Below are 53522 nucleotides of genomic sequence, written 5' to 3'. Positions count from 1 at the left end.
TCCACTGCACCCGCGCCCAGCGGGCCAACAACCAGCAATTCCACTGCTGAGCAGTGCCCGGCTAACTTCGAAGAGCCGTCATACGTTCGATGCCTGCGACCAGTGCCATACTCAGCGCCAGGACGCCACTGATCACTCCAACCGCGATCGACGTCGTATTCCACCCAACCACCGCCGCCAGGACAATGGTGATCACAACCGGAACCCCTGCGACGACGCCCATCATCAAGTGACGGTTCCGGCTCAGCCAACCTCCCATAGCGGGCTATTCTCCTGCATCGCATCGGGTCAATGGTGGACATTTGTTGTCGGCCGATTCACGCGGTTTGGGCCGGTCTGTACTCTCCGAGTCCACGGACCCGACGAACAAACCTGACCGTAATATGCTCCAGTCATTGTGGTTCATCGTTGGGTGACTCCAGCGTTGGTGTTATCTCTAACATTGCTGAGTAGTCGTCGCCGTGTGACGGATTAGATTGTCCGATAGACGTGGGCGTCCCTCCGCAAGGTTTCACTTTCACGCGAGCGCCTCTAAGAGGTCAGCGTTGTCGCGCAGCTTTGCGATCGGTCCTCCCCAGTTCTTGGTCCGGAAGGCCCGCTGGCCAGCCACCTCGCTGACGGACACCCCGAGAGTGTCCGCAAGTGAACGTATTCCAGTGACAGACAGTAATACACAAGAGGGTGACGCCGTCGCGCTTGGCCGCCGATCGCGCTACGACGGCTGGTCGAGCCAGACAAGCCCACAGAGGCGGCTCGTGAAGTGGCTGCCAGTCCAGACTTTCTGACTGATGTGGCGTTGCAGTCCGGAAGAGTCGGCCTCCAGTCCAGAAACTGACCGCGCGCGGCACCTGCCCCGTGAGAGCCGAGACATCGACCTTCCCATAGTTGCGCGAACTGCGCTCAACTTTTTTCTCCGAATCGGGAACAACCCGGATCTGTGCACAGTTGGACCTATCGAGAAACCTGAGTCGGTCAGACTCAAGTAGACTTGACGCGGTGAGGCTCAACCAGTAGGACTTGAGTCGGACGCGCTGAAGTCTCTGGTCCCCGACCAGACGCAGGTTTGCATCGACCAACCCCCTCGGTCGTGCCGTCAGCTCGACCAGGGGACCGAGAACTTGGGTGCACACCCACAAACTAGGAGGAAATAACAGATGTCTCGTGCTGTTGGAATCGACCTCGGCACCACCAACTCCGTGGTGTCCGTGCTCGAGGGCGGCGAACCGACTGTCATCGCCAACGCCGAAGGCTCGCGGACCACTCCGTCCGTCGTCGCATTCGCGCGTAACGGTGAGGTACTCGTCGGGCAGCCCGCCAAGAACCAGGCCGTCACCAACGTCGACCGCACCATCCGGTCCGTCAAGCGCCACATGGGCGAGGGCGACTGGAACGTCGAGATCGACGACAAGAAGTACACCCCGCAGGAGATCAGCGCGCGCACGCTCATGAAGCTCAAGCGCGACGCCGAGTCCTACCTGGGTGAAGACGTCAGCGACGCGGTCATCACCGTGCCCGCATACTTCAACGACTCGCAGCGTCAGGCCACCAAAGAGGCCGGCCAGATCGCGGGCCTCAACGTCCTGCGTATCGTCAACGAGCCCACCGCTGCCGCACTGGCATACGGACTCGACAAGGGCGAGAAGGAACAGACCATCCTGGTCTTCGACCTCGGTGGCGGTACCTTCGACGTCTCGCTGCTCGAGATCGGCGACGGCGTCGTCGAGGTCCGTGCGACCTCCGGCGACAACAACCTCGGTGGTGACGACTGGGATCAGCGCATCGTCGACTGGCTCGTGGAGAAGTTCAAGAGCAGCTCCGGCATCGACCTGACCAAGGACAAGATGGCCATGCAGCGTCTGCGTGAGGCTGCCGAGAAGGCCAAGATCGAACTGTCTGCCTCGCAGAGCACCTCGATCAACCTGCCCTACATCACCGTCGACGCCGACAAGAACCCGCTCTTCCTCGACGAGCAGTTGAGCCGCAGCGAGTTCCAGAAGATCACCTCTGATCTGCTCGAGCGCACCCGCGCTCCGTTCCAGGCCGTCATCAAGGACGCAGGCATCTCCGTCGGCGACATCGATCACGTTGTGCTCGTTGGTGGTTCGACTCGTATGCCCGCCGTCACCGATCTGGTGAAGGAACTCACCGGAGGCCAGGAGCCCAACAAGGGCGTCAACCCCGACGAGGTCGTCGCGGTCGGTGCTGCTCTGCAGGCCGGCGTGCTCCGCGGTGAGGTGAAAGACGTTCTGCTGCTTGATGTCACCCCGCTGTCGCTCGGCATCGAGACCAAGGGCGGCGTGATGCACAAGCTGATCGAGCGCAACACCACGATCCCGACCAAGCGGTCGGAGACCTACACCACGGCCGAAGACAACCAGCCGTCGGTGCAGATCCAGGTCTATCAGGGTGAGCGCGAGATCGCCTCGCACAACAAGCTGCTCGGCTCGTTCGAGCTCGGCGGTATTGCTCCTGCGCCGCAGGGTGTTCCGCAGATCGAGGTGACCTTCGACATCGACGCCAACGGCATCGTGCACGTCACCGCGAAGGACAAGGGCACCGGCAAGGAGAACTCCATCCGCATCCAGGAGGGCTCGGGCCTGAGCAAGGACGAGATCGACCGGATGATCAAGGACGCAGAGGCCCACGCAGAAGAGGACCGCAAGCGTCGCGAGGAGGCCGAGACCCGCAACCAGGCCGAGTCGCTGGTCAACCAGACCGAGAAGTTCCTCAAGGACAACGAGGACAAGGTTCCCGGCGAGGTCAAGGACAAGGTCAACGCCGCGATCTCCGAGGCCAACGATGCCCTGAAGGGCACCGATATCTCGGCGATCAAGAGCGCGATCGAGAAGCTGTCCGCGGAGTCCCAGGAGATGGGCCAGGCGATCTATGCAGCATCTGCTGCTGAGTCGCAGAACGGCGCATCCGCCGAGGGTGCCACCGCAGACGCCGACAGCGACGTCGTCGACGCAGAGGTTGTCGACGAGCCGAACTCCGGGGACACCAAGTGACCTCACCGGAGCCCGAGCTCGACACGACTGCGGCAGACACCGCAGCAGTCGACGTGGAGTCGACGGTCGAACCGACCGCCGACCCCGCGTCGGGTTCGGAAGAGGCGACCGGCGGAAACTCGGCCGAGGTGGCCGAACTGACCGCCGCCCTGCAGCGTGAACGCGCACAGTTCGCCAACTACAAGCGGCGAACCGAAGAAGAGAAGCAGGGACGCGTCGCCTACGGCAAGCAGATCCTGATCGACAAGCTGCTACCGGTTCTCGACGACCTCGACCGTGCCCGCGAGCACGGCGATCTCGAGAGCGGACCGCTCAAGGGTGTGGCCGACAAGCTGATCGCCACACTCGACGCAGAGGGATTGGCGAAGTTCGGTGCGCCGGGCGATCCGTTTGATCCGGAACTGCACGAGGCCGTCCAAAATGACGGCAGCGGAACGGAACCCGTCATCGGCGCGGTCTACCGCGGCGGTTATCGGCTCGGCGACAAGGTGATCCGCACGGCGATGGTCACCGTGACCGACCCGGACCCGCAGACCGATCCCTCGGCACAGCCGAGTACGACCGGTCACAGTGGTGCACAATAATCACCTGCATATGCTCCGACGGCGCGTCGCGTGAGATGACGCGGCGCGCCGTCGGCGCAACAGGACGCCACAACCCACGACTTTTTCACAACTCAAGACCAGACAACTTCACACAACTACGAAGGAGGTGACGTCTGGTGGCTCCACAACGAGAATGGCTCGAACACGACTTCTACAAGGACCTGGGCGTTGCTTCTGACGCTTCGGCTGAAGAGATCAAGAAGGCTTACCGCAAGCTCGCTCGCGAGCTGCATCCCGATGCCAATCCGGGAGACAAGGAAGCCGAAGAACGATTCAAGCGGGTGTCTGAAGCCCACAGCGTGCTCTCCGACGCCGACAAGCGTAAGGAGTACGACGAGACCCGTGCCATGTTCGCCGGCGGTCAATTCCGCGGCGGCGGAAACGGTTTCCCGGGAGGGTTCCCCGGCGGCGGCGGGACTCGTTATTCGACGAGCAACGGTGCCGATTTCAACATCGGCGACCTCGGCGACCTGTTCGGTGGCGGAGGTGAATCGAGCGGCGGCTTCGGCGACTTGTTCGGCGATCTGTTCAACCGCGGAGGTTCGTCGCGCTCATCGACGGCAACGCGGCCGCGTCGCGGCAACGATCTCGAGACCGAGACGACGCTGTCGTTCAAGGATGCTGCGGTCGGTACGACCGTACCGCTCCGCGTAACAAGCCCGGCCCCCTGTACGACATGCCACGGAAGTGGCGCCAAGCCGGGTACTAGTCCGCGAGTCTGCCCGACCTGCAACGGATCCGGGCTGGTGAGCCGCAATCAGGGCGCGTTCGGTTTCAGTGAGCCGTGCCAGGATTGCCAGGGCACGGGATCGCGGATCGACGATCCGTGTAGCGACTGCGACGGCTCCGGCGTGAAGGTCAGGGCGCGCACCATCAACGTGCGTATCCCGGCAGGCGTCGAAGACGGACAACGAATTCGGTTGGCAGGCCAGGGCGAAGCGGGCCGACGCGGTGCACCGTCGGGCGACCTTTATGTGGTCGTCCACGTGACCGCCGACAAGATCTTCACCCGCAGCGGCAACGACCTCAAGGTTCAGCTGCCGGTCAGCTTCTCCGAATTGGTGCTCGGTGCAACGGTTTCCGTGCCGACGCTCGAGGGGTCGGTGGGAGTCAAGATCCCGCCGAACACCACAGACGGACGCACTTTGCGTGTCCGTGGACGTGGTGTGCCGAAGCGTTCCGGAGGCGCGGGCGACCTGTTGGTCACCGTGAAGGTCGAGGTGCCGGGCACACTCGACGACTCCGCGACCGAGGCACTCAAGAAGTACGCCGAGGCAGAGAAGGCGAGCGGATTCGACCCCCGTGCAGGATGGGGGCGATGAGCCATGGCGAGTCGAGACTTCGAGGATTCGAGCGCGACGTTCATGATCTCGGTCGCCGCCGAACTGGCAGGGATGCATGCGCAGACACTGCGCACGTATGACCGGCTCGGACTCGTCACGCCGCAACGCACGACGGGAGGCGGACGCCGCTACTCGCCGCGCGACGTCGAACTCCTGAGAGAGATCCAACGTCTCTCGCAGGAGGAAGGCGTCAACCTCGCGGGCATCAAGCGCATCATCGACCTCACCAATCAGGTCGACGCGCTCCAACAGCGAGTCGGTGAACTGCAGAGCCAAGTCGAGCAGTCCGGTCGCCGCGGTGGCGAGTTGGTGCCGGTCCCACGCACGAGCGCGTTGGTCGTCTGGCAACCACGACGCACCAAGCGCAAAGACTGATCAGACGCTGTTTTCTACCCATGCTCCCCGACGGCCGGTTGGCCGCCGGGGAGCACACGTTAGGCTGACTTCTCACAGCAACGTGGGGAGTCAACGGTGACACAGCCGACCGGGACGCAGGCATCAGGCGCAGGGCCGACAGGGCCGGTGTCCCTGGGCGTGTCTGTTGTCGGCGACGAGATCGCGTCGGTCGTCATTCGCTCCGGCGCCGGCGGTGCAGACGAGATCGCGGCCAGCAATCTCGTCGATCTGCCCGATTACCTCCCCGAATCGGCGGCCGCGGCCATCACGGAACTGGTCGAGTCGGTCCCGTTCGAGGTCGATCACCTCATCGTTTCCTGCTCGCGTCCGAGCACCCGCAACTATCTCGCGCAGGCCTTCACGCCCGGACCGTCGACGCCGCCCTGGTACCGGATCACCAGCGTCGACGACATCGCGGGCGCCATGCTCGCCGTCGCGCGCTCGTCTCCGGGCGGGGCAGGCGTGACGGCTGTGGTGAACCTTGCACGCACAGGCGAGCCCGCCGACGGCGTGTGCGTGGCGCTCGTCGACAACACCACCGGCCAGCTGCTCGACACCCGCGACAACTCGACGCTCGAGGGGATTCCGGTCACCGATGCACAGGGCGCCGACGATGTCGCCCGACTGATCCTCGACGCCGATGGCGGCTCCCGGTTGAGCTCCGTCGTCTGCACCGGGTCGGGCGCGGAATTGCCCGGCGTTGCGCCTGCGCTCGAATATGCGGTCACACGCCCGGTGTCGATTGCCGAGATGCCTGCTCTCGCTCTTGCCGCGGGCGCTGCCGCCACCCCGGCGAAGACGACGGTGTTGCCGGCAGGCGACTCGGAACAGGTCGCGTATGCCGCCGCAGCACCCACGCGCGCTCCTCGCGATGCGACAGGGCTGCGCTGGTGGGCGCTGGGCGCGGCGATCGGGGTCGCCGTGCTACTCGGCGCAATCGGGCTGACCGCACTGCACGCCAGCAACGACAACGAGAGCGCCACACCGAACACCACGCCGTCCACGGTGACGGTCACCGACACCCCGCAACAGGCAACCGTCACGCGCGAGGGCGACGCCGTCACCGAAACGCAGACCGAGACCAGGAGCGAGGTCCGCACGACGACGGTCCGACCGCCGACGGTCACCAGGACGGTGGAAGCCCCGGCGGGTACCGAGACAGAGACCGCGACGGTCACCGAGACCTCCACGGTCACTGTCACCGTGCCCGGGCAGTCCGAAGGCGGCGGCGAGCAAGGGCAGGGGACAGGCGAGAACTGAGGTCGCTGTGGCGCCGTCAGAACACGGGATCGGATTGGATTCTGCTCGCCCGCACGCCGGCGATGATGAGTCGACGACGCGTGGCCGTCACCATCTGCGGAGAGCCGACGACGAGCGCCTGATGGCCGCTCCAATCTGTCTCTGCCGCAACAACATCTGGCAGCACACCGATCCGGTGATCGACGCCGAGTTCCTCGGGTGATGCGATCGAGTTCAACCACCACGGGTCGTCGGTCTCCTGCGACACCGCAGTAACGCGCAGCCAGGGATTGGTCGACGCGATGCGCGCCAGCACCGCCAGATCGTAGAGTTCGCCGGGGTAGCGCATGCCGTAGAAGATGTGCGTCGACGGCGAGTCGGCCCGCTTCGACATCTCGATCAGCAGCGCGCGCAGCGGAGCGAGTCCGGTACCGCCCGCGACCATGAGGACGTCGTGGTCCCGTTCGATGTGCAGTGTTCCGTGGTGCTGCGCCAGCTTCCAGACATCGCCGACGCGCGTCGTCGACACGATCGCAGAACTCACGACGCCACCGGGAACGGCGCGGACGTGGAATTCGATCTCGCCATCGTCATTGGGTGGAATCGCAGGCGAGAGATGCCGCCACTCGTGCGGCCATTGCGGAATTGCCACCTCGAGGTACTGCCCGACCGAAAAGCGCAGCGGATCGGCGCTGACGAGCCGCACGACGGCGAGGTCGCGGGTGATCCGATACTTCTCGACCACCTGCGCGGTCCAGGTCGGCGGCCCGGACGCCATCTCGGCCGCACCTCGCATCACGCCGGTGGTCAACATCATCGCCTGGGTGACTGTCTCCTCGGTGTCGCCGTCCCAGTAGCCGTCGAGCAGCGCGCGGAACTCACCGATGAGCGCGGTGCACATCAGGGGGTAGTGCGCAGGCAGCACGCCGAACTTGCGGTGATCGCGCCCGAGCTGTGCGAGCAGTTCGACGAGGTCGGTGTGGCCGTCGTCGGCCGGAATCACTTCGAGGGCGTGGTCGATCACTCCGAAGAACGCCTCACGCAGATGCGACATCTGCGCGGGAAAAAGGTCGCGAAGGTCGGGATCGAGAGCAAAAAGGCGCGTGAAGACGCCGCGCGTGAACGCGTCGGGGTCGCGTCCGATGACCTGACGCACGTGGTGCAGCGCGTGGCGCGAGTGCCCGCCCATGCTCACCTCCGATCGTGTGGCCTCGTCGACAACCTCCTTATTCTGCCCCCTCGTCGGCGCGGGGTGCCCGAGGCGGCGAAAGGTGTGTCAGTGGAAAGAATCCGCACCTTCCAGACAGCCAATTGATCCAAAAATATGCAGGATGTGGGATCCTGTACTTGTGGTCTCCCTGGAAAACGTGCTTCCGGGAATCGTCGACGCGCATATGTTGCAATGGAATCCGCGTCAGACTCCTTGGCGGGCAAAGGGCCTCGCGCGGGTACGACGACTCACGCCGTGGCTCGGCGAACGCGCATTCACCCTGCTGGTCTCGCAGGCCGACAGAGAATACGTTCTGACGCCGTCGGTCATCGCGCGCCCCTACGAGACCGAACACTATGTCAAAGACATCGCGGGAGTGCCCACGGTCGCAGGCGCCGCGATCGACACCGTCATCGTCGCCGATTCCCACTGGCGGGCATACGCGGGCGACATCGACATGATTTCCGACGTCGAGGCCGAGGAACTATCGGAAACCCGCTACACAATCGGGCTTCCCTTCGGTCGCGACGGTGCCCCGCGGCTGGGAGCGATCATCGTGCACGGCGATCCGAGTTCGCCCAACTTTGCGACGCAACTCGACGCACAACTCGACATCACGCCTCTCGTGCGCGCAGTCCGAGTGCTTGCAGCACGCCATCCCGATCCACGCGTCCGTGATTCGACGCCGGATGATGGTCTGCTGGCGTCGACGTCCGCACTACGCGGCTTCGGTGAGGCGGTGCGTCGGGGCCTGGTGTTGGAGGCGTTTGTCTATTCACATCAGCTCTACGACGTGATCAGTTTGGCGCGCGAGTATCCCGAGGCCACGGTCGTCGTCGACCACATCGGAGCGCCGGTGGGTGTTTTCGGACCGATGGGTGTGCGGACCGGCAACACTGCCGCGGCGCGTGCAGACATCATGCGCCTGTGGCATGAGCGGGTGGTGAGCCTTGCCGCGCAACCGAATATCGTGATGAAGCTGTCCGGATTGGCGATGCCGATTCTCGGTTACGGACACGACCCCCATGGCAACATCGGGAGCCGGAAGACCCTCGCCGAGATGATCGGTCCCCTCATCGGGCACATGGTGAGCCATTTCGGATCGGAACGACTTCTCTTCGGGTCCAACTTTCCCCTCGACCGGCCCAATGCGACCATGTCGATGGTCGTCGGCGCACTCCTCGACGTACTCAGTCCGTGGGGAGACGATCTCTTGCGAAAGGTCCTCCGCGACAACGCTCTACGTGTGTACAACGTCGACGACGCCCCCCACGGCCAGGCGTGAGGGGCGTCGTACGAAAAGAACTGCTATTTGTCCTCGGGGCCTTCCGGAACCGGAGGCTCGGGCATGACGGGGTATTCGCCGGTGTAGCCCTGGCGCTGCGCCGCGAGTGCCAGCACCTTCGACCGGCAGGCATACCAGCCCGCGACCAGCAGTGGCGCTCCGACGATGATCGCGATGAGATTCCAGATGTCGTCGTAACACATCAGGACGACCACCGCCGCGAGGAAGATCAGGGTGGCGTAGCTGGTGTACGGCGTGCCCGGGAGTCGGAATGAAGGCCGTGTGAGTATGCCCTTCTTCTCCCACCGGTACAGCTGGATCTGACAGGCGACGATCATCGCCCACGTGGAGATGATTCCGAGTGCGGAGAGGTCGAGCGCGATGTTGAAGGCGTCTTCGGGAACGAACAGGTTGAGGATGACACCGAGGAAGGTCAGCGCTCCTGTCAGCGCGATGCCACCGAACGGAACGCCGTTCCTGTTCATCTTGCCGGTGAATGACGGTGCAGTTCCGTTGAGCGCCATGGAGCGCAGGGTGCGGCCCGTCGAGTACAGGCCTGCGTTGAGACTCGACATCGCCGCAGTGAGCACGACGAGGTTCATGATCCCGCCCGCCGCCGGTACGCCGATCTTCGAGAAGAAGGTGACGAACGGACTCTCGTCGGCCTTGTAGGTGGTGTAGGGAAGTAGCAGGGCGAGAACGATCAGGGACCCCACGTAGAACACGGCGATACGCAGGATCACCGAGTTGATCGCTCGCGGCATCACTTTCGCCGGCTCGGCGGTCTCACCCGCAGCGGTGCCGACCAATTCGACTGCGGCATAGGCAAAGATGACGCCCGACGTCACGATCACCAACGAGAACAATCCCGTGGGGAACATTCCGCCGTTGTCGGAGATGACGCTGAACCCGGTCGAGGCGCCCTCGATGTCGAAACGTCCTGCGAGGAAGACGATTCCGACGACGAGGAACGTCACGAGTGCGGTGACCTTGATGATCGACGCCCAGAATTCCATCTCACCGAAGAGTTTGACCGAGATGATGTTCATGGTCAGCACGATGCAGAGGGCGATGAGCGCGATCAGCCATTGCGGGATCGCCCCGAACATTCCCCAGTAGTGCACGTAGAGTGCCACGGCCGTGACGTCGACGATCGCGGTGGCGGCCCAGTTGAAGAAGTAGAGCCAGCCGGTGACGAATGCTGTTTTCTCACCGAAGAATTCGCGCGCGTAGGAGACGAACGATCCCGATGAGGGTCGGTGGAGGACGAGTTCGCCGAGTGCGCGGAGGATGAAGAAGACGAAGACGCCGCACACGGCGTAGGTGATGAACAGGCCGGGGCCTGCGTCGTGGAGGCGGGAGCCCGCACCCATGAACAGGCCGGTTCCGATCGCGCCACCGATGGCGATCATCTGGATCTGCCGCGGTTTGAGTGCCTTCTGATAGCCCTCGTCCTCGTGGGCGAGTGCTGAATTGTCGTACTGCGTCGTTGGTTCGGCTGTCATGGCTCCCCGTGCGCTTGTGGACGATAGACCGTGTGGACAACGTGGACGGCCCCTGACGCTATCGGCTCTTCGCTACGTCGAGATGACGCAGAATGTTAACGATCTCGACACCCAATGGCCGTCGATTTGACGGCGCGCCGGCCCAATTGTGTTGAGACGCGGGCCGAATGCCGATTCGATGTCCGATTTAACAATCGAAGAACTGTGTCGTGTGTCACAGATCGAAAGCGGGTCGGGCGTCTCAGAATGTCGCTCGGGCGCCGCTCTCAGGGGCGACGCCACGGCCGGCGCCCCGCGGCGGGCTGAGGGACCGGGACGTCGCGGAGGTTGCGGGCGACGATGTCGGCAAACTCGCTGCACGTCGAGTAGCGATCGGCCGGCTTCTTGGCGAGGGCCTTGGCGAATACCGAATTGAGCGCCGATGGAAGCCATGGTCGACGTCGGGTCAGCAACGGCGGGTCGTCGCGCAGATGTGCGTTGGTGATGCCGAACGCCGTCGCACGTGGGTAAGGCGGAGCGCCGGTGAGGAGTTCGGTGAGCGTGCAGGCGAAGGCGTATTCGTCGGTTGCCGGTGAGAGTTGCTTGGCCTGAAGGAGTTCCGGAGACGCGTAGGCGATCGATCCCTGGACTCGGCCGTTGCGCGCGAGTGGCCGATTGTCGTCGACGAGCTGCGCGATGCCGAAGTCGGAGAGCAACGCGTCGGTGTCGGGGCGCGATGAGGTCAGCAGGATGTTGGCGGGCTTGACGTCGCGATGCAAGACGTCGCGGGAGTGCGCGAAATCGATTGCCGCCGCGATCTGTTTGGCCACATGGACAATGGTCGGTACTGCCGGTTCGGTTGTCGGCGAGGGGATCAGGGCGACCGCGGCGGGGCCGTCGACGTATTGCATGGCGATCCACAGCGTCGGCGGAACACGGTCTGCGGGGACGCCGAGAGCCTGTGCTCGGCGGTTCGTCTGTGCGTCGGGTTGGATCTTCCCGCGCGTGTACATCTCGACGATGTTCGGGTGGTGGAGTCGGGATGCGATGGTGAACTCACGCTCGAAACGTTCGGCAGCGCGGGTATTGCCGGTTTCATCGGAATGCAGCACCTTGAGCGCCTCAGGGGTGCGCTCGTCGCCACGGTGAACGCGGTAAACATCAGCACTACTGCCGCTACCCACCAGCGCATCGATGGTGTAGCCGGCCACGTCGCTTCCCGGCTGGTACACCTCGTCAGGGTATCCGCGCGGTGACCATCGGGTGGAGCTGCGGTCCGATGGGCATCGTTTGCACCGAATGAGCGGTCCGTCCAACACGCTCATCGATGATGGTCACGAAGCCTAGGCTTGGGGATTATGAGCAGTGCGCCACTCGACGAACTGATCGCCTCGCTCGGCGATCAGATGGTCGTCACCGACCCCGACATCCTTGCCGGCTACCGCCACGATCGTGCCAACGATCCCGACGCCGGCACGCCGATGGCACTCATCCGCCCCGTGACGACGGCCGACGTCCAGGTCGTCGTGCGATGGTGTGCCGCCCACGGGATTCCGGTGATCACCCGCGGCGCCGGAACGAGCCTGTCCGGCGGGGCCACGGCGGTCGACGGTGCAGTGATGCTCTCGACCGAGAAGATGCGGAATCTGACGATCGATACCGCGACCCGCACGGCGGTGTCGCAGCCGGGCTTGTTGAACGCCGAGGTCAAAGCCGCCGCCGCGGCACACGGCCTCTGGTATCCGCCCGATCCGTCGTCGTTCGAGATCTGTTCCATCGGAGGAAATGTCGCCACCAACGCGGGTGGACTCTGCTGCGTGAAGTACGGCGTCACCACTGACTATGTGCTCGGACTCGAGGTAGTCCTCGCCGACGGCCGCGCGATCAGGATCGGCGGCAAACAGCTCAAGGATTCGGCGGGGCTGCCGCTGACGAAGCTGTTCGTCGGCAGTGAGGGTCTGCTGGGCATTGTCACCGAGGTGACGCTGCGGCTGCTGCCGCCGCAGGCGTCGGCGTGCACGGTGGTCGGAACGTTCGCGTCGGTGCACCACGCGAGTGAAGCGGTACTCGCGATCACCGCCAAGATCCGACCGGCCATGCTCGAATTCATGGACTCTGTGTCGATCAACGCCGTCGAGGACATGCTCAAGATGGGTCTCGATCGGGAGGCCGGAGCCCTGTTGGTCGCCCAATCCGACGCTCCGGGACCAGCGGGCATCGCTGAGGTGGAACTGATCGAGAAGGCGTTCTCCGGGTGCGGAGCGACCGAGGTGTTCGCGACATCCGACCCCGCCGAGGGTGAGGCGTTCACCGCTGCGCGCCGCGCGGCGATTCCGGCCGTCGAACGGCTCGGATCGTTGCTGCTCGAGGACGTCGGGGTCCCGCTGCCCGCCCTGCCGGAGCTGATTGACGGGGTCGAGGCCATTGCCGCGCAGAACAAGGTGATGATCTCGGTCATCGCGCACGCGGGCGACGGCAACACACATCCGTTGATCGTGTTCGATCCTGCGGACGCCGACGAGAGCGCGCGTGCGCAGACGGCCTTCGGCCAGGTCATGGATCTTGCGATCGGTCTCGGCGGGACGATCACCGGCGAGCACGGCGTCGGGCGATTGAAGAAGGGATGGCTGCCTGATCAGCTCGGACCTGATGTCATGGAACTCACAGCGAGGATCAAAGCTGCCCTGGATCCGGAGGGGCTACTCAACCCCGGTGTGCTTCTCTAGGGTGAAACAACACCGGTCCGCATGTCGCAACGCCCCCTCTGTGCTGCGACATGCGGACCGGGATCGAGCACAGCTATCGTCTTCAAGTTGAAGGCGCTGACTCCAAGTTTGTACCGCTGAGGACACTGTAATCACCTTTTGCACAACCATCCATCGAGAATATCCGGACAATTGTCAATCTCAGGTTGATAATGGGAGCTATGACGAGTTCATCTGATCGTGACCTGGACCTTCGCCGTCTCAGAATGTTCGTCGAAGTAATCGAAGCGCCGTCATTACGTGTTGCTGCCGAGCGTCTGTTCATCTCGCAGCAGGCGCTGTCGTCGGCGATCAGGGATCTCGAGCGGCAGCTCGGTGTGCAGTTGTTCTCGCGGTCGCGTCGATCGCTCACGCCGACTGCTGCTGGGACAGCGCTGTACGAGGGTTCGGTCCCACTGCTCGCAGGCGGCTCGCACCTTGCGTCGGAAGTGCGGATGGTCGACGCACAGAATCCCGATCCCTACGTGATCGGATACACCCAGGGCCTGGCGCCGTCGGAGGTCTTCCAGGTGATCGAGGGGGCCGTGCAGCAGGACTCGACGATGCCGATCACCGTCCGTCCGGTTGCCGCGGAGTTCATTCGCGAGGAGTTGCTCGCCGGGAGCATCGACCTCGCGCTCGCGCGCACGGTCGAGGCTCCGCCAGACCTCGCGGGCGCGATCGCGACAAGTCACGAACTGCGTCTTGCCGTCAATGCGCGCCACCCGCTCGCGCAGAACGAGACCTGCGCGATGAAGGATGTCGCGTCGTGTCAGATCGTGATCCCCGAGCTCGAACCCGACTACACCAACATGATCGTGTCGTACTGCCGTCGCGCCGGCTTCGAACCCGAGATCATCGTCTCCAACCTCCGTGGCACCCCGCCGCACACGTCGGTGATCGCACACCCGCAAGCGGTCGCGTTTGTCACCAACCAGCCCGGCTGGCTCTACGACGACCAGATCCGCGTGATCTCGTTCGAGAATCCACCGCTGACCCCCGTCATGGCGATGTGGCTGCCCAACACCGCACCGCGCATGCGTAACCGCATCCTCGACGCTGTGGGCGTCAGTGCCGTTGCAGAATCGCAGTGAGATCTGCACCGACGGGGAGCGTGCCGTACTCGGCTCCACGATCGTCGCCCAGTCGAGCCTCGATGAAAGCATCCGAGACGGGCGTCGGCGAAAACCGAACCAGCAGTGAGGCTTCGAGAGCCAGAGCCATGGATTCGACGACGCGCCGCGCTCGACGCTGAGCCGACGACGCGTCGAGCGTTGCCAACTCGGAGAGCTGCGCTCGGACGTTGTCGAGGTGAGTGTCGAGGATTGTGCTCGCGCCGCGAGCGAGGTTGACCTCTGCATCGAATGCGGCGATCGATTCGGGTTCGCGTGTCATCGCGCGCAGCACGTCGAGTGCGATGACGTTGCCCGAGCCCTCCCAGACGGCCATCACCGGCTGCTCGCGGTAGCGCATGGCCAAGGGGAAATCCTCGGTATATCCGTTTCCGCCAAGGCATTCCAGTGCCTCGTAGGCGTGGTGCGGACCGCGCTTGCAGATCCAGTACTTGGCGACGGCGGTGCCGAGACGGCGGAAGGCGCGCTCGGTGTCGTCGGCGTCCTCGTCGTGTGCCCGTGCGAGGCGCATCGCCGTGACGGTTGCGGCTTCGGACTCGATCGCCAGATCGGCGAGCACCGCAGCCATGGCCGGTTGGTCGGCGAGCGTTGCTCCGAATGCCGCGCGATGACGGGCGTGCCAGGTGGCCTCGGCGACCGATTGCCGCATACCGGCGGCGCTGCCGAGCACGCAGTCGAGTCGTGTCTGGGCGACCATCTCGATGATTGTGCGTACGCCGCGGCCAGGCTCGCCGACCATCAACGCGACGGTGCCGTCGAGTTCGATCTCGCTCGACGCGTTGGACTTGTTGCCGAGCTTGTTCTTCAGCCGCTGGATGCGGAACGAGTTGCGGGTGCCGTCGGGCAGGATTCGGGGGAGCAGGAAGCACGAGAGTCCGTCTCCGCCAGCACCTTCCGCCTGGGCGAGGACGAGAAACGCGTCGGACATCGGTGCCGAGCAGAACCACTTGTGACCGGTCAGTAGGTACTCCGCACCCGGACCGCCAGCGCCGACCGGCCGGGCGACGGTGGTGTTGGCGCGGACGTCGGAACCGCCCTGCTTCTCCAACATCGACATACCGAAGATCGCCGAGGGCTTGTCGGCGGACAGCTCGGGAGAATAGCTGCGCGACAGCGCCTTTGGCACCCACTGGGCCGCGACGTCTGGCTGCAGCTCCAGCGACGGGATCACCGCGTGCGTCATCGACACCGGGCATGCGTGTCCCGGCTCGATCTGTCCGAAGAGCATGAAGATCGCCGCACGGGCGACGTGCGAACCCGGCTGCGGGTCGGCCCAGCAGCGGGTGTGCGCGCCGTGCTCGACCGCTGCGGCGATGATGCGGTGATAACTCGGGTGGTACTCCACCTCGTCGATCCGGTTGCCCCAGCGGTCAAAGGTGTGCAGTTCGGGCGTGATGGTGTTTGCCAGCTTGGCGTCGTGCTGGAACTGCGCGCTGCCGACGAGTGTGCCCACCTCGGTGAGTTCGCCTGTGGCCCAAGCGGCGTCGTGCCGGTTGACGGCCTCGACGAGCACGGTGTTGAGCTCGTACTCATTGATGTCGACACGCGGGGCCGACTGGTTGAACACCGTGTGCGTCACGTGCGGCCGCGGCTGCGTGGTCGGGGTGGTGGAAGTCATCGTGATGCCTTTCGTCGATCGCCGCGCGCGGGTTGGTCGGGCTCTCCCCGCTGCCCCCGCTGGTCGGGCTGCCTTCTCCGCTGGTCGAGCCTGTCGAGACCACCCGGCGGGGGCTGGTCGAGCCCTGCCCGCTGGTCGAGTTCCCCACGCTGGTCGAGACCACCCGGCCCAGCCTGGTCGAGCTCCCCACGCTGGTCGAGCTTCCCTTTCCGCTGGTCGAGCTTGTCGAGACCACCCAGCGGCGCGTTGAGAACCTCTTCGGAGATGCCGAGGTTCGTGAAGATCACCGTGACCGCGTCGGTGAGCGAAGGCCCCAAGCTGTCGTCCGTCGCCGACTTCTGCACTGCCAGACCGAAAATCGCCGACCAGAACGCCTTGGCCTCGACGCCGATAGAGGCGCGCAACTGCCAGCCGGTGCGCACCAGCTTCTGCATGAGCGCTTCCTCCCCACGCTCGTGCAGAGTGTGCAACGTCGCGGTGATGAACTCGCGCAGGTCAGGCCTTCGCGAGACGAGAAGCATTGCCGTGGTGAACATCTCGACGCCCCGGAGCTCTGGTCCCAGCAATGTGGTCACCAGAGTTTGCGCGTAGTCGCGGACAGTCGGAGTGGCCTCGGCCGCTTCCTCGGCATGGCGTCCTGCGCGGAGAACCGCGGCGCAGGCTACCTCGACGAATAGTTGCTCCTTCGAGCCGAAGTAGTACGTGACCTGGTTGGGAAAAGTGCCCGCCCGTTCGCAGATCTGCGCGACCGACGCGGTCTCACCCTCCGTGCGGAACACGTGGTCGGCGGCGTGCAGCAGTGTCTGGCGAGTCTGCTTCCCCGCGCTACGCGTCGCGCGCTGCGATGTAGAAGAAGCCACGCCACCTCGCTGTTTGTATGACCGACAAGTTTGTATGCCACACAATAAGCGCACCCGACGCCGAGGTCAATGGAGCGGCCCCGGCGTCGAGAACGTCGAGGCGGTCGAATGATGTGACATCCGTTTGAGGATGTCCGAATTGCACTGCTACTTGTCAGTGTGTGCTGGCAAATGCCCAAATCAAGGAGGCAACATGCCCCGTCTCAACACATCGTCCCGGCTCGTCACCCCGGAGTGCCCATACACGAGCGCAATGGCCCTGCGGGCTCGCCTGTCCCGAACTCGAGGCAGGCGATTCCGGGAATCGCAGCCTGGTGTCGGTGCAGGGATCGCTTGCGATGGGGTCCCGAGGAACAGAAGAACGAAGTGGTTACCTCGGACGGCCTCGCGCGAATCGATCGGCTGCTTCAGTCTGGCTGAACCAGACTTCGGCTCGAATCCGGCCGGCATGCGCACCAACGCTAAATGCGACGGCGGTGACTCGGTGGGTCAACAGCACCAAGATGTGGATCATCAATGGCAGGATCTCTGACGTCGCCATCGTGTAGCCCCAGACCGACCTCGCAGTCGGACCGGCGGGCATCCGCATTTCGTGGTTCCCACAGATACACCCGGATTCACCACACCGAATATCCACAGGAAGGTCTCGCTACGCGCATCGCTGACCTCCGAAGTCGTGCTCGACAACGCTCGTTACCCAATCTGCGCTGCTTCCGAAGCCTTCGGTTCATCAGCGCGGCGCGCGACTGCCTTGAGACCGCCATCGACTATCCGCAGTCACGCGAGGTCTTCGACAAGCCGCTCGCCGCACACCAGATCACCCAATCCAAAGGTCGCCGACATGGCGCTGGAGATCGGCAAGGGACACCTGCTTGCTTTCCATCTCGGCCGCCTGAAAGACCGCGGCGAGTCACTGGAGAGAAGGTCAGAACCGGCGAAACTCAACAACACCCGCGAGGCGAGCAAGGTCGCCCGAGAGTTCCGAACCGTTTTGGGTGCCAATGGAATAACTCTCGAGTACCGTTCGGAGATCACCCGGGACTGCGACCCTCGAATGCGGGGTGGCTCACGTGGCAGTGCACAGCCGAGCGGTCGGCCTGCACATTGTTCGGTCTACTGGAATTCCGGCATGACCTCCTTGACGAACATCTCCAGCGAGGTCCGCTTCTCGTCGTGGGAGAGTCCGTTGTCGATCCAAAAGCTGTATTCGTCGACGCCGAGGTCCTTGTACTCGTGCAGACGGTTGATGACCTCGTCGGGGGTACCGATCATGGCTGTGCGATGCAGAGACTCCAGCTCGAACTCGGGACGTTCGGCGAATTTCGACGTCGGACTCGGCTTGAGGAATCCGTCGACCGGCGTGGTCTTGTTACCGAACCAGGCATCGAACGTGCGGTAATACTTGGACACACCCTGGGCGGCGGGCCGCCACCCGTCGGGGTCGTCGGGAGAATGGACATGGGTGTGGCGCAACACCATCAGGTCGGGGCGTGGCACCTCGGGATGGTTGGCGACGGCGGTGTCGAACTTGCGCTTGAGGTCAATGACCTCGTCATCACCCTTCATCAGCGGCGTCACCATCACGTTGCAGCCCTCGCGGACGGCGAAGTCGTGCGAGTCGGGGTCGCGGGCGGCCACCCACATTGGTGGCGTCGGTTGCTGGACCGGCTTGGGCACGCTCGTCGACTTCGGGAACTGCCAGATCTCCCCGTCGTGGGCGTAATCTCCCTGCCACAACTTGCGGACTGCAGGGACCAGCTCACGCAGGTGTTTTCCGCCATCGGAAGCAGCCAAACCCGGTGTCATCCGGTCGAATTCGTACTGGTAAGCGCCGCGGGCGAGGCCGACCTCCATCCGGCCGTTGCTGATGACGTCGAGCAGCGCGGTCTCCCCGGCGACGCGGATGGGGTTCCAGAACGGTGCGATGATGGTTCCGGCGCCCAGACGGATCGTCGATGTCTGTCCGGCAAGGTAGGCCAGCAGCGGCATCGGACTCGGTGCGATCACGTATTCCATCGTGTGGTGTTCGCCGATCCAGACGGTGCTGAATCCACCGGCCTCCGCGATCTGGGTGAGCTCGGCGAGATTCTGGAACAGCTCTCGGTGGCTGACGCTGTCGTCCCAGCGCTCCATGTGTACAAACAGTGAAAACCTCATCGTGTTCTCCTCTCTCGGCGTGCTGACGCGGCAGATGCGTCGTCGCGCTCGGCGATGGTCGTGTCGTTTGATGTCCACGTGTCCCGCGGCACCTGCCGCACGATCACGTGGATGTTCTGCGGAAGAGCGTCCACGGTGCGGATGGCCGCGTCATGTACCTCGTGCATTAACCTCCGGAGCTGGTCGGGTGTTCGCCCCTCCGCAATACTGATCTCGATTAACGGCATGTCAGCTCCTCAGTACGAACGGGTCAGTGACGGCGTCCTCGCTGGTGTTGATCCAGATACTCTTGAGCCGCGTGTACTCCTTGATGGTCTCGGTGCCGTGTTCGATGCCGACGCCGCTGGTCTTGAAGCCCTGTCGAGGCGACATCGGCGACATCGCGCGATACGTGTTGACCCACACGGTGCCGGCTTCGAGTCGTGACGCCATCCGATGCGCGCGTGACAGATTGGATGTCCAAACGCCCGCTGCCAGCCCGTAGTCGGTGTCGTTGGCCAGACCGACAACCTCGTCCTCGCTGTCGAACGGCATGATTGCGGCGACCGGTCCGAAGATCTCCTCACGCACCACCCGCATGTTGTTGTCGACGTCGACGAGCACGGTCGGCTCGTAGAAGTAGCCGCCGAGACCACCGTCGCTCGGGTTCCCGCCGGTGAGCACGCGGGCGCCCTCGTCGCGCCCGATGTCGACATAGGATGCGACCTTGTCCCGCTGCGCCTCGAAGGCTAGCGGCCCGAGTTCGGTGGCGTCGTCGAGGGGATCGCCCATCCGGATCGACCGTGCCCGCTCGGTTACGCGTTGGAGCAACTCGTCGTAGACGGCGCGCTGCGCGAACACTCGGCTGCCAGCGATGCAGGTCTGTCCTGCCGCCGCGAAGATACCCGCGACCACACCCATCGCGGCATTGGCGACGTTGGCGTCGTCGAAGACGATGTTGGGTGACTTGCCGCCCAACTCCAGTGTGGAGCCTACGAATCGGGATGCGGTGGCCGCGGCTATCCGTGATCCGGTCGCGGTGCTGCCGGTGAACGAGATCTTGGCGAGACCGGGATGATCGACGAGGGCCTGTCCGGCCTCGGCGCCGTACCCGGTGACCACATTGACCGCGCCGGGCGGGAACCCCGCCTCGACGGCGAGTTCGGCCAGACGCAGCACGGTAGCCGACGTGTATTCCGAGGGCTTGATGACGATCGTGTTTCCCACGCACAGTGCCGGCGCGAGCTTGCTCGTCGTCAGCGTCAGCGGGGAGTTCCACGGCGTGATCGCGCCGACGACTCCGAGCGGTTCGCGTGCGGTGTAGTTGATGACTGCGCGGTCCGACGTCGGGATCACGTCGCCGTGGATCTTATCGGCGAGGCCCGCGTAGTAGTAGTAGTAGTAGTAGTACTCGGGGAGATTCGTGAGCTGACCATGCATCTCGCGCAACAGTTTTCCGTTGTCGCGGGACTCCGAACGAGCCAGCTCCTCGGCGTTCTCGCCGATCAGGTCGCCCAGCTTGCGGAGCAGATGTCCGCGCCGGGTCTGAGTGAGGTCACGCCAGCGGGGATCGTCGAATGCCGCGCGTGCCGAATGCATTGCGGCCTCGACGTCGGCCGAGTTGCCACGGGCGGCCTCATAGAGTGTCTCGCCGGTGGCGGGATTGGTACTCGCGAAGTACTCACCGGACTTCGGGGCGAACAGTTCGCCGCCTATGAAATGGTCCAGCTTCGTGTGTTCAGACATGTGTGTGTTCTCCGATGAAGGCGGTCAGGTGATTAACGAACTCCTGAGGTCGTTCGACCGGCATCATGTGGCGGGCCCTGGCGACGATGACCTCCCGGCAATCGGGGATGGCCTGCGCCAGCCGATGCGTCATCTCGGGCGTCGAGCCCGGATCGTTCTGCCCGGTGATGGCCAGCGCCGGGACGGTGATCTCACCCAGTTCCGGACCGATGTCGGCGTCGCCGGTGGCGAACACCCGATAGCAGTTGAGGAAACTGGCGTGGTCGGTGGATTCCAGCACCGATCTGGTGCGCAAGATGTGATCGGCCGGTACCTCGGTATCCTGATACCACCTTTTCAGCGATGCGTCGGTCGCCGCGGCGAAGTCCTCCTCGGCGGTGTGCAACCGGGCGAGGACAGCCGCGCGCTCGTCGTCGGTGCGTCGGTAGACCGAACTCACGGACGTCAGCGACGACACTGTATCGGGGTGGAAGCGTGCGATGTGTTGCGCCACCAGAGCTCCCAGCGAGAAGCCGACGAGGTGTGACCCAGCGGGGATGGCGTGAAGCACACCGTCGGCGAGGTCGGCCAGTTTCGTGCCGGGGGCGGCTGGCGGATGGACCCCGTGACCGGGGAGATCCGGCGTGACGATGTCGAATTCGCCCTCGAGTAGTCGCGCAACCGGTTCCCACATGGTGTGGTCGAGGCCCACTCCGTGGAGCAGGACGATCGTCGGCGTGGTCATGAATGAACTCCTACCGATGACGGGCCATCACTGCTCGGTCGATAGCGCGGCGAGTCGCTGCTGCGGACGGCCCTGCGCGGCAGCTGCTAGCGCGATCACGATCTCGTCGGGATGTGGAGCGTCGGCAATGCGCACCTCGACCGTCTGGTGATGCGAACGGATCGTGGCGTCGGTGATGTGCTTGAGCGGGATGTCGAAGACAACGCCTGTGGGACCGCGCTTCTCGACGGCGGGCAGCAGTGTGGTCGCGTTCGCCGCCTTGCGGAAGTGATCGCCGAACTTCAAGGTGTGGATAAGTCCGGAGCCGTGTTCGATCTCGCCGTCGAGTCCGACGATGGCCGCCTTGCCATATGCCTCGGCCGCCGCTCCGAGCGCCTCGAGGACCGAGGGTGCGAGCAGAGCACCGAGGTCGGACGCGTGGGCGTCGATACCGGGTTCGAGGTCGTCGACGAAACCGGCACCTGTCCATGGGTTCTCGATGACGGCCGCGGCGATGGCGACGCGGGCGGCGGGGCTGACCTCGCGGCCGCCCTCCGTCCGGATCTCTTCGACGACGGTTACGATCTTGCGGATCTTCAGCACAATGCACCTTCCAGGGTCGCGAGGGAAACAGCAGGGTCGGTCGAGCGGTCTCCGATCCGCGGATGCGGGCGGGGGCCGGTGGACGCGGCCGCGACGATGACCAGCTCGTCGGAGCGCGGGGCATCGGAGACCCGAGTGGTCACCGTTTGGTAGTGGCTGCGGGTGGCGGCGGCGGTCTTGTGCCACAGCGGTACGACGAGTGCCTCGCCGGCGTCGGCCCGGGTGTCGGCGAAGCAGATGATCGATTCGCCCTGGAGGATCTCGCGCACCAGATTGCCGAAGTAGGGCGTGTGGATCAGGGCGCCGCCGTGCTCGATCTCACCTGCGGTACCCACGATTGCAGCCTTGCCGAACGCCTCGATCCCACCGACGTCACCGATCGCGCCGATCAGTTCGTCGGTGACGACCCGGGCGAGCACCGGCGCAATGCGCTGTGTCTCGGCGGTCAGGTCCTGCGTGGGTCCGGTGCCAACCCATGGGTTGCGCATCACGATAGCGACCGTCGCCTGCTGAGCCGGATGTCTGGGTGCGACGCCGGATTCGGTCACGATCTGCTCGCGATAGACGACCACTTTGCGTATTCCACAGGTGACGTCAGGTTCGTTCTCTTGCATGCCACAGGACGCTAGACCCTGATGTACGCATGGTCAAGGGTTCGCGCTCGCTCGAGCGGCCGGAGATATTGCAATCTTGCTGGGAAACGCCTTCTGAACAGTGAAAATGGTGTGCCTGGTGTTTCGATCGGGGTTCCGAATTGCCGATTTCTAAAGTCGTGACTGCTGTACCTGTTGACAGTCGATGTGATCGCTCTTACATTGCTGTTGCATACCAGAGAGCGTGTAGCGCCTTTGGTGAACACCCGTCGCAGAGAGGTATGTCATGACGAAGCATTCATCGGAGGAGCCCGCTGGCGGTCTCCTCACAGAGACTGCTGACCCCCCCGTGGCCGAGGACACGGAGGTGATCGGAGATGTGGCCGAGACAGAGCCCGCGGGTCGTGGACGCCCGTCGTCGCGGCGGCTGGGTTCGGTGTTCTGGACCGCGGCCGGCGTATCCATGATCTTCATCGCGTGGGCCACGCTGTTCACCGACAACCTCAACACCGTGACCGACGCGTCGCTGAATTGGGTGACCGGGACCTTCGGCTGGCTCTATCTGGTCACCACCCTCGCGATCCTGGTCTTCCTCGTCTTCCTGGCGTTCAGCCCGGCTGGGGACCGCCGGTTCGGCAAGCCCACCGATCGTCCAGAGTTCAGCACGCTGTCATGGCTGGCGATGATCTTGAGCGCCGTGATGGGCATCGGACTGATCAGCTACGGAGTGGCCGAGCCGATCTCGCACCTCGCGACGCCGCCGCGTGGCCTCGCCGCCCCCGGGTCGCCGGAGGCAGCGGTACGCGCCATGCAGTACTCCTACTTCGACTGGGGCCTGCACGCCTGGGCCATCTTCGCTATTGTCGGCCTGGCTATCGCCTATTCGACCTACTGCAAGGGGCGTCGAACGCTGGTCAGCCAACTGTTCTATCCGCTGCTCGGTGAGCGGGTGAACGGTCCCATTGGGAAGGGAATCGACGTCCTCGCCGTGTTCGCGACGCTGTTCGGTACCACCACCTCACTCGGACTCGGTGCGCTGCAGGTCAACAACGGGCTATCGAGCCTCTTCGGCATCCCGGTTAACAATGTGACGCAGGTCCTCATCATCGCCGCGGTCACCGCCGTCTTCACGATGTCCGCCGTCACTGGCGTCCACAAGGGGATCAAGTACCTCAGCCAGGCGAGCACCGGCCTAGCGATCGCACTGTTCGTGTTCGTGCTCATCGTCGGCCCCGCGGTGTTCATCGCGAATCTCTACATCGAGTCGATCGGCACTTGGGCGACTGACTTCTTCCGGATGAGTCTGCAGGGCAGCGCGTTTGGAGACCTCGGCTGGATGCAGGGTTGGACATACTTCATGATGGCCTGGTGGGTCTCCTGGGGTGCCTTTGTGGGGGTCTTCCTCGCCCGGATCTCCAAGGGCCGCACCATTCGTGGATTCATCGTCGGTGTCCTGGCCGTCCCGAGCGTCGTGTTCTTCACCTGGTTCACCGTCTTCGGTGGCGCCGCGATCCATGTCGACATGTTCGAGGGCGGCGACATAGCGACACGCACCGCCGAGGACATCAACAGTGCATTCTTTGCGACGTTGGAGCACTTCCCGCTCAGCACGGTGACCTCGATCGTCGCGATCGCGCTTGTCGTGTTGTTCTTCATCTCCGGTGCGGACGCGAACACCTACGTGCTGTCGATGATGACGTCGGGCGGATCGCTCACCCCGCGTCGCTGGGTGTTGATTCTGTGGGGCGTGCTCACTGGTGCTGTCTCGATCGTCCTGATGCTCGCTGGCGGCCTGAATGCCCTGCAGAACTCGGTCATCATTGCGTCCCTGCCGTTCCTGGTAATCATCGCCGGCATCACCATCGCCTTCTGGAAAGAGTTCCTGACCGATAATCGCGCCCTGCGCGCGGGGGCCGTCGCTGCGCGCGCGGCAGTCCGCGACCTGCAGACCGAGAAGTGAGAGGGTTCGCCGACATGTCCGTGACCATCGATCGAGCCGCACGTATTCGCCAGGTCTGGGATGCCGCCTGGGACAAGGGAAAGGTCGAGGCGCTCGACGACCTACTCAGCCCCGACTACCGTCGGATCAGCAGTTCTGGTGAACTACAGGATCGTCAGGCTTTCAAGGATTCCATCAGCGCGACCCGGCTGGCGTTTCCCGAACTCGTCACCTCGATCGACGAGATCGTCGTCGAGGGGGACACCGCAGCCATCCGCTGGCATAGCAGTGGTACTCACCAGCACTCGTTCCTCGGCGTGCCCGCGACCCGGCGTGATGTCACGGTCAGCGGCGTCACCTTTGCCCATTTCGCCGGCGACCGGATCGTCGACGAGTACGTGACCTGGGATCCGCGTGCGTTGCTCACCGCGCTCGGCATCATCAGTGTCGGACAGGATCAGTGATCACGATGACCCCTCAGGGCTCGACAGCACAGCCAGATGTAGACGTCATGAAGCAGGTGAACCGGCAGTTCGTCACCGGCGTCACCGTGGTGACGGCGATGGATGACGACCGGCCTCGTGGCCTCGCGGTCAACGCCTTCTCCAGCATCTCGCTGGACCCGCCGACGGTGATGGTTGCCGTGCAGCGCACGTCGTCGACGCATGATTGCCTGTTCCGCGCTACCAATCTCGCCATCAACATCCTCTCGGTCGACCAACTCGACGTTGTTTCAGTGTTTGCCACAAAGTCCGATGACAAGTTTGCCGGATTGCATTGGGAGCACGGGCCGTTCGGTAGTCCACTAATCGCGCGGAGCAGCGCTCGGATGGAGGTGGAGATCCGGGAGCGTCTGCAAGCCAGTACGCACACGCTGTTCGTGTGCCGCGTCCTGCACGCCGACGTCAACGACCGCGCACCAATGATCTACAGCGCAGGTAAATTCTTCGACAGCGACGCGCTGTCGCCTCTGAGCTGATGCATCGCACGGCGAACCGAAGGAGGACCACGGTGGGTGTCAACGGGGCAGGTAACGGATCGATCCAGGCCCGACTGGTCACCGAGATCCGACGTCGGATCATCGACGGCAAGATTTTGCCCGGTGTGAATATCTCCGAACTGGCACTGGCCGAGGAGTTCGGAGTCAGTCGCACACCGGTCCGTGAGGCTTTCAAGCAATTGCAGACTGAGGGACTCATCGAGATCCGACCGCGTGTAGGCACGTTTGTCACTGCTCCGTCGCGGCGTGAGGTCACCGAGCTATTCGAGATGAAGGAACTGCTCGAAGGTGCGGCCGCTCGACTCCTGGCGCAGCGCGGACGCGTACCTGAGGTCGATCAGATGGAGGAGAATCTGCGTGAGGCCGACGCCGCCGTCGCACGCAACGACCGGGCCCGGTACGCCGAGCTGGTCGAGGATTTCCACAACCTGCTCGTCGTCGGCGCTGACAACAAAAAGGTCGAGGCTCACTACCGAACCCTGATGAATCAGCTCGCCTATGCGCGACTGGTGCACACCTCACTCAGCCAGCCCGGCCGAGCCCTGCAATCCGACCGCGAACATCATCGCGTGCTCGAACTGATCGTCGCCAAGGACGGCGACAGTGCCGAACGTGTTATGCGCGAACATGTTCGCGCCAGCCGGCAGGCGCTGCTCATCGGGCTCGAGGCCGAACACCACAGGACCGAGGACCTATGACCACCATGCTGACCCGCGCGGTCGACCCCGCCGCAGAGATCTTCTCCGGAGGGGCGACCGTCATCGTCGATGACGATGGCGCGGTGCTCTCATTTCCAGCAGCCGCGGCGACCGCCGTCGAGCTGCATCACGCAATTCGTCTGTCGTCCGGCCTGATTCACGCAGCGATGCCGTCGTTTCTGCTGGATCGGCTGCGTGTGCCGGATCAGCCGGTACTCGCTTCCGAACGGTCCGACGCCACGTTCACCGTTGCAGTGGACGCGGCATCGGGGATCGGGACGGGAATCTCGGCGCACGATCGGGCGCGGACTCTCCAGGTGCTCGCCGACCAGGCGACCGTCGCCGACGACCTCGTCCGCCCCGGCCACGTCTTGCCGGTGCGTTGCGATGACGGTGGCTTCCGCGCTCGTCGCAGGTGCTGGGAACTTGCCGTCGACCTGGTCGTAGCCGAAGGGTTCCCACCCGTGGCGGTCGTAGCGCGTCTCGTCGATGACATCGGCGATGTACTCGATGCCGACGCCGCACTGGCTTTCGCGGTCGACCACGGCCTGCAGGTACACACGTAACGAATGAATGCATGCACCGACTCCTCGAAGCGGATCAATTCCTGATCTGCGTGACAATTCGGCTCGCCAGCCCCGCTGAGTCTTAGCCGGGCTGGCAATCACAACGTGTCCACTAGACGAAATCAACTAAGCTGGTTGCGGAATTCAAGGTGAAACGTGCAATCAATACTGCGTGCCGGTAATTAACAGGCGACATGATCAGCTTCGTCGCTCAGTGACCGTCATGATTAAATGCTCGCTCGCCAGAATCACCCGTACTGGAGGCGCCACCACTATACCCACCCGGCGTCTATACCCACCCGGCGTCGCGGTCCGGTGGGTCCGACCTGGGAGTACGTAAGGATTCCACCGGATCGATTTCGAGCACTGCCGGAGCCGACAAGAAGTCGATCGTGGCACCTGTCATCGTTGATGAGCCGTCCTTGAGCAGAAGGCTGGGCACTAACCCCGAGCGCGTGGATACGGGCGTTGCGACTTAGCGCCACTCGCTGACACGCCCTAGTCCAGACCTTCGCGGCCATCCGCCATTCCGGCCTTGCTGGTGGGTAGTCCCGGCAATCGAACCTGCGTCCGCCGACCTCGACGCAACTCAGGACAGTACTAACGGCATCAGGGCACCTCGTCGGCCACTCGCTCATATACTGTCTCTGCTCGCCTGTCTACGCGCACGCTCGTCTCCAAAGCCGAAAAACTGTGGACAGAATCCTGACAACGTCGAGATAAGCGAGGAGTATCTCAAATAGGCTCGGATATCACTTGTGAGATCCAACGAACTTGTCCGATGCGTCGAACTGCTCACAAATGAGGCCGAGTGGATTGACGGAGAACGCCCGGAACGTGTCGAGACATTTTGTCGCTACCTGGAGATCGGCCGCTGGTTTCCTAGGCCTCGACCACCCGTTGTACGTCCACATCGATGACGAAACAAGGATCGATCGACTCAGCGCCGATGGACCCACATTGGAGACTTGAATCAACGACGTCAAAGTGATCCGCGACCACTGCGACGACGCCGACGCTGGTGAGTCGTGGACCTCGCTGGCTGGCAAGTTTCGCGCGGCCTTGATGAAAGTGCTCCCGGGCGTCTCGGGTCGGCTTCGTGTCAGATACTTCAGTGTCCTTCAACGGGGACGGCTTGACATCAATTGGCAGAGCTGCTTCGTCGTGCGAGTAATCATAAATCAACAGCAATGCGAGCGGTCCCTGGCTACGAGCCGCGTGTGGCTCTCACCAATCGAGAGAGAGGAGCGTGACTACCGTGGGCGCTCGGCCCCGGCGTGCTCAAGCCAACGCCACCTCCCGGTGCCCCGCGACGCTGAACGCGTCGTCGCCGAATGGGTTCGGCCCGCCCGTCGCAAGCGCGGCCAGGCATTCACCCCACACCGGCGCGAACTTGAATCCATTGCCGCTGAACGCTGTTCCCACGATTACGCCGTCGCCGACGCTGTCGATGATCGGCATCTTGGTCGGCGTCCACGAATCCGAATGCAACGACCATCGCACGACGTCGGGGATCAGGTCGGGGATCATGCGTGCCGCCTGCTCACCGATCCACCGGAGTTGTTCGCGGCTCAGCGTCGTCGGTCGGTCGGCCCAGTCGTCGAATGCGTCGAAGTCAATGTGCGGGCAGATCTTGATGCTGTAGCCGTCGAGTGTCGGTACTCCGAAGGCGTGCACGTCGTCGAGGTCACGCATGAATCCGGGGAAGACGTCGGGCGTGAACCGCTCTACGTGGCGCGGCATGAGCCACGTCAACGCAAAGGTCTTCGTCTGCACCACGTCTCGCAGATCGGGGAGCAGTCGAGCAGTCCACGGACCAGCGGTCACGACGACGCGGTCGGCGGTGAACTCACCGCGACTTGTGCGCACGAGAACGCCGTTCGATGTCTCCACGATGTCGAGCACTTCGGTGTCGTAGATTGCCGACGCCCCGTGTGAGAACGCCTGGTCGGTGGCGGCCGCAACGGCCATCTCCGGACGCATGGCGCCGCCGAGGAGGTCGAGTACGCCGATGTCGTCGTCCTCGATGTGGAACTGCGGGAGGCGATGTCGCATCTGCGTAGCGTCGAGAATCTCGTGCGGCAGGTCGAAGTGCTCGATCGATGCGAGTGTCGGCTGCAGATCGGGATGATCCGACGGTGCGACGCTGAGTGCGCCTGCGGGGAGCAGGATGTCGCGTCCGTATTCGGCCCCGAGTTCCTGCCACAGTTCGCGCGACCGTAGCAGCGCGGGAGTGAACAGCTCACCCTCTTTCGCTGCGACGCGGAACAATCGCGACTCACCCGCGTACGCACCCTCGGTGTGCACGCGGCCGAACTGCTCGATACCGAGGACGTCAACACCTTGCTTTGCCAACTGCCACAACGTCATCGAACCGATGGAACCGAGCCCGACGACGATGACCGAATGGTGTGCGGCCACAGAAACATCGCTCATGACAGGGCCGGGCTTTCCCACAGGTTCAGCGGGGTTCCGATGCCGCGCTCCACCGCGTTGCGGTACACGACGGTGCCCCAGGCGACGTCTTCGACGGGCATGCCGCCAACGGACAGGATCACGATCTCGTCGTCGTTGCGTCGCCCCTCGACGGCGCCCGCTGCAACCGCGCCCAGATCGACGAGCTCCTCACGCGGCATGGAGCCGTCGTGGATCATGTCCATGAACTTGCAGCCGATGATGGGAATCGAGTTGTGCGAGGGGTATTCGGTCTCGTCGAACCATGCGTCGTAGAGGCCGATGTTGTCGACGACCTTGCGGACGTCGGATGCCTTGAGTCCCTCGTCGATCTCGCAGCTGGCGGGCATGCTCAAGAACGCTCCCGGCTTGAGCCAGTCGCGGCGGACGAGGGGATAGGTCGACGGGTCGCCGATCTCGCCCGAGGTGCAGTAGGTGACGATGTCGCTGTCGCGCACGGCATCCTCGATGTCGTCGACTTCGATGACCGTCAATTGCGGGTACTCCTGCGCAACCCAACCGGCGAAGTTGTCGAGGCTGCTGCGGCTGCGGCCCTTCACCTTGACGGTGTCGATCTTGGGGCAGGTCGCCATGAACGCGGCCAGCGATGTCCGCGCCATGACGCCGGGGCCGACGATGCCGACGACCTGTGCGTCCTCGCGTGCCAGGAATCGCGCGCCGACACCGGGCACAGCGCCGGTTCGGTACGCCGACAACAGGTTTGCCGACATCAATGCCAGCGGAGCACCGGTGTCGGTGTCGTTGAGCATGAACATCAGAATCGACCGTGGCAGGCCCTTCTCGCGGTTGGCGATGTTGGAGCCGTACCACTTCATACCGCTCGTGCCGAAGCTGCCGCCGAGGTAGGCGGGCATTGCCATGAAACGACGATCCGCCGTGTTCTTGGGCATGGTCTCGAACGGGGACTCGTCGGGGAAGGTGACCATTGCGCCGTGGGAGTCACTGTTGGTGCCCGCCATGCGGTAGTCGCCGGAATGCAGCAGTACGAAGGTCTCCTGCATGGCGTCGACGCACGCGGCCATGTCGGTGACGCCTGCGGCGATCATGTCGGGTTCGGAGAGATAGCGAAAGTCGATGGAGGTCATGGGTTTTCCTGTTCTGTGCTTAGGGAAAGGGGGTCAGACCGCGATGGCCGAGGTCAGGGAGTCGTACGCAACGACGTTGCGGCGTCGCATGATCAGTGCCTGGACTACGCCCAGCACGAGTGCCGCGACAACAAGAGCAATGAAGAAGTCGGCAAGCGACTGCGAACCGCCGATCAGCGTCGGGAAGTTCCAGATGACCGCCACGAGGATGGTGATGAGTCCGATGAACCCGAGCGTCGGCGCGATTACCGCTCGCCAGAGGCCGGCCTGAATGTTGTTGCGGCGGAAGTACACCAGCACCGCGAGGCAGGTCAGTGCCATCAGCACGACGATGCCCAGAGTTGCGACGCCGGAGAACCAGGCGAAGACCTCGAGTTCGGGGTCGAGAGACAAGGCGGCGAAGACGACGATGAGCAGTGCCGCGGTGATGGTCTGCACGAACGAACTGACGTGGGGCGACAGGTGATTCGGGTGCACCGTGCCCAGCTTCGACGGCATGGCCGTCGCCGAGGCCATCGAATGCTGGTAGCGCGAGATCACGTTGTGGAAGCTGAGGATGCACGCAAAGAGGCTCGTGATCAGCAGGACGTTGACCGTCGTCGACGCCCAGGTGCCCAGGTAGGTCTGCGCCGTCGCCATGATCATGCCTGACGGGTCCTTGGCGGCAGCGGCGACCACGTTGTCCGGTCCCCACGCCATCACGAGTGCCCAGGACGAGAAGGCGTAGAAGACACCGATGAGCAGGACGGAGACGTAGGTGGCGCGCGGGATGGTGCGGTCGGGGTCACGGGCCTCGTTGCGGAAGATCGCGGTTGCCTCGAAGCCGATGAATCCGGCGACGGCGAACATCAGGCCGATGCCGGGTGCACCCGACATCACCTCGGACGGCTTGAACGAAGCCATCGAGAGTCCCTGGTTGCCACCCTTGGCCATGATGGCGATATCGAGGATCAGCACGATCCCGATCTCTGCGATGAGCAGCAGACCGAGGACCTTGGAACTCAACTCGATGTGCCGGTATCCGAGGATGCCGGTGAACGCAGTGATCACCAGTGCCCACACCCACCAGGCGATCGACGGTCCGCCGAGGTCGGAGACGCCGGAGGAGATCAGCACGCCGATCAGGCCGTACACCGCTGCCTGGATCATCGTGTAGGTCAGTAGCGCCAGATGCGCGGTGCCGAGTCCGAGAGGCCTGCCGAGTCCGTAACCGACATAGGTGAAGAAGGCGCCCGGACGCGGGATGTAGCGGGCCATCGTGCTCAGCCCCACCGAGAAGAGCAGCAGGACGACGGCGGCGATGACGAACATCGACGGCACGCCTGCGCCATTGCCGAGCAGGAACGCGACGGGCACACCACCGCCGACGACGGTCAGGGGAGCGGCCGCGGCGACCACCATGAAGACGATGGCTCCGACGCCGAGCGACCCCTGCAGGGATCGAGACGAGCCTGGTGAACTGGCGGTGGCAGCGCCGCTATCGATAGATGTCATGTGATTCTCTTCTGCGATCAGACGGGCGACATCGTGCAAGGAATCGTGCAAGGAGATGTCGTGAGGACTGGGCGTCGATGCCCGTGCATATATGTTCTGACCGCCCCGTCGCGGCGTCGTTGCCCCGCGGTAACACGTCTGGACACCTTCGTGGGACGACGCTCGACGCCGAGACCCGTTGCGTGTCACGCCCACAACACCATCGAGTAACACGGCGGAAACACGCTGTGGTTAGCGTCCGCGCTATGCCGGGACCAGCCAGAGATCGCGTTCGTGCGCGACTACGTCTGGGCGCTCGCACCCAGTTGGTCGGGCTTGATCGTCGAAGTCTCGGATTCACCGATGTGGTAGCGCAGTCGGTCGCCGTCATGGCGCCATGCGCTGCAGCCGCAACGATACCCATGCTGCTCGGCCAGGCGAATGCGCCGCTGGTGTGGTGCGTCGTCACGGCTACCGTGCTCTGTGCGTTGGTCGCATCGACGCTCGGCATCTTCGCGTCGCGCGTGGTTGCTCCGGGCGCTCTCTACACCTATGCGGCCAAGGGCCTCGGCCCCTCCGCAGGCGCTGCCACCGCGGCCGCGATGACGCTCGGCTACGGGTCGCTGGCGATGTTCACGCTGTCGCAGACCGCAGCCTATGGGTTGCGGATATTCGGGGTCACGGCACCGTCGACGCTGACGATGTGTCTTGCCGTCGCGGGGATCGCGGCGGCCATGGCTGTTCTCTTGATTCGCGGGGTCCGAGTCTCGGCGCGGGTCGGGCTGATCATCGAGGCCGTTGCGGTCGCAGGATTGTTGACCCTTGTCGGAGTGTTGGTCGCACGCAACTGGGACCACATGTCGGTGCGTTCAGCGGTTGCGGTGCCGACCGGATGGTCGCACTACCTCGCGGGCGTAGCCGTCGCGACGTGCGGAATCATCGGATTCGAAAGCGCCGCAACACTGTCGGTCGAAGCGAAGCGTCCGCTGCGCACCATCCCACGGGCGATCAACGCCTCGCTGTTCGTCGGAGCCGTCGTGGTTCTCATCGCGACACTGGCACAGGCGGGCGGAGCGACCGTGCTCGACGGCATCTCCGCGCTCGGCGAGGGAAACGTCGACGTGCTCACCGAGAGCATCGGGGCGTCGTGGGTTGCCCCACTGGTGAATCTCGGCGTGTGTGCATCGTTTCTTGCGTGTGCGCTTGCAAGTACGACGGCGCTGACCCGAACTCTGCTGTCGCTGGCCCGAGAGAGCGTGCTCCCCAGCCGACTCGGTTACACACATCCGCGTTTCAAAACGCCGGTCGTCGGCGTGGTTGTGAGCCTGCTCGTGATGGTCGCGGTCATTGTCATATCCCTGGCTGCGGGTGCGTCGGAGAGTTCCATGCGCGGCTCGATGGCGGCAGCACCTGCCATCGGATTCATGGTCGCCTACGTTCTGGTCTGCGTTGCGGCGCCTGCCTTTCTGCGCAAAACCGGTGAACTACAACGTCGGACGACGGTGATCGCCGGGCTCGCCGCGGTCGGATTCGGCGGCATCCTCGTGGTGTTCGTCGCGACGAACATCGGCGGCACCTGGGCACCGGGAATCATCGGTGCATTGGTCTGGCTGGCGCTGGCGGCAGTCGGCTACGTGACGCTGCGTCGCATTCGGCCACTGGTCACAGCTCGCATAGGAATTCACGAAACACCAATGCGCTCAGAGGTGTTCAGTGGACACCTCGAGGCCGACGCCGCAGTCAGTGGCGGACCGTCGCGATGAGTCCTGCCTTCGGGGGCGACTCGTCGTCGAAATCGGTGATCAACGCACTGCAGATCCTTGAAGAGGTCGCGACGATGGGGCCGGGTGTGACCGCAGTCGAGTTGTCCAGGCATCTCGGATTGTCGAAGTCGGCGACGTACCGTCTCGTGAATTTGCTTGCGCAGGAGGAGTATTTGGTCCGCACGCCCGACTTGGGCGGCTTCGCGCTCGGCGCCAGAATTGATCGCATGATCGGCGCCGCTGCCGGGCCGCCGGTCTCCGACCAGCTCCGCACCGCTCTCGACGAGGTGCGCGCGGGTCTGCGGTTCGGTGTGCACCTGTTCGGTTGCCACCGCGCGGGGACGTCGCGGGCCAGGCTGAGCCTGCTGGACATTGATCCGGACTACCCGCTCAGTGATCCCGGCAGGCTTCTCCACGATCTGACTGCTTCCGCCGCGGGCAGGCTGATGACCGCCATCGGTTCCGGGCATCCGGCCGCGGCACCGACGCACGCGAGCCAAATCGGTTCGTTCATCCCCAATTTCGGCTGTGTCTCGGTGCCGGTGTGGGGAGCAGATTCGACGCTGGTCGCCGCGCTCACCATCGCCGCGCCCGCCAAGCACATCGAGAACCCGGAGACGCTGGTCCGATTACTTGCCGACCCTGCACGACGGGTCGCCGAGATCATGGACTCCGGCCAGGAGTGAGCTGAAGGACGGGGAATAGCTCATATCCGCTACGTCGCCACCGACCACCCCGGCAGATGCCCGGTCAGTGTCCAGGCAGCCTGTCGGGCCGCCCCGAGTGCGACCCATTCACTTTCGGCGGGAAAAATGACGGTGCCTTCGAAGACTGATGGTGCGACGGCACGTATCGCCGGCGACTTCGCTCCACCTCCGATGAGAAGGACTCTCTCGACGTCGACACCCTGCGCCTCGATCTGCTCCCGGCACCACACCAGCGAGCCGAGTAGTCCTTCAACGGCAGCACGTGCGACCGATGGCGCCGTGAAGTTCTCGGTCGTGATCCCCGTCAGCGATCCAGTCGCATCGGGCAGGTTCGGTGATCGCTCTCCGGCGAAGTAGGGCACGAGACGCAATCCGTGTGCGCCTGCGGGGGCCGAGATCGCCAGTCGTGCAAACTCATCGAGGTCGACGCCGAGCATTCTCGCGGTTGCGGCGAGAACCGGTGCACCGTTCAGCGTGCACACCAACGGCAGATGGCGGCCGGTGCCATCGGCGAACCCCGCGACAATGCCGGATGGATCGCACGGCGCGACATCGGTGACAGCACTGATGACTCCGGAGGTACCCAGCGAGACAATCGCGTCGCCCGGACCGGCCTGTAGTCCGAGTGCAGCGGCGGCGTTGTCGCCGAGTCCCGCGCCGAGTAGCGCGCCACCAGGGATTCCTGCGGCGGCCTGTTCAGGCCCGATCACTTCGGGCAACAACGGAGTTCGTCCGCGCAGTGCAAGTTCAAGAAGGTCGAGGCGGTATTCGCCTCGGGCCGCGCTGAAGTATCCCGTTCCCGAAGCATCGCTGCGGTCGGTGGTCAGTGTGGCGATGTCGTTCGACCCGGACAGTCTCCACGTCAGCCAATCGTGGGGAAGACACACAGCGGCAGTTATGTCGGCGTTCTGAGGCTCATTGTCGGCGAGCCAACGTAGCTTTGCCGCAGTGATCGAGGCAACCGGGACGACGCCGACCGCTTCCGCCCACTTCTCGGGTCCGCCGAGCTCGTCGATCAGGTCGGCGGCGCTCGTCGCTGACCGGGTGTCGTTCCACAACAATGCATTTCGAATCACCCTGCCCGACTCGTCCAGGCAGATCATGCCGTGTTGCTGTCCGGCCACGGACACGGCCGCGACGTCGTCGAGGCCGCCTGCGGCGGAGACGGCCTCGCGCAACGCAGTCCACCAGAGCTCGGGATCTACTTCGGTACCCGGCGGGTGTGGCGCGCGCGCTGAGCGAACGACGGTGCCGGTCTCGGCATCACAGATCACGACCTTGCAGGATTGCGTCGACGAGTCGATCCCCGCCACGAGTGTCATGAGAGCAAGTCCTTCAGGGTCTCGCGGGAACCCTTGGTACGCAGAGTTTCCAGCGCCCACAGGTAGGGCGTGGTGAAGCCGTCATGGTCAGCGAGTTCGCCGAAGAGCCCTCGTTCCGACACGAAGGCGAGCGGTTCGGTCCGCGACTTCTGTGCCAGTGGCACGAGCTCGTCGGCCTTCGGATCGACGACATCAATCGCATCGCCGTTCTCGTCGATGCCTTCGGCATATCGAGTCCAACTCGCCACCACGGCAGCGGCAAGATCGACGTTGCCACCCGCGCCGAGCCGCTCGCGAATCACGGGTACGAGCCACTTGGGAATTCGGTCTGAGGAATCCTGGCACAGGCGTGCGATCGTGTCGGCGATGGCGGGATTGGCGAAGCGCTCGAGAAGTGTGTCTATATATGCGTTGACGTCGACACCGGGCAATGGTGCAAGTGCCGGTTCTGCCTCGTCGAGCATGTAGCGGCGCAACAGTTCACGGATGTCGGAATCGATTGCGGCGTCGTGAACGTAGCGGTAGCCGAGTAGGTAACCGAAGTAGCACAACGCTTGGTGGCTCGCATTGAGCAGACGTAACTTCATGAGCTCGTACGGCGTGACGTCGTCGACGATCTGTACACCGACGTTTTCCAGCGCGGGTCGTCCGTTGCTGAACGAGTCCTCGAGGACCCATTGGGTGAATGGCTCGGCGACGACGGGCCAGTTGTCGACGATGCCGGTGCGTGCCTCGACCTCCGCCGCCAGTTCAGGTGGGGTGACCGGCGTTATCCTGTCGACCATCGAATTGGGAAACGACGTGCGGGTGTCGATCCACCGGGCGAGCTCAGGATCACGCAGATGCGCGTAGGCGAGGAACGTCGAGCGGGCGATGTGCCCGTTGCCCTGGATGTTGTCGCACGACATCACGGTGAACGACGGAAGTCCGCGTGCACGTCGGCGTGCGAGAGCTTCAGTCACCAGCCCGAAAACCGTTGTCAGAGACTGAGTTCCGCTCAGATCTGCGACTATGGCGGGATTCTCGACGTCGAATTCACCTGTCGCAGGGGAGAAGTTGTAGCCGCCCTCGGTGACGGTGAGTGACACGATGCGGGTTTCGGGATCGGCGAGCCGATCAAGGACGGTCTCGGGATCGTCTGGGGCGTAGAGATACTCGACGATCGAACCGATCACCGAGGTCTCGACAGCGCCATCAGGACTCTTGAGGGTCAATGTGTAGAGCCCGTCCTGGGGCACGAGGGCGTCGCGCATCGCCTGATCGGCAGGCCGGACACCGACACCGCAGATACCCCACGATCGTGCCTCGGGTTCGGCGAGAAGGCGATCGACATACATTGCTTGGTGCGCACGGTGAAAGCCGCCGACACCGAAATGGACGATTCCGACGGTGACGTGTGCGCGGTCGTAGCCGGGCGTCGAGGTGTCGGTGATTGCTGGAAGAGCATCGTTGCTGAGCCGGATACTCACGAGTGCGCCTTTCGGGTGTCGGGTCGGGGTTCGGTGTAGCGCGAGAGTGCCGGATACACAACAGCTTTGATATGCCCCGTGATGTGATCGGCGTTGAGCGCCTCAGACAGCTCGTCGAGTCCGAAACGGGCGGTGACCATGGAGTCGAGGTCGACGGCGCCGGTGGTGGCAAGTCGGGTCGCCGTTGGCCAGGTGTTTGCATAGCGGAAGACGCCCGTCAGGACGATCTCGCGGTTCTGTATCAACGATATGGGCAGTTCCATGGTGTCGGCACCCATGCCGACGAGCACAGCACGGCCTCCGGGTCGAAGAGCGGAGATGCCCGCGGTAACCGCTGCCGGCGCGCCGCTCGCGTCGACGAATGCGTCCACGGGTGCGATGGCCGTGCCGGGAACGGCGACATCGGTTGCCCCGAATCGGAGTGCCTGCGACCGGCGCTGTTCGTCGGGCTCGCTCACGACGATTCGCGAGAGCCCGGCTGCACGGGCTACCTGCGCGCACATCAGCCCGATCGGCCCCGCTCCGCTGATCAGAAGTGAATCACCAAGTCGAACCGATGCTTTCGCGATCGACGCGAGACCGACCGACAGGGGTTCGAAAAGTGCGGCAGCCTCGTCGCTCACGTCGTCGGGTACGGCATGCGCGAATGCGGAACCGATCGTCACGAACTCGGTCAGTGCGCCGTCGACCGGGGGCGTTCCGTAGAAGCGCATGGCCGGGCACAGGTGGTAGTCACCACGCATCGTCTCCGTGCTCGTCGGGTCGGGTCGCTGTGGCTCTATCGACACGCGCTGGCCGATGCGTGAGGATTGGACACCCGCTCCGACGTCGACGATCACCCCGGCGGCCTCGTGTCCGAGGATCAGCGGCTCGCGCACCACGTGCTCACCAATGCGTCCGTGGCGCAGGTAGTGCGTGTCCGAACCGCATATTCCGACCGCGCTGACCTGCACAAGGACATCTCCGGGGCCGGGTCGGGGTACGGGTCTGGTCTCCACGGTCAGCTGTCGGCCAGGCGAGAGAACCGAAGCCCGCATTGCGTGGAGTCCCTGATCACTCGTCGTCGAGGATGTTGCGTGGCTCACATTACGAATGTTAGCGTATTGAGCATATTCACCGCTAGTGAGCAAATGCTCACCGGTCGACATCACGCGAACAGGCGATGCTCATGGCGACACGCAACAAGACACCGGCACAGACCCGAGCCGAGGCGACGCATTCCGATGCCGGTACCTCTTCACGTTCGACGTCCCGCGCGACGTCGGATAGTGGATCGGATCTGAGGTTGCTGGTCCGGGCGGCAACGATGTACCACCTCGAGGGCCTGACCCAAGCCGAGATCGCCGCGCGTCTCGGCGTCTCACGCCCGACCGCCGGGCGGCTGGTGGCACGTGCTCGGGCGCAGGGCCTCGTTCAGGTGACGGTCTCGGCTCCGCCGCACCTCTCCGCGTCGATTCACACCGATCTCGAGCGGAGTGTCGAGCGGGCTTTCGGACTCGACGAGGCGCTGGTCATCGATGAGGTCGCCGACGGGACCACGTCCGGTAACGCAGCACTCGGTCGGGCCGGGGCTTCGGTCCTCGCACGCCGCATCCAGTCCACGGACACATTCGGATTCACCTGGGGCCCTGAACAAGTCGCGGTCGCCGATGCGATGAGCGCCTCGGGGTCGTGTCAACGGGTGGTCCAGATGGATGGTTCGATGACATCCGTCGAGTACCACACCGGCGTCGATCACGCGCTCGCGAGATTCTCCGAACGACTGCATGCGCAACCACTGCGGCTGGTCGCCCCGCTCTACGTCGATGCAGAGACCGTTACCGCCCTCAACCGCGATTCGATTCTGTCCCAATCGCTTTCCGCAGCGCGAGGTGCTCACATCATGCTCTTCGGAGTGGGCTCCGTGTCCACCTCGACGACGCTGTTCGAGGGTGCGTACATCGACGCCATCGTGCTCGACGAGCTCATCGAGCTGGGCGCGGTGGGAGAGATCGGTGGACGCTTCTACGACGCGGCGGGCGAGCCCGTTTCATCGAGCCTCGTGGAACGGACGGTCTCTGTGCCGCTCGACGCCGTGCGCGCTTGTCCCACATCCATTCTCGTATCCGGTGGAGTTCACCGCCGTGAATCGATACTCGGAGCCCTGCGCGGAGGTTTCGCCACCATTCTGGTGACCGATACCGAAACCGCCGAATGGCTTGTCACGCAAGAGAAAGGCCGACAGTGAGGTCACTGAGACTCCGGAGCCATCGCGCTGTGCGACGACGGACGACATACATACTTGCCGCGGTGTGTGCCGCTGCATCACTCGCTTTCGTCACCGGGTGTTCGGGCGCGGGTTCGCTTGGCGGAGGCAGCCGAGAGGTCACCGTCGCCATGGTGTCGAACTCGCAGATGCAAGACGCCGTCAAGCTCTCCGAGCAGTTCGAACAACAGAATCCGGGTGTGCACGTCAAGTTCGTGACGTTGTCGGAGAACGAGGCACGAGCGAAGATCACCGCGTCGGTCTCGACCGGCGGTGGCGAGTTCGACGTGGTGATGATCAGCAACTACGAGACACCCATGTGGGCCAAATATGGCTGGCTGGTCAACCTGACGCCCTACATGAATGCCGATTCGTCCTACGACGCAGACGATTTCATACCGTCGCTCAAATCAGCACTTTCCTACAACGGGCAGATGTACTCGGCGCCCTTCTACGGTGAGTCGTCGTTTCTGATGTACAACAAGAAGCTCTTCGCAAAGGCGGGTGTGAATCTACCTGCCACCCCGACGTGGCCACAGGTCGCCGACGCAGCACGCCGTCTCACCAACGACCAGACAGCGGGAATCTGCCTACGTGGCAAGCCCGGATGGGGCGAGGTGCTTGCGCCGCTCAACACGGTGATCAACGCGTACGGCGGACGTTGGTTCGACGAGGACTGGAACGCTCAACTGACCAGCCCGGAGGTCGAGGCGGCGGTGCAGATGTATGTCGACACCGTTCGCAGGTACGGCGAGGCCGGCGCATCGTCTTCCGGTTTCCAAGAATGCGGAAACCTGATGTCGCAGGGGCAGGTTGCGATGTGGTACGACGCCACGTCAGCGGTCTCGGTTCTCGAGAGTCCAGACGACTCCACGATCGCCGGCGACGTCGGCTACCTACCCGCGCCGACCATGGCCAAGAATGACAACGGGTGGCTCTACACCTGGTCACTCGGTATCCCGTCGAGCAGCGACAACAAGGACGACGCCTGGAAGTTCATCGACTGGATGACCAACAAGAGCTACATCCAGCACGTCGCAACAACACTCGGTGCGACGCACGTGCCGCCGGGTAGCAGAATGTCGACCTACCAGTTGCCCGCTTATCAGAAGATCTCGCAGCCGTTCGCCGAGCAGACGCTGTCGGCGATGCAGGCGGCAGATCAGCTCAAGCCGACGCTCAAGCCGGTGCCCTACACCGGAATCCAGTTCCTCGCGATCCCAGAGTTCCAGGACCTCGGTACCCGTGTCAGCCAACAGATCTCGGCCGCGATCGCAGGTCAGATCAGTGTTCATGACGCACTGGAGCAGGCGCAGCAGTACGCGCAGGTCGTCGGTAAGTCCTATCAGAGGGAGAGGTAGACCATGGCGACTGCAGTCATGACACCGCCGGCGCAACCCGATGCCGGTTCGGGTAAGGCGGTAACGTCCAAGCGCGACCAGATCACGCGCGCCGAGGGTTGGCGCAGGCGGGGACCGCTGCTACCCGCGCTGATCTTCATGATCGTGGTGACACAGATTCCGTTCGTGTTCACCCTCTACTACTCGACACAGTCCTGGAATCTGGTGCGCCCCGGTTCGCGTCGATTCGTCGGACTCGACAACTACGGCGCCGTCTTCTCCGATAGTCAGTTCTGGAAGGTCACGCTCAACACCATCGTGCTGATTGTGGGAACGGTGCTGATCTCGGTCGCATTGGGTCTGCTCTTCGCGCTGCTGCTCGACCGAAAGTTCTTGGGGCGAGGGATCGTACGCACCCTGCTCATCACCCCATTCCTGGTGACACCCGTTGCGGCGGCACTTCTGTGGAAGACCAGCCTTCTCTCGCCGACCAATGGTTTGGTGAACTGGGCGTTGAGCCCCTTGGGAATTCACGTCGACTGGCTGTCGCAGTTCCCACTCATGAGCGTGATGGCCGAATTGATCTGGCAGTGGACGCCGTTCATGATGCTTCTCATTCTCGCTGGGCTGCAGTCGATGCCGCGCGACATCCAGGAGGCAGCGCGAGTCGACGGTGCGACCAGCTTCCGGCTGTTCCGCGAGTTGACGCTCCCGCACCTGCGTCGCTTCATCGAACTGGGCACAGTACTCGGTGCGATCTATCTGGTGAACACCTTCGATGCGGTCTACATGATGACGGCGGGCGGGCCGGGTGTGGCCAGTTCCAACCTGTCGTTCTACATCTACCAGCGGGCGTTCCTCGGATTCGACATCGGCCAGGCCGCCGCGATGGGTGTCGTCACCGTCATCGGGACGATAGTCGTTGCCTCGCTGGCACTTCGACTGATCTTCAAATCATTCACCGGAACCGAGGAGGCAGCCTGATGACCGCCACCGCCACCCCGACAACGTCGACGTCTCCCTCGACGCCGACCCCGACCATCCGACGTCGACGCGATCCGCGCGGCGGTGTGCTGACCGCGATCACCTGGATACTCGCCATCGGGTTCTTCTTCCCGGTGTTGTGGATGGTGCTGACGGCGTTCAAGCAAGAGAGTGACGCGGCTACCAACCCGCCCACCTTCTTCTTCACGCCCACCCTGCAGCAGTTCCGCAATGTGTTCGACGCCGGGATCGGCACCCCGCTGCTGAATTCGTTGTGCGCCACCGTGGTCTCGACGATCCTGGTGTTGCTTCTCGGTGTACCAGCAGCTTTCGCGCTGTCGCTGCGCCCGGTGCGTAAGACCAAGGACGCGTTGTTCTTCTTCATCAGTACGAAGATGTTGCCCATCGTCGCGGCGATCATCCCGCTGTACGTGATCGTCGGAAAACTGGGGATGCTCGACAACGTCTGGACGTTGATCATTCTGTACACGGCGATGAACCTGCCGATTGCCGTGTGGATGATGCGGTCGTTCTTCCTCGAAGTGCCCGGAGAACTCTTGGAGGCGGCCAGTATCGACGGCGCGAGTATGTGGACCGCCGTGCGCGAGGTGATCTTGCCGCTCATCTCACCCGGTATCGCCGCCACTGCACTGATATGCGTCATCTTCTCGTGGAACGAGTTCTTTTTCGCCGTCAACATGACCGCGGTCAACGCGCAAACCATGCCGGTCTTCCTCACCGGGTTCATGTCCGGGCAGGGACTGTACTGGGCGCAACTGTCCGCGGCGTCGGTGTTGACCGCACTTCCCGTCGTCGTCTGCGGGTGGATCGCGCAGAACAAGCTCGTCCGCGGCCTGTCCTTCGGCGCCATCAAGTAGTCACTAGACAATCCAACATCTTTCAGCACACACAGGAGTTCACAATGGCTTCCATCACCTACGACAAGGCCTGCTGCGTCTATCCCGGCGCCGAGAAACTGGCTGTCGACTCACTCGACCTCGATATCGAGGACGGCGAGTTCATCGTTCTGGTCGGTCCGTCGGGATCAGGCAAGTCGACTGCCCTTCGAATGCTCGCAGGGCTCGAAGAGATCGACTCCGGCGCAATCCATATCGGCGGGAACAGCATGGTGGGTGTTGCACCCAAGGACCGGGACATCGCGATGGTGTTCCAGAACTACGCGCTGTACCCCAACAAGACGGTCGGGGAGAACATGGGATTCGCGCTCAAGATGCGGGGAGTACCCGCAGACGAGCGTAAGGCCAAGGTCGCCGAAGCGGCAAAGCTACTCGACCTCACCGACTTCCTCGATCGCAAACCCGCAAAGCTCTCGGGCGGGCAACGGCAACGAGTGGCGATGGGCCGTGCGATCGTGCGTGAACCGCAGGTGTTCTGCATGGATGAGCCGTTGTCGAACCTCGACGCCAAGCTGCGGGTGCAAACCAGAACTCAGATCGCGGCACTGCAGCGTCGGCTCGGCACCACGACGGTGTATGTCACCCACGACCAGGTCGAGGCCATGACGATGGGCGATCGGGTTGCGGTACTGAAGAACGGAGTGCTGCAACAGTTCTCCACTCCGACCGAACTGTATGACCGACCTCGTAACGCCTTCGTGGCCGGCTTCATCGGATCGCCGTCGATGAACCTGTTCACCGCTCCGGTCACCGACGGCGCTGTGGGGATCGGTAACGCAAGTGTGGATCTTGACGCGGAATCTCAAGCGGCGCTGCGTAAGTCTGGCGTGTCATCAGTGACTGTTGGTATTCGGCCGGAGCACCTCGCCCTGGCAGACGACGGAGATTCGGGTATCGACGCCGACGTCGCTCTTCTCGAGGAACTCGGTAGTGAGACCTACGTGTACGCGTCCCTGGTGGACGACTCGATCAGGAATCTCGACGGCGATCCGATGACCGTGGTGATCCGCTCGGCCGATCGCGCGCCGGCCAAGCGGGGCGACGGTATCCGACTGCGCCAAGCCGATCGCGCGGTACACCTCTTTCATCCCGAGACGGGGGAGCGGCTGAACTGATTCCTCTTGCCATCTGTGCAGGTGGCACTGCCCTTTCGGTGGTCTGAGAACCACTTCGATGGTTTACGCGCCTGGTTTGGGTACGTAGACTCCGCGAGTGCATGGGCCGCGGCGTGGTTTCGTGCCAACCCGCCATCTGCAGGCCGGTACGAGTTTCCCTGCGGCCCCGCTGCATGAGCACTCGAACATGGCGAAATGCAGATTGAGGGAAGGATCAGCGTTGATCACAGAAACTCGAACGGCCAGCCGCCCGGTGGATGTGTACCGAACACGTCTTGCCGATCACGGAGAGATAGAACCCCGCCCACACCCTGTCGTCTGGGAGCACGACGCACGAGGGCCGCTGTCGGTTGCCGAGGTTGACGGCTACCGCGACCGTGGCTACCACGTCGCCGAAAATGTGTTGTCCGACAGCGACATCGACACGTGCCTTACAGAGGTCGCGGCCATCACCGACAGGCTGGGCGTCGATGAACGCGTGGTTCGCGAGTCGTCGAGCGGCGACGTGCGTTCACTTTTCGCGGTCCACCAGCTCAGCGACGCGATCGCCGAGATGTGTGATCGCACCGAAATCGCCGGTATCGCAAGGCAAATACTTGGCGACGACGTCTACATCCACCAGAGTCGCATCAACCTCAAACCAGGATTTGCGGGTGGCCCGTTCTACTGGCACTCCGATTTCGAGACGTGGCACGCCGAGGACGGCATGCCGACACCGCGTGCACTCAGCGTTTCGCTTGCTCTGACCCCGAATCTCGTCACCAACGGCGCGTTGATGATCATCCCGGGTTCCCACGAGCAGTTCGTCGGGTGCGTCGGACAGACTCCAGACGGCTACCACAATCAGTCACTGGTGTCGTACCGCCCGCCGTTCGGGACGCCCGAGGAATCCGACGTGACGGCGTTGGCGGACGAGCATGGCATCGACATGATCACCGGCCCTGCGGGTACGGCGCTGTATTTCGATTCGAACTGCATGCACGCGTCGTCGGGCAACATCACGCCCTATCCGCGCAGCAACCTCTTCGTCGTGTTCAATGCGAAATCGAATGCGCTGCAAGCACCTTTCGCGTCCGGCGCGCCACGCCCGGACTATCTGGCTCATCGCTGAGTGAACGCGAAAAGTGGGGGACGAGAACTCGTCCCCCACTCTCGGTGAGATGCTCGTGCGCGTATCTGCCGACCGTCAGTTGGCGGCGGGCACCGCCGGAGCGTCGTCCGACGACACCGCAGTCGGTACCGGCTGCGGGCCGCGCTTGGGAATCGTGAGCGTGATCGCGGCGCCGACGAACGCCGCGATCGCTCCGACGAGGAAGCACAGACGGAACGACGTGTGCGACGGCATGTCCTGGCCGCCGAGCGACACCGTTGCAGTGGTGAGCAGGACCGCCATGACGGCCGATGACACCGTGGTGCCGATCGATCGCATCAAGCCATTGAGGCCAACTGCCGCACCGGCTTTGGTCATCGGAACTGAACCCATGATCAGTGTCGGCATGGCCGCGTACCCGATTCCGACGCCGGAGGCCGCGATGATCGACGCGACCATCAGCTGCCACGGCGAGTTCATCAGGAACAGTGCGATCAGGTAGCCGACGCCGAGAACGGTAGCGCCGATCACCAGGGTGTACTTGGCGCCGATCTTGTTGATCAGGATGCCCGACACCGGCGAGAAGACCAGCATCATCAGGCCACCGGGAGCCATCCAGAGTCCCGCTGCCAGCATCGTTTGGCCGAGTCCGATCCCGGTTTCCTTCGGCATCTCGAGCAGAGCTGGGATGACGACCGATTGCGCCATCATGCCGAAACCGATCGCGATCGCGGCGATGTTGGTCAGCAGCACCGCAGGCTGCGCGGTGGTGCGCAGGTCGACGAGTGGGTCGGACGCGCGCAACTGATAGAAGCCCCAGGCGATCAAGACGACGATGCCTGCCGCGAGAAGGCCGAGCGTCGTACCCGATGCCCAACCCCAGTCATTTCCCTTCGAGACTGCGATCAACGCAGCACACAGACCGATGGCCAGGCCGATCGCGCCGATGATGTCGAGCCGACCGCCCGCGGCGTCGGGAACATGTGGCACGACGAAGATGACCAGCAGCAGCACGACTGCGCCGAGTGCCGCAGCAACCCAGAACAGGGCGTGCCAGTTCCACGTCTGCGCGATCCATGCCGAGAGCGGCAGACCGATTGCGCCGCCAACGCCGAGGGTGGCACTCATCGCGGCGATGGCCATCGACGTGATCTTCGGTGGGGTCACCTCACGCATCAAGCTGATACCGACGGGGATGAAGCCCATCGCGAGACCCTGGATGGCGCGTCCCACGATCATCGGAATGACCGAGTCGCTGAGCGCACACACAACAGAGCCGACGACAAGTAGGACGCCCGAGCCGACCAGTACGCGCTGCTTGCCGAACATGTCACCGAGTCGGCCCGCGATGGGCATGGCCACGGCCGCGGCGAGCAGCGTTGCGGTGATGACCCACGAGGCGTTCGAGCGCGACGTGCCGAGCAACTGTGGCAGTTCAGGCTGGATCGGGATCACGAGCGTCTGCATCAACGCGGCGACGAGTCCGCCGAGGCAGAGGACGATCACGGTGGCGACCGCGCCGGTCGCGGTCTTGTTCTCCACGTGCGGCAGCGAATTCTCCGCAGCAGGGGATGATTGAGTGTCGGACATGAACACCTCCTTGGGATATGCACACTACATATGTAAACTACATATGCCTAATCCCTTAGGATATTTCGGACATACTGGACAGCGTTGAGGGCGAAGGGAATTCGTGTGACAAGGGAACGCGTGAGCGGCGCCGACGACTCGAGCGATGATTACGCACCCTGGCCGTCGCCGCTTTATCGCGATCTCGCCGAGGAATTCCTCCGCATGACCCGTCGTCGCTCGCACGTCGATCCCGACTCGATCCTCGAGGTCTCCGCTTTCAACCTGCTGTGGATACTGTCCGACGGCAAACCTCGCACGCTCCGACAGTTGACCGACGCGATGCAACTGGAGCAGTCGACCGTCAACCGGCAGGTGAACGCGGCGATCAAGCACGGCCACCTCGAGCGCTTCGACGTCGCGGGATCGATCAGCAAGCAGGTCAGGCCGACCAGAGCGGGTCTCGACGCTTTCGAGCACGACGGCCTGCTGCGCGCGCGACGCCTCGAGCGTGTGCTCTCCGACATGGGTCCCGGATCTCCCGAGGCGCTGTTTCGCCAACTCCACGCGTTCAACAACGCGTATGACCGTACGCTGGCCGACGACGACCGCGACAGGCGGCGACACGGATAGGAGGCACGATGGCCGACGCTCCGCGTCGCTACGTGGTCACCGGAGCCGCCTCCGGAATGGGTTCGGCAGTGGCGGAATCCCTTCGGACACAAGGTCACACCGTCATCGGCGTCGACCAACGAGATGCCGACATCATCGCCGACCTCGCGACGCCCGACGGTCGACGCGCCGCAATAGCGGCCATTCTCGCGCTCTGTGACGGTGTACTCGACGGCGCCGTGCTAGCCGCGGGAGTCGGCCCCAGGGCGGGTGCAGAACGCGCGATTGTCGAGGTCAACACCCTCGGTGTCACAGAACTGCTCACCGGGCTCCGCGACGCGCTCGCGGCGTCGAACAAGGCGAAAGTGGTTGTCTTCGGTTCCAATTCGACGACCTCGACACCGTTCGTGCCGAAGTCCGCGGTGCGGAAACTACTGAAGGGCGACGCCGCAGCCGCGGCCACGATCATTCGACGCCGCGGTAGGGCGCTATCAGGACCGGTCGCTTACGCGGCGTCGAAACTCGCTGTGACCCAATGGTGTCGTGTGCACGGTACCGATCTCGACTGGGCAGGTGCGGGTATCCGGCTCAATGTCATCGCTCCTGGGCCCGTGATGACCCCGCTGCTGCAGGCGCAGCTCGAAGGGGCGTCGGGTAAGAACGTCCGGTCGTTCCCGGTTCCGTTGCGCGAGTACGGCACGTCGGAGCAGCTCGCTGCGTGGGTCATGCTCATGCTGTCGTCGGGTGCCGACTTCATGTCGGGATCGGTGGTCACGGTCGACGGCGGCACGGAGGCGTATCTCCGGTCGCGCGATTGGCCGGTCCGGCTGCCGTTGCACGAGATCCCTCGCACTTTGTGGCGTATGTACCGGGCTCCCAAGGAGGGTCGCGTTGTCAATTACTGAAGGCTCATCACCCGAGAACGATTGGGTGCCAGGAGCTCTCGACGGTCTCGTTGTCGCCGACTTCACCCGCGTGCTTGCCGGGCCATACGCGACGATGATGCTCGCAGATCTCGGCGCCGACGTCGTCAAGATCGAGCGTCCGGGGGCGGGCGACGACACCAGAACGTGGGGGCCGCCATTCACCGCTGACGGCACCGCAACCTATTTCGCGTCCGTCAACCGCAACAAGAAGTCGGTGACGCTCGACCTACGCGATCCGGACGATCTGGCCCGTGCGCGCGAGATCGCGCTGCAGGCCGACGTCGTGATCGAGAACTTCCGGGCCGGGACGATGGAGCGACTCGGTCTCGGATACGACCAATTACGCTCGGAAAGACCGGATCTCGTGTACTGCTCGATCACCGGATTCGGTCGTGACGGGGGCGCAGCGTTGCCCGGATACGACCTGCTGGTTCAGGCGGTCGGCGGATTGATGAGTGTCACCGGATCGGGACCCGACGAGCCGGTGAAGGTAGGAGTCGCCGTCGTCGACGTACTCGCGGGTCTGCACGCGGGCTTGGGAATCCTTGCCGCACTCCGCCATCGCGACCGGACCGGCCAGGGGCAGCGCGTCGACGTCGACCTGTTCTCGGCGTCGTTGTCGTCGTTGGTCAACCAGGCGTCTGGGTTTCTCAACGCAGGTGTGGTCCCTGCGCCAATGGGCAACCGCCATCCCAGTATCACTCCCTACCAGGTGTTCTCGACGGCAACCCGTCCAATCGCGTTGGCGGTCGGCAACAACGGCCAGTTCGAGAAGGCTGTCGCGGTGCTGGGTCGCCCGGAACTGGCTGCGGACGAACGCTTTACGTCGAACTCGGCGCGGGTCGCCCATCGCGACGAGTTGATTGACGAGATCACCGCCGTGCTCGTCACCAAGGACGCCGATCACTGGTATGCCGAATTCACGGCGGCGGGAGTGCCTGCGGGACCGATCAACTCGGTAGCCGAGGCCTTTGACTTCGCTGACGAACTCGGCATCGACGTGCGCGCCTCCACCCCGGACAGCGCGATCGTGACGACCGCGAACCCGATACGAATGTCGGGTACGCCGGTCACCTATCGCAGCGGACCGCCGGAACTAGGCGCCGACAACAACTAGGCGCCGACAACGAGGACTGAGGTCACTCGTTGTGATCCTTGGGCCAGTCGCCCTCGGTGATCAGCTCTTCGAAGTTCTTGAGGAGATGCGGATTGAGCTCGTCCTCGACGGCCTTCTCGTAATTGCCGTCCCACTTGGCGAACCACTTCTCGTCGCGATCCATCAGATAGATCGGCCAGCCGTGCGTGATGATCAGTTCGTCGGAGTACAGGTCCGTCGACCCGTCGTCACGCATGTACCAGTACTTCTGGCCTGAGTCGTAGAACGCGGCCAGTTCTTCGGCCGTCACGAAGTATGTGCCGTCTGCCTGCCTCATGGCGACGATCCTACGGAGTCGGGCGGGCCTGCGGGCCGTACTCGACACACGGGTGGTGGGCGGTGGTGGCGAGTACGGGCGTCGACAGGGCACGATTGGTATGCGCGGGTCGCCATGAGTCCACCTCCGCCATGACAGTCCCTGTTGTTGTGTGCCCAGATCGTTGTTCCCAGAGAGGTGCCGTGTGTCATCCGTGCTGATCGACGTCGCGCAGCTTGCCGACGCCATGCTCTCCGACACCCCGCCGGTCGTGCTCGACGTCCGGTGGCAACTCGGCGACGACGACGGTCATGCGCGCTACCGCACTGGACACATTCCGGGAGCGGTGTATGTGGACCTCGACTCCCAACTCGCCGGACCGCCTTCGCCCGAGGCCGGGCGGCATCCGCTACCCGAGATCGATGCGCTGACCGAGGCCGCGCGGTCGTGGGGCATCGACGACACCTCACCCGTCGTGGTCTACGACGACAACGGCAACCTCGCCGCCGCCCGCGCGTGGTGGCTCCTCCGGTGGGGCGGCCACCGCGACGTTCGCCTTCTCGACGGCGGTCTCACGGCATGGCGCGATTCCGGCATGCGTTTGTCGACCGGCGACACCCCCGTCCGGCCAGGAAGCGTCACACTGCGGGCGGGATCACTGCCGACCGCCACTATCGACGACGTCGCGGCGCTCGGTTCCGATCACTCAAAGACAGTCCTCGTCGACGCGCGGGCAGCCGAACGCTATCGCGGTGAGGTCGAACCCATCGACCCAAGAGCGGGGCACATTCCAGGCGCGATCAGCGTCCCCACCAGTGAGAACGTCGACGAGTCCGGACGCTTCCGCGCCGCGTCGGAACTGCGTGAGCGGTTTGCGCAGGCCGGCGTCACGGATGGATCGGCGGTCGTCGCCTACTGCGGTTCGGGCGTGAATGCCGCACACGAGATCGCCGCGCTGGAGATCGCCGGATTGTCGGGGACTCTGTTTCCCGGCTCGTGGTCGCAATGGTCGGCCGACCCTGCGCGTCCAGCGGAGATATGACCGAACTGGAACCTGAACACCATCGAATTCGACGAATGTACTGCGAGAACAGGGTGACACTGGTCACGAACGCGTGCAGAAGGCTGCGCGGCTCCGACCTCCATCACGATGCACAGCTCTGAGACGTAAACGGCTCAGAGTTCACCACCGGGTTACGTCCGGACTGACGAACGAAAAGAGTGAGTAGATGCGCGACTTCCATTGTTCCAACTGTGGACAGCAGCTGTCCTTCGAGAACACTGTCTGTCTCAATTGCGGGCGCAACCTGGGGTTCCACCTGCCCAGCCACACGATCCAGGTACTCGACGACGACGAGAAGGGCTCCGTCGAGGGCGCGACCATCGTGCGCTGTGCCGACAACCTGACCGCCGCGTGCAACTGGATGGTCGAGGAGGGTCCGGAGCTGCCGGCGCTCTGTGAATCGTGCCGCTTGACGCGCACCAGGCCGTCGGATTCCGACGAGCAGGCGATGGCCGCCTTCGCCGAGTCCGAAGGCGCGAAGCGTCGGGTGATCTACGAGCTCGACGAGCTCAAGCTCCCGATCTTCGGCAAAGACACCGACCCGGAGACCGGGCTCGCATTCGACCTGCTGTCGAGCCGCGATCAGCCGGTCACCACCGGCCACGCTGACGGCGTGATCACGCTCGACCTCGCCGAGGGCGATGACGTGCACCGCGAGCGCCTGCGCGTCTCGATGGACGAGCCGTACCGCACGTTGATCGGGCACTTCCGTCACGAGATCGGGCATTTCTATCAGATGGTTCTGGTTGGCGATGGCCCGAACCTCGTGCGCTACACCGAGCTTTTCGGTGACCCCAATACGAGCTACCAGGACGCGATCGATCGTCACTACAACGACGGCCCGCCGGAGAACTGGGAACAGGACTACGTCTCGTCGTACGCGACGATGCATCCGTTCGAGGACTGGGCGGAGACGTTCGCTCACTACCTGCACATCCGCGATACCCTCGACACCGCAGCCGCTTTCGCGCTGGCACCCGCGGGCGCGACGCTGGAGGCAGATCTGCCGGGCAAGGTCGGTTTCGAGCGGATCATCGACTGGTGGCTGCCGTTGACCTGGGCGCTCAACCAGATCAATCGTTCGATGGGACATCAGGACCTGTACCCGTTCGTGCTGCCGCCGAAGGTGCTCGAAAAAATGGAGTTCATCCACGAACTCATCACCTCCGACGACCGTGCGGTGGTCGCGCAGTAGTCATGCCCGGGCCGGTGCTCTACGAGGTCGACGGGCCGGTCGTCACCATCACGCTCAACCGGCCCGAAGTACGCAACAGCGTCGACGGGCCGACGGCGGGTGCGCTGCGAGCTGCCTTTCACCGATTCGACGACGATCCGGACGTCAAGGTTGCGGTCCTCGCCGGTGCGGGCGGAACATTCTGCGCTGGAGCTGATCTCACGTCGGTCGGCGATCCGTCACGCCGCAACGACCTCGACGCCGACGGCGGGGGAGACGGTCCGATGGGGCCGACCCGAATCGCGTTGTCCAAGCCGGTGATTGCGGCGGTCAGCGGATACGCGGTGGCCGGCGGGTTGGAGTTGGCGCTGTTCGCCGATCTCCGTGTGGTCGAAGAGGACGCGACGCTCGGCGTGTTCTGCAGACGGTGGGGCGTGCCGCTTATCGATGGCGGCACGGTCCGCCTACCGCGCATCGTCGGCCTGGGCCGGGCGCTCGACCTCATCCTCACCGGAAGGCCGGTCGACGCCGAGGAAGCCTTGGCGATTGGGTTGGCCAATCGGGTTGTGCCGCATGGTGAGTCATTGGACGCTGCTCGTGAACTCGCGCAGCAGATCGCGCAGTTCCCGTTCGAATGCGTGCTCACCGACCGCGCATCGGTCTACGCGGGACTCGACCTCCCCCTCGGCGACGCGCTCCGCGCCGAGGGGGAGGCGGGCGTACCCATCGTCGAACGCGAAGGCGTCGCCGGTGCAGCGCGCTTCGCGGGCGGCGCGGGACGTCACGGCAGCTTCTCGAGCGGACCACGGTCAGGATCGCAGTGAATTCAACTCTGTGATCGAGTGAGCGTCGGCACTACCGTCCACTGAAGTTCAGCCCGACTTCCTTGACGACGGAGATGCCACCCGTGACCCTGCATGTGCGAAGTGAGGCGTGGCCGCGCCACGAGCGCAGCCCGTCGAGAACCGCTGTCGTACAAGCAGGTTCCGGAGCCACGTCTCGTGGCGGCGTCCGTGTTCCACGGCCGTCGGCGCGCGTTATCCGTCTGCTACGTCAGTCGTCGGGTTTGATCGTCGTGGTCTTCGTGTGGCAACTCGGTGCCCGCGCATGGTTGGGTGCCACGACACCCGCGCCGACCGAGGTGCTGTCCGCCGGTTGGGAACTGACGCGAACCGGTGAGATCTGGCAACACCTGGCAGCGTCGACGCGACGAGTCGCCATCGGTCTGGCCATCGGCATCACCATCGGAACCCTGCTGGGTGTCGCCGCAGGGCTGGCTCGCGTCGCCGAGGACTTCATCAACGCCCCGGTGCAGGTCTTGCGCATGATGCCAGCAGTTGCGCTGGTTCCGGTGTTCATCATCTGGTTCGGGATCGACGACGTCTTCAAGATCGCGCTCATCATCGTGGCACCGATCTTCCCGATGTACGTCAACGTGTTCGCAGGTATCCGAAGCGTCGACCAGAAGCTGATCGAAGCAGCAGAGTCGTTGAACCTGAACCGATTCGAGCTGATGCGCTTCATCCTGCTGCCCGGCGCGCTGCCTCAGGCGTTCGTCGGTCTACGGCAGGCGCTGGGCATCGGGTGGCTCGTGCTCGTCGTCGCCGAGATGCAGACGACGCCGGTGGGTCTCGGCTATCTGATGAACGACGCCAAGGAGTATCTGCGCACTGATCAGATCTTCCTCGTTCTGGTGATCTACGCAATTCTCGGTCTGCTCACCGACCTCGCGGTGCGACTTCTCGAGAAGCGTTTCTTGTCCTGGCGCAACGGGTTTGCGGGACGATGACCGACACCGTAGCGGCCCAAGCCGCATCATCGTCCGGCATCGAGACGACCAGGGACAGCGGTGTTGTCGTCGAGAACGCAGGC

48 protein-coding genes and 2 pseudogenes (1 of these 50 running past the window's edge) are annotated in these 53522 nt (G+C 63.9%); 31 read left to right on the top strand and 19 right to left on the bottom strand.

The genetic code is table 11. The features are described 5' to 3' along the window. The first annotated feature begins 89 nt into the window (after nucleotides 1–89). The 6 genes from A5788_RS23860 (at nucleotide 90) to A5788_RS13320 (ending at nucleotide 6612) form a co-directional block, all read left to right on the top strand. Nucleotides 90–233, top strand: a complete 144-nt coding sequence (locus A5788_RS23860) for a hypothetical protein (RefSeq protein ID WP_156525520.1) — start codon at nucleotides 90–92, stop codon at nucleotides 231–233. A 921-nt stretch (nucleotides 234–1154) separates the two neighbouring features. Beyond that, nucleotides 1155–3008, top strand: a complete 1854-nt coding sequence (dnaK, locus tag A5788_RS13340) for a molecular chaperone DnaK (protein WP_064866029.1) — start codon at nucleotides 1155–1157, stop codon at nucleotides 3006–3008. Continuing rightward, the gene (grpE, locus tag A5788_RS13335) at nucleotides 3005–3592 is read left to right on the top strand and encodes a nucleotide exchange factor GrpE (protein ID WP_049700452.1); all 588 of its coding nucleotides are present in this window, start codon (nucleotides 3005–3007) and stop codon (nucleotides 3590–3592) included. Before dnaK ends, grpE begins: the two co-directional genes overlap by 4 nt. Nucleotides 3593–3729: 137 nt before the next feature. Beyond that, entirely contained in the window at nucleotides 3730–4935 is a 1206-nt protein-coding gene (gene dnaJ / locus A5788_RS13330; RefSeq protein WP_064866027.1) for a molecular chaperone DnaJ, read from the top strand. A 3-nt stretch (nucleotides 4936–4938) separates the two neighbouring features. Then, on the top strand, nucleotides 4939–5331 hold the full coding sequence (locus tag A5788_RS13325) for a heat shock protein transcriptional repressor HspR (RefSeq protein ID WP_049700454.1): 393 nt from the start codon (nucleotides 4939–4941) through the stop codon (nucleotides 5329–5331). Between the two features lie 96 nt (nucleotides 5332–5427). Continuing rightward, nucleotides 5428–6612, top strand: coding sequence for a hypothetical protein (locus tag A5788_RS13320; protein ID WP_064866025.1), 1185 nt, complete (start codon nucleotides 5428–5430; stop codon nucleotides 6610–6612). A gap of 16 nt (nucleotides 6613–6628) precedes the next feature. Here A5788_RS13320 and A5788_RS13315 read toward each other — a convergent pair whose 3' ends face one another. Continuing rightward, nucleotides 6629–7780 carry an FAD-binding oxidoreductase gene (locus A5788_RS13315; protein ID WP_064866022.1) on the bottom strand — a complete coding sequence of 384 codons (1152 nt, stop codon included), beginning with the start codon at nucleotides 7778–7780 and terminating at the stop codon, nucleotides 6629–6631. 142 nt (nucleotides 7781–7922) lie between these two features. On the opposite strand from A5788_RS13315, the gene A5788_RS13310 reads away from it, so the two are divergent. Next, the gene (locus tag A5788_RS13310; protein ID WP_082937971.1) at nucleotides 7923–9086 is read left to right on the top strand and encodes an amidohydrolase family protein; all 1164 of its coding nucleotides are present in this window, start codon (nucleotides 7923–7925) and stop codon (nucleotides 9084–9086) included. A gap of 23 nt (nucleotides 9087–9109) precedes the next feature. Here the strand turns inward: A5788_RS13310 and A5788_RS13305 are convergent, their stop codons facing one another. Next, the gene (locus A5788_RS13305; RefSeq protein ID WP_064866019.1) at nucleotides 9110–10591 is read right to left on the bottom strand and encodes an amino acid permease; all 1482 of its coding nucleotides are present in this window, start codon (nucleotides 10589–10591) and stop codon (nucleotides 9110–9112) included. A 266-nt stretch (nucleotides 10592–10857) separates the two neighbouring features. Continuing rightward, nucleotides 10858–11802, bottom strand: coding sequence for a serine/threonine-protein kinase (locus A5788_RS13300; protein ID WP_049700459.1), 945 nt, complete (start codon nucleotides 11800–11802; stop codon nucleotides 10858–10860). 126 nt (nucleotides 11803–11928) lie between these two features. Here A5788_RS13300 and A5788_RS13295 point away from each other — a divergent pair, with 126 nt between their 5' ends. Then, nucleotides 11929–13296 (top strand): FAD-binding oxidoreductase, encoded by a 1368-nt coding sequence (locus tag A5788_RS13295; protein ID WP_064866017.1) that lies wholly within the window; start codon nucleotides 11929–11931, stop codon nucleotides 13294–13296. A 200-nt stretch (nucleotides 13297–13496) separates the two neighbouring features. Continuing rightward, the gene (locus A5788_RS13290; RefSeq protein ID WP_269449572.1) at nucleotides 13497–14408 is read left to right on the top strand and encodes a LysR family transcriptional regulator; all 912 of its coding nucleotides are present in this window, start codon (nucleotides 13497–13499) and stop codon (nucleotides 14406–14408) included. On the opposite strand, the gene A5788_RS13285 is transcribed toward A5788_RS13290, so the two are convergent. After that, entirely contained in the window at nucleotides 14383–16065 is a 1683-nt protein-coding gene (locus A5788_RS13285; protein WP_064866014.1) for an acyl-CoA dehydrogenase family protein, read from the bottom strand. The genes A5788_RS13290 and A5788_RS13285 overlap by 26 nt on opposite strands. A 236-nt stretch (nucleotides 16066–16301) precedes the next feature. Further along, nucleotides 16302–16925, bottom strand: a pseudogene (locus A5788_RS13280) (TetR/AcrR family transcriptional regulator C-terminal domain-containing protein); the annotation flags it as partial. A gap of 263 nt (nucleotides 16926–17188) precedes the next feature. Between A5788_RS13280 and A5788_RS24310 the strand changes: the two are divergent. Beyond that, a pseudogene (locus tag A5788_RS24310) lies at nucleotides 17189–17946 on the top strand (acyl-CoA dehydrogenase family protein); the annotation flags it as partial. A 92-nt stretch (nucleotides 17947–18038) separates the two neighbouring features. On the opposite strand, the gene A5788_RS13270 reads toward A5788_RS24310, so the two are convergent. Genes A5788_RS13270 through A5788_RS13245 form a run of 6 tightly spaced genes read right to left on the bottom strand, consistent with a single transcriptional unit; the run spans nucleotide 18039 to nucleotide 22727 of the window. Next, the gene (locus A5788_RS13270; protein ID WP_064866008.1) at nucleotides 18039–19082 is read right to left on the bottom strand and encodes an LLM class flavin-dependent oxidoreductase; all 1044 of its coding nucleotides are present in this window, start codon (nucleotides 19080–19082) and stop codon (nucleotides 18039–18041) included. Then, complete coding sequence (locus tag A5788_RS13265) at nucleotides 19079–19309, bottom strand: tautomerase family protein (RefSeq protein WP_064866006.1); 231 nt, start codon at nucleotides 19307–19309, stop codon at nucleotides 19079–19081. The genes A5788_RS13270 and A5788_RS13265 overlap by 4 nt, the downstream gene beginning before the upstream one ends. A gap of 1 nt (nucleotide 19310) precedes the next feature. Continuing rightward, the gene (locus tag A5788_RS13260) at nucleotides 19311–20807 is read right to left on the bottom strand and encodes an aldehyde dehydrogenase (protein WP_064866003.1); all 1497 of its coding nucleotides are present in this window, start codon (nucleotides 20805–20807) and stop codon (nucleotides 19311–19313) included. Continuing rightward, a complete protein-coding gene (locus A5788_RS13255) occupies nucleotides 20800–21531 on the bottom strand; it encodes an alpha/beta fold hydrolase (RefSeq protein WP_064866002.1) in 732 nt (243 codons plus the stop codon). Before A5788_RS13255 ends, A5788_RS13260 begins: the two co-directional genes overlap by 8 nt. 27 nt (nucleotides 21532–21558) lie before the next feature. Beyond that, complete coding sequence (locus tag A5788_RS13250) at nucleotides 21559–22113, bottom strand: amino acid synthesis family protein (RefSeq protein ID WP_231894198.1); 555 nt, start codon at nucleotides 22111–22113, stop codon at nucleotides 21559–21561. Beyond that, nucleotides 22107–22727, bottom strand: coding sequence for an amino acid synthesis family protein (locus tag A5788_RS13245; protein WP_064866000.1), 621 nt, complete (start codon nucleotides 22725–22727; stop codon nucleotides 22107–22109). The genes A5788_RS13250 and A5788_RS13245 overlap by 7 nt, the downstream gene beginning before the upstream one ends. A 328-nt stretch (nucleotides 22728–23055) precedes the next feature. Here A5788_RS13245 and A5788_RS13240 point away from each other — a divergent pair, with 328 nt between their 5' ends. The 5 genes from A5788_RS13240 to A5788_RS13220 are packed head-to-tail and all read left to right on the top strand — an operon-like array spanning nucleotide 23056 to nucleotide 26909. Beyond that, a complete protein-coding gene (locus A5788_RS13240; protein ID WP_197494523.1) occupies nucleotides 23056–24666 on the top strand; it encodes a BCCT family transporter in 1611 nt (536 codons plus the stop codon). 14 nt (nucleotides 24667–24680) lie between these two features. Further along, on the top strand, nucleotides 24681–25109 hold the full coding sequence (locus tag A5788_RS13235; protein ID WP_064865998.1) for an ester cyclase: 429 nt from the start codon (nucleotides 24681–24683) through the stop codon (nucleotides 25107–25109). A 5-nt stretch (nucleotides 25110–25114) separates the two neighbouring features. After that, the gene (locus tag A5788_RS13230; protein WP_064869991.1) at nucleotides 25115–25624 is read left to right on the top strand and encodes a flavin reductase family protein; all 510 of its coding nucleotides are present in this window, start codon (nucleotides 25115–25117) and stop codon (nucleotides 25622–25624) included. 32 nt (nucleotides 25625–25656) lie between these two features. Further along, on the top strand, nucleotides 25657–26343 hold the full coding sequence (locus A5788_RS13225; protein ID WP_231894199.1) for a GntR family transcriptional regulator: 687 nt from the start codon (nucleotides 25657–25659) through the stop codon (nucleotides 26341–26343). Next, complete coding sequence (locus A5788_RS13220; protein WP_064865996.1) at nucleotides 26340–26909, top strand: 3,4-dihydroxy-2-butanone-4-phosphate synthase; 570 nt, start codon at nucleotides 26340–26342, stop codon at nucleotides 26907–26909. Before A5788_RS13225 ends, A5788_RS13220 begins: the two co-directional genes overlap by 4 nt. Before the next feature lie 1281 nt (nucleotides 26910–28190). Here A5788_RS13220 and solA read toward each other — a convergent pair. The 3 genes from solA to A5788_RS13205 are packed head-to-tail and all read right to left on the bottom strand — an operon-like array spanning nucleotide 28191 to nucleotide 31963. Further along, the gene (gene solA, locus A5788_RS13215) at nucleotides 28191–29345 is read right to left on the bottom strand and encodes an N-methyl-L-tryptophan oxidase (protein WP_064865994.1); all 1155 of its coding nucleotides are present in this window, start codon (nucleotides 29343–29345) and stop codon (nucleotides 28191–28193) included. Next, nucleotides 29342–30469: a tyramine oxidase subunit B gene (locus A5788_RS13210; protein WP_064865992.1), complete on the bottom strand. Its 1128-nt coding sequence runs from the start codon at nucleotides 30467–30469 to the stop codon at nucleotides 29342–29344. The genes solA and A5788_RS13210 overlap by 4 nt, the downstream gene beginning before the upstream one ends. Before the next feature lie 33 nt (nucleotides 30470–30502). After that, nucleotides 30503–31963 carry an APC family permease gene (locus A5788_RS13205; RefSeq protein ID WP_064866206.1) on the bottom strand — a complete coding sequence of 487 codons (1461 nt, stop codon included), beginning with the start codon at nucleotides 31961–31963 and terminating at the stop codon, nucleotides 30503–30505. A 245-nt stretch (nucleotides 31964–32208) separates the two neighbouring features. On the opposite strand from A5788_RS13205, the gene A5788_RS13200 reads away from it, so the two are divergent. Together A5788_RS13200 and A5788_RS13195 are read left to right on the top strand one after the other, a co-directional pair. After that, nucleotides 32209–33705, top strand: a complete 1497-nt coding sequence (locus tag A5788_RS13200; RefSeq protein ID WP_064865990.1) for an APC family permease — start codon at nucleotides 32209–32211, stop codon at nucleotides 33703–33705. After that, nucleotides 33702–34391 (top strand): helix-turn-helix domain-containing protein, encoded by a 690-nt coding sequence (locus tag A5788_RS13195; RefSeq protein WP_064865988.1) that lies wholly within the window; start codon nucleotides 33702–33704, stop codon nucleotides 34389–34391. Before A5788_RS13200 ends, A5788_RS13195 begins: the two co-directional genes overlap by 4 nt. A gap of 29 nt (nucleotides 34392–34420) precedes the next feature. Here A5788_RS13195 and A5788_RS13190 read toward each other — a convergent pair whose 3' ends face one another. Genes A5788_RS13190 through A5788_RS13180 form a run of 3 tightly spaced genes read right to left on the bottom strand, consistent with a single transcriptional unit; the run spans nucleotide 34421 to nucleotide 38240 of the window. Beyond that, entirely contained in the window at nucleotides 34421–35734 is a 1314-nt protein-coding gene (locus A5788_RS13190) for a xylulokinase (protein WP_082937974.1), read from the bottom strand. Next, the gene (locus A5788_RS13185; protein WP_064865986.1) at nucleotides 35731–37203 is read right to left on the bottom strand and encodes a mannitol dehydrogenase family protein; all 1473 of its coding nucleotides are present in this window, start codon (nucleotides 37201–37203) and stop codon (nucleotides 35731–35733) included. The genes A5788_RS13190 and A5788_RS13185 overlap by 4 nt, the downstream gene beginning before the upstream one ends. Beyond that, on the bottom strand, nucleotides 37200–38240 hold the full coding sequence (locus A5788_RS13180; RefSeq protein ID WP_064865984.1) for an NAD(P)-dependent alcohol dehydrogenase: 1041 nt from the start codon (nucleotides 38238–38240) through the stop codon (nucleotides 37200–37202). Before A5788_RS13180 ends, A5788_RS13185 begins: the two co-directional genes overlap by 4 nt. A gap of 125 nt (nucleotides 38241–38365) precedes the next feature. Between A5788_RS13180 and A5788_RS13175 the strand changes: the two genes are divergently transcribed. The 6 genes from A5788_RS13175 (at nucleotide 38366) to thpD (ending at nucleotide 44915) form a co-directional block, all read left to right on the top strand. Continuing rightward, nucleotides 38366–39430 carry a sugar-binding transcriptional regulator gene (locus tag A5788_RS13175; protein WP_156525519.1) on the top strand — a complete coding sequence of 355 codons (1065 nt, stop codon included), beginning with the start codon at nucleotides 38366–38368 and terminating at the stop codon, nucleotides 39428–39430. A gap of 149 nt (nucleotides 39431–39579) precedes the next feature. Beyond that, nucleotides 39580–40809 carry an ABC transporter substrate-binding protein gene (locus A5788_RS13170; RefSeq protein ID WP_431817067.1) on the top strand — a complete coding sequence of 410 codons (1230 nt, stop codon included), beginning with the start codon at nucleotides 39580–39582 and terminating at the stop codon, nucleotides 40807–40809. A gap of 18 nt (nucleotides 40810–40827) precedes the next feature. Next, on the top strand, nucleotides 40828–41772 hold the full coding sequence (locus tag A5788_RS13165) for a carbohydrate ABC transporter permease (RefSeq protein ID WP_231894201.1): 945 nt from the start codon (nucleotides 40828–40830) through the stop codon (nucleotides 41770–41772). Beyond that, nucleotides 41772–42650: a carbohydrate ABC transporter permease gene (locus A5788_RS13160; protein WP_064865979.1), complete on the top strand. Its 879-nt coding sequence runs from the start codon at nucleotides 41772–41774 to the stop codon at nucleotides 42648–42650. The genes A5788_RS13165 and A5788_RS13160 overlap by 1 nt, the downstream gene beginning before the upstream one ends. A 44-nt stretch (nucleotides 42651–42694) precedes the next feature. Then, nucleotides 42695–43804 (top strand): ABC transporter ATP-binding protein, encoded by a 1110-nt coding sequence (locus tag A5788_RS13155; RefSeq protein WP_049700063.1) that lies wholly within the window; start codon nucleotides 42695–42697, stop codon nucleotides 43802–43804. Between the two features lie 220 nt (nucleotides 43805–44024). Next, on the top strand, nucleotides 44025–44915 hold the full coding sequence (thpD, locus tag A5788_RS13150; RefSeq protein ID WP_231895456.1) for an ectoine hydroxylase: 891 nt from the start codon (nucleotides 44025–44027) through the stop codon (nucleotides 44913–44915). 75 nt (nucleotides 44916–44990) lie between these two features. On the opposite strand, the gene A5788_RS13145 is transcribed toward thpD, so the two are convergent. After that, nucleotides 44991–46484 carry an MFS transporter gene (locus A5788_RS13145; RefSeq protein ID WP_064866200.1) on the bottom strand — a complete coding sequence of 498 codons (1494 nt, stop codon included), beginning with the start codon at nucleotides 46482–46484 and terminating at the stop codon, nucleotides 44991–44993. A gap of 105 nt (nucleotides 46485–46589) precedes the next feature. Between A5788_RS13145 and A5788_RS13140 the strand changes: the two genes are divergently transcribed. From A5788_RS13140 to A5788_RS13130, 3 genes are read left to right on the top strand one after another with little or no spacing between them, the layout of a single operon-like run. Continuing rightward, a complete protein-coding gene (locus tag A5788_RS13140) occupies nucleotides 46590–47096 on the top strand; it encodes a MarR family winged helix-turn-helix transcriptional regulator (protein WP_064865975.1) in 507 nt (168 codons plus the stop codon). A gap of 8 nt (nucleotides 47097–47104) precedes the next feature. Further along, nucleotides 47105–47980 (top strand): SDR family oxidoreductase, encoded by an 876-nt coding sequence (locus A5788_RS13135; RefSeq protein WP_064865973.1) that lies wholly within the window; start codon nucleotides 47105–47107, stop codon nucleotides 47978–47980. After that, nucleotides 47967–49118 (top strand): CaiB/BaiF CoA transferase family protein, encoded by a 1152-nt coding sequence (locus A5788_RS13130; RefSeq protein ID WP_064865972.1) that lies wholly within the window; start codon nucleotides 47967–47969, stop codon nucleotides 49116–49118. Before A5788_RS13135 ends, A5788_RS13130 begins: the two co-directional genes overlap by 14 nt. A 22-nt stretch (nucleotides 49119–49140) precedes the next feature. Here A5788_RS13130 and A5788_RS13125 read toward each other — a convergent pair whose 3' ends face one another. Then, nucleotides 49141–49434, bottom strand: coding sequence for a hypothetical protein (locus tag A5788_RS13125; protein ID WP_049700058.1), 294 nt, complete (start codon nucleotides 49432–49434; stop codon nucleotides 49141–49143). Nucleotides 49435–49618: 184 nt separating this feature from the next. On the opposite strand from A5788_RS13125, the gene A5788_RS13120 reads away from it, so the two are divergent. The 5 genes from A5788_RS13120 to A5788_RS13100 all read left to right on the top strand — a co-directional run. Beyond that, nucleotides 49619–50455 carry a sulfurtransferase gene (locus tag A5788_RS13120; RefSeq protein ID WP_197494524.1) on the top strand — a complete coding sequence of 279 codons (837 nt, stop codon included), beginning with the start codon at nucleotides 49619–49621 and terminating at the stop codon, nucleotides 50453–50455. A 187-nt stretch (nucleotides 50456–50642) separates the two neighbouring features. Beyond that, complete coding sequence (locus A5788_RS13115) at nucleotides 50643–51671, top strand: zinc-binding metallopeptidase family protein (RefSeq protein ID WP_064865970.1); 1029 nt, start codon at nucleotides 50643–50645, stop codon at nucleotides 51669–51671. 2 nt (nucleotides 51672–51673) lie between these two features. Further along, nucleotides 51674–52474: a crotonase/enoyl-CoA hydratase family protein gene (locus A5788_RS13110; protein ID WP_064865968.1), complete on the top strand. Its 801-nt coding sequence runs from the start codon at nucleotides 51674–51676 to the stop codon at nucleotides 52472–52474. 83 nt (nucleotides 52475–52557) lie between these two features. Continuing rightward, the gene (locus tag A5788_RS13105; protein WP_005201833.1) at nucleotides 52558–53439 is read left to right on the top strand and encodes an ABC transporter permease; all 882 of its coding nucleotides are present in this window, start codon (nucleotides 52558–52560) and stop codon (nucleotides 53437–53439) included. Continuing rightward, a protein-coding gene (locus A5788_RS13100) for an ABC transporter ATP-binding protein (RefSeq protein ID WP_064865966.1) crosses the window boundary here: on the top strand, nucleotides 53436–53522 show its beginning. 708 nt of this gene lie beyond the right edge of the window; 87 of the gene's 795 nt are visible here — the first part of the coding sequence; it begins with the start codon at nucleotides 53436–53438; its stop codon lies off the right edge, out of view. The genes A5788_RS13105 and A5788_RS13100 overlap by 4 nt, the downstream gene beginning before the upstream one ends.

This window comes from Gordonia sp. 852002-50816_SCH5313054-c (assembly GCF_001665925.1).
GTDB classification, from domain to species: Bacteria; Actinomycetota; Actinomycetes; order Mycobacteriales; family Mycobacteriaceae; genus Gordonia; species Gordonia jacobaea.
This window is presented reverse-complemented; position numbering and strand designations above follow the sequence as displayed.

Excerpts from the sequence above, each read along its gene's own strand:
- A5788_RS13220 (WP_064865996.1), top strand. The coding sequence starts at position 26,340 with ATGACCACCATGCTGACCCGCGCGGTCGACCCCGCCGCAGAGATCTTC.
- A5788_RS13325 (WP_049700454.1), top strand. The coding sequence starts at position 4,939 with ATGGCGAGTCGAGACTTCGAGGATTCGAGCGCGACGTTCATGATCTCG.
- A5788_RS13245 (WP_064866000.1), bottom strand. The coding sequence starts at position 22,727 with ATGCAAGAGAACGAACCTGACGTCACCTGTGGAATACGCAAAGTGGTC.
- A5788_RS23860 (WP_156525520.1), top strand. The coding sequence starts at position 90 with ATGCCTGCGACCAGTGCCATACTCAGCGCCAGGACGCCACTGATCACT.
- A5788_RS13115 (WP_064865970.1), top strand. The coding sequence starts at position 50,643 with ATGCGCGACTTCCATTGTTCCAACTGTGGACAGCAGCTGTCCTTCGAG.
- A5788_RS13305 (WP_064866019.1), bottom strand. The coding sequence starts at position 10,591 with ATGACAGCCGAACCAACGACGCAGTACGACAATTCAGCACTCGCCCAC.
- A5788_RS13190 (WP_082937974.1), bottom strand. The coding sequence starts at position 35,734 with ATGACACTCGTGGCGGGGATCGACTCGTCGACGCAATCCTGCAAGGTC.
- A5788_RS13315 (WP_064866022.1), bottom strand. The coding sequence starts at position 7,780 with ATGGGCGGGCACTCGCGCCACGCGCTGCACCACGTGCGTCAGGTCATC.
- A5788_RS13205 (WP_064866206.1), bottom strand. The coding sequence starts at position 31,963 with ATGACATCTATCGATAGCGGCGCTGCCACCGCCAGTTCACCAGGCTCG.
- A5788_RS13135 (WP_064865973.1), top strand. The coding sequence starts at position 47,105 with ATGGCCGACGCTCCGCGTCGCTACGTGGTCACCGGAGCCGCCTCCGGA.
- solA (WP_064865994.1), bottom strand. The coding sequence starts at position 29,345 with ATGAGCGATGTTTCTGTGGCCGCACACCATTCGGTCATCGTCGTCGGG.
- A5788_RS13170 (WP_431817067.1), top strand. The coding sequence starts at position 39,580 with ATGGTGTCGAACTCGCAGATGCAAGACGCCGTCAAGCTCTCCGAGCAG.
- A5788_RS13160 (WP_064865979.1), top strand. The coding sequence starts at position 41,772 with ATGACCGCCACCGCCACCCCGACAACGTCGACGTCTCCCTCGACGCCG.
- A5788_RS13195 (WP_064865988.1), top strand. The coding sequence starts at position 33,702 with ATGAGTCCTGCCTTCGGGGGCGACTCGTCGTCGAAATCGGTGATCAAC.
- A5788_RS13290 (WP_269449572.1), top strand. The coding sequence starts at position 13,497 with ATGACGAGTTCATCTGATCGTGACCTGGACCTTCGCCGTCTCAGAATG.
- A5788_RS13155 (WP_049700063.1), top strand. The coding sequence starts at position 42,695 with ATGGCTTCCATCACCTACGACAAGGCCTGCTGCGTCTATCCCGGCGCC.
- A5788_RS13255 (WP_064866002.1), bottom strand. The coding sequence starts at position 21,531 with ATGACCACGCCGACGATCGTCCTGCTCCACGGAGTGGGCCTCGACCAC.
- A5788_RS13260 (WP_064866003.1), bottom strand. The coding sequence starts at position 20,807 with ATGTCTGAACACACGAAGCTGGACCATTTCATAGGCGGCGAACTGTTC.
- A5788_RS13110 (WP_064865968.1), top strand. The coding sequence starts at position 51,674 with ATGCCCGGGCCGGTGCTCTACGAGGTCGACGGGCCGGTCGTCACCATC.
- A5788_RS13180 (WP_064865984.1), bottom strand. The coding sequence starts at position 38,240 with ATGCGGGCTTCGGTTCTCTCGCCTGGCCGACAGCTGACCGTGGAGACC.
- A5788_RS13285 (WP_064866014.1), bottom strand. The coding sequence starts at position 16,065 with ATGACTTCCACCACCCCGACCACGCAGCCGCGGCCGCACGTGACGCAC.
- A5788_RS13265 (WP_064866006.1), bottom strand. The coding sequence starts at position 19,309 with ATGCCGTTAATCGAGATCAGTATTGCGGAGGGGCGAACACCCGACCAG.
- dnaK (WP_064866029.1), top strand. The coding sequence starts at position 1,155 with ATGTCTCGTGCTGTTGGAATCGACCTCGGCACCACCAACTCCGTGGTG.
- A5788_RS13235 (WP_064865998.1), top strand. The coding sequence starts at position 24,681 with ATGTCCGTGACCATCGATCGAGCCGCACGTATTCGCCAGGTCTGGGAT.
- A5788_RS13270 (WP_064866008.1), bottom strand. The coding sequence starts at position 19,082 with ATGAGGTTTTCACTGTTTGTACACATGGAGCGCTGGGACGACAGCGTC.
- A5788_RS13230 (WP_064869991.1), top strand. The coding sequence starts at position 25,115 with ATGACCCCTCAGGGCTCGACAGCACAGCCAGATGTAGACGTCATGAAG.
- A5788_RS13165 (WP_231894201.1), top strand. The coding sequence starts at position 40,828 with ATGACACCGCCGGCGCAACCCGATGCCGGTTCGGGTAAGGCGGTAACG.
- A5788_RS13210 (WP_064865992.1), bottom strand. The coding sequence starts at position 30,469 with ATGACCTCCATCGACTTTCGCTATCTCTCCGAACCCGACATGATCGCC.
- A5788_RS13200 (WP_064865990.1), top strand. The coding sequence starts at position 32,209 with ATGCCGGGACCAGCCAGAGATCGCGTTCGTGCGCGACTACGTCTGGGC.
- A5788_RS13175 (WP_156525519.1), top strand. The coding sequence starts at position 38,366 with ATGCTCATGGCGACACGCAACAAGACACCGGCACAGACCCGAGCCGAG.
- A5788_RS13125 (WP_049700058.1), bottom strand. The coding sequence starts at position 49,434 with ATGAGGCAGGCAGACGGCACATACTTCGTGACGGCCGAAGAACTGGCC.
- A5788_RS13310 (WP_082937971.1), top strand. The coding sequence starts at position 7,923 with ATGTGGGATCCTGTACTTGTGGTCTCCCTGGAAAACGTGCTTCCGGGA.
- A5788_RS13295 (WP_064866017.1), top strand. The coding sequence starts at position 11,929 with ATGAGCAGTGCGCCACTCGACGAACTGATCGCCTCGCTCGGCGATCAG.
- A5788_RS13145 (WP_064866200.1), bottom strand. The coding sequence starts at position 46,484 with ATGTCCGACACTCAATCATCCCCTGCTGCGGAGAATTCGCTGCCGCAC.